The sequence below is a fragment of the Campylobacter hyointestinalis subsp. lawsonii genome (genome assembly GCF_013372165.1).
Taxonomy (GTDB): domain Bacteria; phylum Campylobacterota; class Campylobacteria; order Campylobacterales; family Campylobacteraceae; genus Campylobacter; species Campylobacter lawsonii.
On record NZ_CP053828.1, the window covers coordinates 633,233 to 690,903 of the forward strand.

The following is a 57,671-nucleotide window of genomic DNA, read 5'->3' on the forward strand; positions in this document are numbered from 1 at the left end:
CACGAACTATCCGCATACCTATCCATATGATAGAAACGATAAACAAAATAAACAAAATAAACAAAAAATATCTTCAAGAAGAAGGTAAAGAACCAGATGTTAGCGTCATAGCTAAAGAAGTCGGTCTAAGCGTAGATAAAGTAAAACAGGTCATAAAGATCACAAAAGAACCTATCAGTCTTGAAGCTCCTATAGGCAGTGAAGATGATGGAAAATATGGAGATTTTGTAGAGGATAAAACAACTCTTAGCCCTATGGAACAGATATTAAAAGGCGACTTAAAAGAGCAAATAGACGACGTCTTAGATCAATTAAACGATAGAGAAAAAGCCGTCATCAGAATGCGTTTTGGTTTGCTTGATGATGAGAGCGATAGGACACTTGAAGAGATAGGAAAAGAGTTGAACGTAACAAGAGAACGTGTGCGCCAAATAGAAAGCTCAGCTATCAAAAAACTAAAACACCCAAAAGTCGGTAGAAAACTTAAAAATTATATCGAGGGAAACTGAGATAATTCTCTAAAACAGAGATAAAAAGGCGGTTTAACCGCCTTTTACACTATGCTAAACTTATCCAAGCAAATTTGCCATTTGAGATTGTAGTATTTGTGCATTGTGAGCCATCATCATAGTCGAACTATTTATCTTTATATTTGCATTTGTAAAATCACTTACATTATTTGCCAAATCATTATTTTGTAACTGACTTTCACTAGCTTTCGCAGATGTTATGGCGCTTAAATTTGAATTTATACCACTAATCAAACCATTTTGTGCGCTTCCGATATCAGAACGAAGAGAATTTACACTATCCATAAAAGATTTTATGGAATTTTGGTTATTGACATCTACTGAATTTATATTTGGAGCACTTAAATTTATAGAAGTCACGCTATTTCCGGTATTAAAATTTAAAGTACCACCAAATATGCTATTTCCGTTATATGAAGCCGAATTTATAGAGTCATTGATAGATGTCTTTATAGCATTTGCTTCACTGCTTATAGCTTGTCTTTCGTTTGCACCAAATACTGCGTTATTACTTCTAACAGATAGTTCATTTAGTCTATCTGCTCCAGAGCTTATATTTTGCAACACTCCATCTGCTATTTGAAGCATACCAATAGCATCATTTGCATTATTTACACCTTGAGATAGAGCATTTGACTGACTTAGCAAAGAGTCGCCTATAACCAAATTTGCACTATCTGTTCCACTTAAAGCACGCTGTGCCGCTATATTTCCAAGAGCTTTATTTGAACTGTTTTGAGCGTTATTCAAATAATAATTTTGCATACTATTTGTATTATTTACTTGCATACTTCACCTCCATTAGTGATCTATATATTTTATATTTTTATATGTAAATTTAAACTTAATTCTCATATCTAACTTTTACAGAAAGTTCGTGAGCACCCAAACCTTCGGCTTTTGCCAAATTCATACAATCTCTACCTAGTCTATCTATGGAAGCTTTATTCATAGATATGATAGAACTTTTTTTCATAAAATTGCCTACTCCAAGTGGCGAGAAAAATCTAGCACTTCCGCCTGTAGGCAATGTATGGTTTGGTCCGGCTAGATAGTCGCCTATCGCCTCTGGCGTAAAATGACCTAAAAATATAGCTCCAGCATGTTTAATACGCGGTAAAAAGTCAAACGCATTATCAGTAGCAATCTCTAGGTGTTCTACTGCTAAGGCGTTCATTAGCTCTATACTCTCATCCATATCTTTAGCTACTATTATGGCGGATTTGTTTTCTATACTAGCTCTAGCTATATTTTGACGACTAAGCGTTGGAAGTAAATTATATATTTCGTCTTTGACTTTATTTGCAAAATCAGCGTCAAAAGTTACCAAAAAACTACTTGCTATCTCATCATGTTCTGCTTGAGATAGTAAATCTATTGCTATATGATGAGGATTTGCCGAATTATCTGCTATGACTCCTATCTCGCTAGGTCCTGCTATCATATCTATATTTACATCACCAAATACAAGTTTTTTAGCAGTCGCAACAAAAATATTTCCAGGTCCTGTTATAACATCAACTTTCTTTATGGTTTTTGTTCCATAAGCCATAGCTCCAATAGCACTAGCACCGCCTACTTTATAGGCTTCGTTTATACCAAGAAGATGCATAGCTGCTAAAAGTAGTTCATTTACCTCACCGCCAACAGCAGGAGTGCAAACCACGATATCTTTTACACCTGCTACGATAGCAGGAACTGCGTTCATAAGCAAAGAGCTAGGATATGCTGCTTTTCCACCTGGGATATAAAGCCCAGCTCTATCTACTGCGGTAATCTTTTGTCCTAATATAGAACCATCATCTTCAAAACTAAGCCAAGTCTTTTCCAGCTGTTTTTCATGGTAGCGTTTAATCCTTTCAAATGCTACTTGCAAAGACTTTTTTAGTTCGTCGCTTATAGAGTCATAAGCATTTTTCATCTCACGCTGAGTTATGGCTAGATTCGATTTTACTTCCCAGTGATCAAATTTGGCTATTTGCTCATCTAAAGCTTCATCGCCACGTTTTTTTATATCTTCTATTATGTTAGTGACTATGCCCATAACATTTTGCATATCCAAATTTGAACGATTTACCAATTTATCAAATTCAATATCGAAATTTTTATCATCACTATACAATATCTTCATAATTTCTCCTTTTAAATACTCATTATATCATAATCTAATTTAAATTTTCGCTCATATCTAGGAATCAAACTTTCATTTCCTATGACACCGCCTTGATGGATATATAAAATTTCATTATCAAGCTTATCTAAATTTGATAATAAAGTTAGCCAACCTACACTATCATAAAGCAGTTCAAATTCTATATTCGTCTGTTTTTTTAGCTGGATATAAATCTCGAAAAGTTCTTTTTTTAAATCGCCAAAATGATATTTTTTAGGCGGATTAAGCAACTTTAGCTTTGAGTTTGGATCTAAATCTTTTATCTGAGAATTTAGATAAAGAGCATCACCAACACAAGGAGTAGTAAAAACGTCAAACTCAGGTAAATTTTTTGATAGATAAGTCGCGCTTGTACCTGTTCCACTCGGTAGAAAAATATCAAATTTAAGCCCTTTTTTCATAGCAAAATCTCTTATCAAATTAGCTTGAGTTTTAAATCCAACCTCAGCCTCACGCATAAAAACACCTTCTTCTATAAACAAATCTTTATCTGTTTTTAGGCTCAAAGCAAATTCGCGACATTTTTTATGGGTTATAAATTTCATTTTGTTACGCAAAGCATGAGCGTAGTTACCAACTGGATTTTGTAAAAGGTATGAGCTTATATGATCGCTAACGTAGATAAACTCAAGATTTTTAAGTCTAGCAAATACGCTCAAACTATACATCGCATTTGACTGGTTAGAACCATAACTAATGATACGTTTTACACCACTTAGGTCTAAATTTAAAAAATACTCAAGTTTTCTAGCCTTATTTCCGTTAAACTCACCACCTATCAAATCATCTCTAAGCACCCAAAAATCACGATCATAAAACCTTATGCGTTCAAAATTATCTATTTTTTGTCTCCAAAATATTGTTTATCTCTTGCATAGCGGATTTATCTGAAATGCTAAACTTTATCTCGATCCTACGCGAAGCTTCCTTGTCTTCAGCACCATTTTTATATATCAAATCACTAAAACTTCTACCGCTTGCTATCAGGTATTTTTGGAGATCTGGATCTTTGTAAAATGAGTATATAAATTTCATAACCTCATAAGCTCTTTTTTGAGAAAGCTCTAAATTATAAAGATAACTTCCATCGCTATCAGTATGTCCTTCTATAGTAATTCTATCGATATTTGGTCTTATATCGCTACTAAGTAAAACATCAAAATAAGTACTCAAAGTACGCCTTAGATCAAACCTTGCTTCGTATTTTAATACAAACGAATTCGTATCAAAAAGCACAGAAGATGGAAGAGAGATAGAACCAGAATCACTATCTATCCTTATATCACTTCCAAGTTTATCTTTAAGATCTGATATTACTTTTACTTTTATACCGCCAAGACTTTTTAATCGCTCTTTTGTAGCATTTAGATCACTTAAAAGCGTATCGTATTGAGTTTGAATTTGATCTAAATTTGATTTTAGATTATCTATTTGGAGATCTTTTTGACTAAGCGTTAAATTTAATTCTTCGTTTTCTTTATTTACCAAGCTCAAAGTACTATTCGTATCGCTAAGTTCTAAATTTAGCTCATCTAATCTTTTGTTAAAAAGTTCATTTATTTCACTTAAAGCTAAATTCTGATTTTGCATAGCTTGTAGTTTTTGCATAAAGTCCATTATAGCTTGTTCTTTTTGATTTATTTTATCGTTACTGATCTTTAAACTCTCTTCTTTTGAGCTTAAATCGAGTTTTAGACGATTTAAATCGCTTTGAGTAAGGACGTACTTGACTACTATAGCACCTATCAAAAGTATAAAAACAAACAAAAGCCCCGCCATCAAATCAGCGTAAGCTATCCAAAAATTGCTACTTTCGTCTTTGTTATCACGAATTTTCATTAGACTTTGCTTCCAATTTCTCTAAAACGACATTTGCATCTTTATCTATCTCTTGTAAGCTTTTCTTAAGGTCTTCTATGATGTATGAACTCTCATTTTTAGATGATGATTCTTCATCAAAAACATCTCTAAACGCCGTCATACCTTCTATCAGTCCGGTCTTAAATCCGTCTAAAGCAAGAGCTTGTTTATCTAGGATTTTAATGCTAAAATCTTCTAGGCTATTTTTAAAATTATTTATGTATTCATCTATTGAATTTACAGCCCTTTCTAATTTTGCAATTTTATCATCGCTAGTGCTTTGAAGTCTTGCATACTGCTCACTTAGACGAATTTGTAAATCTTTTAAATTTAGATTAAATGAATGTAAGACGTTTAAGATTTCGGCATGGACTTTAACTATATCTTTTTGATCTCTTTGAGCTTTAAATAACATATCCATAGTGTGTTTTATATGCTCACTGCTTAGTTTTACTGCATCTTCTTCCACTCTTAGCATATTTGAGAAACTTTGAAATTTTCTTTCTACGGTCTTATCAAGTTCATCAAAAAATTCACGCTTTCCAACATGCTCAAATATCGTACTAACTTTTTCAAAGTTTTTGAGACTCTCTTGCATATAGCGTTGCTCTATCTCTTCTTTGCTCCAAAAAAATAGCTTTGTAGCATTTTTCTGTCTATTTATAAGCCTTGCAAATCTATTCATTCCAAATTTTTCAAAAAATATCCACCAAAGAGCTAAAAAAATACCATAAATCGATACATAAAACGCTGTTCCTACGCCACTAAGCAGAGATGAAATTTCATTTTCAAGGGCAGTTGTATTTGTAGAGCTAAAGTTTGGCATAGAAATAGCAATGCTCAAAAAAGTGCCTAAAATTCCGAGCATAGGAAAAACTCCCGCACCGACTGCAGCGTAATTTTCATTTCTTACATCGGCTGAATATTTTTTAACAAATTCATCAAAGCTAGCATTTGATTTACTCTCTTTTCCTATTGTTAGCAGACTTTTCATTATGTAGTTTTTAAGCTCTTTTTTAAATTCATCTTTTCTTTGTTCAAATACAAAGCAACCAAACTCGGCACTATGTCTAGCAAAGATCAAAGCTATAAATAAAATGACTCCCATCATTATGATTGTGTGAAGCTGGGTATTGAATTTTATAACATTAAAAAAACCAAGAAGAAAGATAGCATATATCAAGATAGGAAGAAAAATTATCTTTAAATAGACCAAAAATGCTTGCCTACTTTTTCCCTCTGGTAAAACAAGCTCATTTAAACCATCATTTTTATCCATAAACATCCTTAAATTTATCTAAATTTAAAAATCAAAAAAATATCTAAATTTAAATAAATTTTGGCAGCAAAAAGCTACCAAAATATCAGTTTCTGCCAACGCAATTTAGGTTTTCAAAAGCTTCTAAAAGTCTTTTTACAACGCTTTCTTCGCCATTTCTTAGCCATTTTCTAGGATCATAATATTTTTTATTTGGCTTATCTTGTCCCTCTGGGTTTCCGATTTGTCCTTGCAAATAACTATGATTAGTAGCTTCATACTCTCTTACACCATTCCAAAATGCCCATTGAGTATCTGTGTCTATATTCATCTTTACGACACCATAACTAACAGCATCTTTTATATCTTTTATGTCACTACCGCTACCACCGTGAAAAACGAAATTTATCGGTTTTTCATCGCTTAATCCAAATTCATTCTTAACATAAACTTGTGAATTTTTAAGAATTTCAGGACGAAGTACGACATTTCCTGGTTTATAAACACCATGAACATTTCCAAAACTTGCAGCTATGCTAAATTTATCGCTTACTTCTTTTAGCTCTTTATAAGCATAGGCAACATCACTAGGCTGAGTATATAAAAGAGAGTTATCCACACTTGTATTATCTACACCATCTTCTTCGCCGCCAGTCACGCCAAGCTCTATCTCTAGGCCAATGCCTAACTCACTTAGATCTTTTAGATATTTTTTGCAAGTAGAAACGTTTTCTTCCAAGCTTTCTTCACTAAGATCAAGCATATGAGAGCTAAAAAGAGGCTTCCCAAAAGCTCTTTTATGCTCACGGTTTGCCTCTATAAGAGCGTCTATCCACGGAAGTAGTTTTCTAGCAGCGTGATCAGTATGAAGAACGACTGGCACTCCGTATGCTTCAGCCAACAAATGCACATGCTTCGCTCCTGCTATAGCCCCCAAAATATCAGCCTTAGGACACGCTTTTCCAGCTATAAATGAAGCTCCGCCATTGCTAAATTGAATAATAACTGGCGAGTTTGCTTTTTTTGCCGCTTCTAAAACTGCATTTATAGAGTTGCTTCCCACTACATTTACAGCAGGGATGGCAAAGCCTTCTTTTTTAGCGTGAGCGTAGAGTTTTGTGATATCATCACCACTTAAAACCCCAGCTTTTACAATATCCAAAACCCCCATTTTTTATCCTTTATTTATACTCTATCTTAGCGTCTTTTTTAAGAGCATCTACTTTCTTTTGCATAGCAGTTTTAAACTCTTCGCTTTTTAGTTGGTTTTCTATGTTTGTTTTTACTTCATCAAGGCTAAGGGTTGTTTGATCTTTAGCATCTTCTTTAAGTATAACGTGATAACCAAATTGACTTTTTACAGGAGTTTTTGTCATCTCGCCTTTTTTTAGTTTAAATGTAGCGTCTGCAAACTCAGGAACCATTTGAGAAGCTTTAAACCAACCAAGCTCGCCACCATTTGCAGCAGAACCTTTATCTATAGATTTGCTTTTAGCAAGTTCTGAGAATTTACTTTGAAGTGCATCGCCTTTAAGACCATTTAGACTTTTTATAATGTCTTTAGCTTCTTTTTCTGTTTGAACCAAAATATGTTTTGCTCTGCTTTGAGCTGGCATTACAAATTTATCTTTGTTTTTATTGTAAAAATCTTTAACTTTAGCACTATCTACTTTGAGACTGTCGAATTGTTTTTTCATCCATAAATTTATAGCAACGTTATCAGCAAGCTCATCTAAGAGTTTTTTAAACTCAGGATCTTTTTCTATACCTTCGCTTTTTGCTTGTTTTAGCATAAGTTTTCTCTCGATAATTCTAGTAACAAGATTTTTTTTCATCTCAGCAGGAATTTTATCAAGATCTGAACCATGAGCAACGCCCAAAGCTGGAGCTAAATCAGCGTCAGTTATCTCTTCTCCATTTACTGTAGCCAAAACAGCAGCATTTAAACTAACAGCTGCAGCTAAACTTAAAGCTAAAATCATACCTTTTTTCATACATAACCCTTTAAAATAAATTTAATAAACGGGTCAATTATATCCAAATACTAGTTAATATTTTTTAAAATTTATATTTTTTAGGTAAAATTAGCAAATGCGAACAAAACAAGATATACAAAAGATCAAAAATCTATTTTTAGAAAATTTCAGCGGTGCAAAAAGTGAGCTTAAATTTAAAAATCTATACGAGCTCGTAGTTTGCGTTATGCTCTCAGCTCAATGCACGGATAAAAGAGTAAATTTAATAACACCGGCACTTTTTGAGGCTTATCCAGATATAAAAGCTTTAGCCGGTGCAAATCTTAGCTCACTTAAGTTGCTTATAAACTCATGCAGCTTTTTTAATAATAAAGCTTCAAATTTAATAAAAATGGCAAAATCTGTAGTGGAAAATTTCGGCGGCGAAATTCCACTAAACGAAAAAGACCTAACTAGTCTTGCAGGAGTCGGACAAAAGACCGCCCACGTCGTGCTTATAGAACATCAAGAAGCAAATTTAATGGCCGTAGATACTCACGTATTTAGAGTATCTCATAGACTAAATTTAAGCAGTGCAAAAACTCCACAAGCAACAGAGGTCGATCTAAGCAAAGCATTTAAAACAGAGCTTAACACACTTCATCAAGCTATGGTTTTATTTGGCAGATATACTTGCAAAGCCGTGCGTCCAAGATGCGATGAATGCTTTTTGCAAACTCTTTGCAAGTGGAAAAATAAAACTATCTAAATTTGCTTAGCAACTCATCTAATACGCTCACAACATAACAAATTTGCTCTTTTGTTATCACATAAGGTGGCATAAAATAAATAGTATTTGCAAGAGGTCTTAGCAAAAGTCCTTTTTGCAAAGCTTGTTTGTATATCAAGTGTCCCATTCTTTTTTGCTTAAAGCCGACAAGATCAAAAGCTAGTATCATTCCTGTTTGTCTGAAGTTGTCTATGAAGTCATACTTCAAAAGCTTGCTAAACTCAGATTTTATAAATTTAGATAATTCTCTGTTCTTTTCTATAACATTTTCTTTTTCAAAAATATCAAGAGTAGCGTTCGCACAAGCGCAAGCAAGCGCATTTCCGGTGTAACTGTGAGAGTGTAAAAACGCTTTGTTGCTTTCATAAGTTCCATAAAATTCATTATAAATTCGGTCACTAGTCACAACAACGCTAAGTGGAAGATAACCGCCGGTTATCCCTTTACTAAGACATAAAAAATCAGGAACTACGTCGCAAAGCTCTAGCGCAAACAAGCTTCCAGTTCTACCAAAGCCGACTGCGACTTCATCAAAAATGATATCTACATCATAGCTTTTAGCAAGCGCATACGCCTTTTTAACGAAATCCGCACTATACATATTCATATCTCCAGCGCACTGAACCAAAGGCTCAAGTATAAATGCAGATAGCTGCTCGTGATGATTTTCTAAAACATTTTTTAGATCATAAAGAGCCTCTTCGTCGCTTACTTCCATACCTTTAAAGTTCATCGGAACTTTAGTTTGAATGGTTTTTATCAATATATTTTTATAGATTTTTTTGTAAAGCTCCACATCTCCAACACTAAGAGCTGCTATAGTTTCGCCGTGATATGAGTTTTTTAAATTTAAAAACAGCGGTTTGTTTTTGCCAAGAAGCAAATTTTTATGATAACTCATCTTTAAAGCTATCTCTATAGCACTACTTCCATTATCGCCATAAAAGCATTTATTTAGTGGCTTAGGAAGCAAATTTATCAGTCTATTTGAAAACTTTATAATTCCCTCATGACTAAAACCAGCCATGATCACGTGCTCTAAATTCATAGCTTGCTCACTAAGTTTTGCGCTTATGTATTCATTTGAATGTCCAAAGATATTTACCCACCAACTAGAGACGCAGTCGATGTACTCATTGCCATCAAAATCACTAAGCACGGCTTTCTTACCAGATTTTATAGGAATGATAGGAAAGTTTTCATGATCGCTCATCTGAGTGCAAGGATGCCAAATATGCTCTAAATCCAACTTTGATAGTTCTAAATTTGTCATTTTAGCCCTTTTTTGTTTAATTTTTAGCACATTATACAACTTGATACTAAAACTATGATAAAAAAATATCTTAAAAATAAGAGATAAATTTAGCTACTACAGATCCTGCTAGCATCGCTCATAAAATATTTAACCATAATCTTTACTGGCTACTGGCTAAGAAAATACTTTAAGTTTCGGTCTTGCCTTATATGATTTATTTAATCTTTAAATTTTATTATTTTTGATTCTCTTAAGTCTATTTATGCCAAATATTGTATATATTTTGCTAATCCTTTAATCTGCTTGTCGCTTAGTTAAATTCCTTATAGGGATAAAATTAAAGATAGATATGCTTTTAAAGAATTATCCTTAATTTTAAGGTATAATTTTTTAAAAAGTAGAATAATTCTTTAAAACTAAAAGGATAAATTTATACAGCAACAAAATAGCTAAATTTGGTACTTTATACCAAATTTATCGATATTTATTTACTAAAAAATGGCTTAATATAGTATTGATAAAATCATCAAATAAAGCATTTAAGCTATTTTATAAATCTTAAATATAGCTTTATTGAGTTATAAGCAAATTTTAAACTCATTAAATGTTTGATTATCTTATCTTTTCATACTCAATCGCGCTAATTACGCCATTTTCGATGCCCTTATGGCAAGCTGCGCAATTTGCTTTTGACTTGATATCGCTCTTTAAAAAGATTTTTTCATCTATTTTTCTATGCTTTTGTATCCAGTATTCATTTTGAGTGATGGCGATATTTTGGTCGTTTTTTGCATATTTTAGTATGTTAAATGCTGTTTTGTTGCCTTGTTGTTCGGCTGAATTAGATATTAAGAAATTTAATATTTCTTTGTTTGTTTTTTCATCCACGCTAGCATCATCGCCAAAGTGATCTTCTAAATTTGCCATCATTATCTCCCACGATTTTTTAGGCAACAAAAATGGCGCATAAATCATATGGCAGCTGCCACACTCTTTGGCAAATACGGCATTTTGCGCTCTATAATTTACATGCAAATCGCGAGATTTTAAGATAAAATTATCTTTATTAAAGATATATAAAAATATTACGATAATAGCCAAAATCCAGACAAAACAAAATATTTTTTGAGCTAAATTTGCCCTTATGCTCTCATCATTTTGAGTGAGTTTATAGCCTGTTATCATAGAATTTATAGAATCATTTTTGTGTATAAATTTATCTATCAAAGCCCCACAAATATGGATAATCGCTACAAATAAAAGGGTATTTGCTAATAACTCGTGGATGGATTTTGTAAATTCAAATTTCGCATAACTATCATATAAAAAAGCGAAAATTCCACTATTTTTATCCACGCCATAAAGCATCAATCCAGAGAGCACACAGACAAATCCAAGAGATAATATAATGATAATTGCTATACTTGAAGCGGGATTATGACCGATAAATCTCTCTTTTTTATCCAAAAATGAGCCAAAATAGCTAATTAGTCCTTTGAATTTAAAATCGCTAAATTTAGAGTATTTCGTCCCTATAAATCCCCAAACTACCCTAAATACGATCGCCACACCAAATATCACACCAAAAGCAGCGTGAAAATACACCAAATCATTAAATTCGCTAAACACATAAGCAAGAGCAAAGCTAAGTATCAAGGCAAGATGAGAAAATCTCGCCGCAAAACTCCAAATATAGCTTTTAATCACGCCAAACCCCGTAATTTGGTATATTTACGCTATCATCACCATAAATGCCTTGATCGGCTTTTTTGTGGCAGGCGGTGCAGTTAGATAGAGTCTTGACCTCTTTTTGCGTTATCATCCATTTTTCTATCTTTCTATGCTTTTTGATATGATATGGGATTTGAGTTATTGATTTGTATAAAACGCCGTTTTCTAGGGATTTTGTGATTTTGGCACTTCTTTTATAGTTCATCGCATTTTGACTAGCATTTGCCAAAAGATAGCTAAGAATGCTTTTATTTGTCTCATCATCAATGCTCGCATCGCTCCCATAGTGGTTTTCTAAATTTTGCATTATAAACTCCCACGACTGAGTTGGCAAAAGTCCAGGCTGATAGCCATAATGACAGGTGGCACACTCTTTTTTATATAGCTCGTTATCGACAGGCCTTACATCTAGCCCCTTTGCTTCTAAGCTTAAAATCGCTACAAAAATAAATAGTAAAAATCTCATTTTTTATCCTTTATTGCTTGATTAGATAGTATAAGACATCGCCCTTTTCTATGGCGGTTCCCTCTCTTAAATAGACATCTTTGAAATTTCTTTTTAGCCATTTTTTTACCTCTTTGACATCGCTTAGCCTAGATGGATTAGCGCTTGGTGAGAGTGGTGGAATGGTTTTGTTGGTAAAGAAATTTGTAGCTTCTTTTCTCAGGTCGTTTCCGTGACAGCTTTGGCAAGAAAGCTCTTGAGAATTTTTGCCGATATGCTTGGTTGTGAAGATTTTCTCACCCCTCAAAGCATCAAAATCTTTGAAATTTGGATCTAACTTTAGAGCCTCTGATTTTAGCTCTGCTATATACTCACTCATAGGCGCATTAAACGAAGTAGCATTGAGTAAGCAAGCACACAGACAGGCTAGGGATAATTTTTTCATATATTTCTCCTTAAAACAATATGAGAATATTATAAATCTAAATTGTTTAGTAGTTGTTAAATTTATGTTGTCAAAATAATCAAATTTAATAATGGCTTTAATCGATTAGTTATAAACTACTTGCAGTTGTTATTTGGCATTGAATTAATAGCTTGTTTAAAAGCGAATTTAAGATGTCGAAGTTTATCGCAAGAATTCCTTATAAAGATTTATGGATAAATTTAAAAATCACCTTTAAACTATCGCGCGAGAAGCCAAACACAATATGATAAGATATAAGTTGATAAGTTAAATTGACTCTTGTAAAATATCTAACGCAAGAGCTAGTATTAATAATAAAAATTATTTAGCAGTCACGCATCAAACAATTTCAAAAAATAATAAAACTAATCAAAAATTTTTATCACATACAGATATAGGGAAAAGTAGGGGAAAAGTCCAAAAAAGCTAGGACAAAATAGAACTAAACCCCAAGCGGCTCAATAGAATTTAGATAATCCCCATACCACTCTAAAAGTTTTGCTTTTTGTTTTATGGTGACTTTTTCTCTTTCATATGAGTGGCGTTTAACTCTGCTCTCAATTGTTTCTTCACTTATGCCTAAATTTAAAAGTTCAGCCTTATTTTTAGAATATATAGTTCTAAATGTGGCTCTAAATCCGTGTCAATGCCACTATATCTGTTTTTACCACCCAAATTTCTTATAGCCTTGCTTAGTGTGTCCCTATGTAGATGTCCGTTTGTATTAAGGGCTAGAAAGACATAACCTTTTAAATCATAACAAAATAACTATGGCATCTCTCCTAGCCTTAAGCACATTATAAGCCTAAACTCTTCTAATTTGTATTTATGTTTTTTGCCTCATAAATAGTAATTGAAAAAAACCTTGCTTCCTTTATATAAATTTCAAGCTCCTTAGGATTTCCCACAACAGCAAAATATCTTTTGTCTTATCCTTATCACTCAAACAAGCCTTTGAAATATTAGCCATAATAACTTCTTTAATAGTGACTTAGTAGCGACTTAATTAGTAGTAAAATTTTTTGAGAATTAATAGTATTTTTTCAAAATCAATTGAGAAAAAACAGCACTAGAAAACTCTCTCCAAGTATGAAAAATAGGCAATAAAATTGAATAAATAAAAAAGGATTTGAATGGATATAAGATATTAAATGGTGGGTTTACCAGGACTATCAAATATCATAAAATATCACATTTTATGGGACATAGAATAAAATATATCAAATAATTACTCCAAAAATTACCATATTAGCTTATTTGTATTGTTTATAATTTATTTATTTTTTACAAGTTATAATTAGTTGTTTTTTATTGTCAAAAATCTACTAATACACTTATACACTTACGAAAGTATAAAGGAAGGGGAACTATTGTCTTTTGAAAAAGAAACAAAACCAGGACAATAGGTAAATCAAAATTTGGCAAAGCCAAATTTTGAACTTTTACTTGAAACATGGGGGCAAGCCCCCAAGCCCCCATACCAATAAAGAAAAAATTATGTTTAAAATTAGACTTCAGGTTGATAATTTCTAAAGATATTTACAATATATCCTAAAAATTCAACTCCGTAAAGTTCTTTTTGTGATAACTCAATATTTGAAAAATCATCATTGGTTGAAAAAAGCTTAATATTTTGATTGAAGGGATTTATTCTGCAATACTTAACTAGAATTTCATCATTTACTTTTAAGATCAAAAGAGCATTGTCTTTTGGTATATTGTCTTTTACGATCACTAAAATATCTCCATCGCTTGCAAATGGGATAGCTTTTTTGTTAGTGGCGACTACAAAATTATAGTCATATGGCTTTGATAAATTAAAGAGCTTTGTTAAAATTTGAACCTTTTGCAGATATGGATCAATGCTATACCTACCATTTGCAAAGTCGTATAAGTCATCGTATATGGTGCAAATTGTCTCTTTATTGGTTTTTATTTGCAGTTTGCCATTTTCGGAACTTATGCCGTATTTACTGATTGCAGTAGCCAAATCTATATCGTTATCAAAATATTCAATATTAATACCAGTAGCCTCAGCTATTTTGTATTTTACTTGCATAGGAAGTGGGGTAATGTTGTTTTCATAGGAATTAACCCTAACTCTACTTATTCCTATCTTGTCACCAAATTCACTTTGTGTAAGTCCGTAAGCATTGCGTAATTTTCTTAATTTATCGCCGTATCCGTTTGTTTTCATATTATTTTTCCATAGTTTTTAATAATATTATATCAAAAACTAGGCAATATTTTAATATATTAAGTAAAAAATAAGCATTAATGATTTAAAATGATTTTTGATTTTTATAATTTTATATAAAGGTTTCAAAATGATTGAAATAGTGGATAACCAAGAAATCAAAATGCAAGGAGATTTTATATCGCCGGAGCAGTTTGAAGAGATGTTTGGTATAAGCAAATCAAAGCAAAATAGACTTAGGTTTAGAAGAAACTATACTGAAAAATATAGTTCTAAAATTCCACCGTTGCCATATATTAGAATAGGCAAAAAAATCTTATATAGTATAGCTAGTGTAAATGAGTGGCTTAAAAAACAAGAGATTAAATAATGGAGAAGTTAGAATTTAAGGGGGCTACAATATGAAGTCAGCAGCCCACCTACAGAACGACGATATTTTATCAAAATATATCTTAAATATCAAGGGTTTAAAACTTTTGGATACAAAAAATGCAAAATTTGAGTGGCTAATACCAAATTTTATATCAAAGCAAAGCCTAAATATGATCTATGCTGGTGCTGGTAGTGGAAAAACAATGTTCGCACTACATCTTTGTAATTACCTGATAAAAAATAATGCCAAAATCGATGAAATTTTATATTTTGATGCCGATAATGGCGTCGATATGTTACAAAATAGGCAAGCCGATAAGATTGTTGATGATAGTAATGGCAAGTTAAAATACATTCTATCAAATAGCCTAAGTAGGTTTGGTCTTTTTAAAAATATAAATAAAAAAGCTAAATTTGGCGATTTAAAAAATAAACTTGTCATTATTGATAGTGTTAGAAATTTCATCAATGGCAGTCTAAGTAAAGATGAAAATATTACCAAATTTATGGCGGATCTGCAAAGCATTAGGGATAAAGGGGCTACTATTATTTTCTTACACCATCAACCGAAGCAAGGTATGGATAAAAATGATGAAAACTACAAAGGTGCAACTGCTTTTATGGATAGTGTGGATGAAGCGTATTATCTGCAAAATGAAACCGACAATGCAATAGTTGCCGACAATACAATGATTTTAAGCTTAAAGCCAAAGAAGCGTCGAAGCCATACAAAAGAAGCAGTAGTTCAAATAGATACTAAAAATTTGAGCCTAGAATTTATCAAAGATGATTTTTTTGGATTAAATGAAAAGGAAAAAATTTCATTACAACTAGCAAAAGAGATTGTAGATCAAAAAAGCGAAATTTCTCAAAGCGATCTTGCTAATGCTATACAAAAGTTAGCAAACAAAAACTATCTTGAGATAGTCGGTCGCAATACACTATGGAAGTTGTTTGATAAATTTGATGGCAAGCTTTTTAAGATCAAACGTCTAAAAGGATATGGCAATTGCAATAAAAAGATATTTTGTAATATTGAAAATGTGGAAGAAAAATGAGGAAATTATGGAACAAAATAAAGAACAAAAGATAGTGTAAGCGCAAGAGAGAAAGTAAAATAAGAAGAGCTAAAAAACAAAGTTAGAGCAATGAAAATTGATTAAAATTTAGGATGTATCCAATGGGAACTATAGATGAGTTAAAAAGTGAGCTTAGATTGTTTAAAATAGTAATTACGGCGATTTTTAGTATATGCTTATTTTATCTGACGTTTCATTCAGAACAAGGCATTTTTGATAAAGTTTGCTTTTTATCATTTTTTGGATATCTCCAGTATCATTTTATAATGGGGTATTTTGAAACAAAAAGAGCAATCAAATTTTACCAAGAATTGATAGATAAATATAAGAAAGAGAGAAATATCATCTATGAATAATATAGAAGTTACAAATACTTTTAACCGAAATTTTGCCACTTTACTTTAATAGTCAGGAGTTGGAAATTTATAAATTTAAGCTACAACACATTAAAAGTATTTTACTATGCAATTTAAATTTTTAAACTGCGAGGTATAAATATGGGTGAAATTTCTTTCTATTTTGAGAAAGGTAATTTTGTGTTAAAAGCCACTAATATTGTCTGCAGCAGAGAATTGAATGTTGCGACAATATAAGAGATATTGAACTTAGAGATATTCAGTTTAAAGGAGAAAAAATGAATAATATAGACATAATAGGTTTTGCAATGATAGAAGAAAGCAATAAAACCATAGAGCAAATAGCAAGAGAAGGTTTGCATTCTTTAGAAGTGGCAATTGAAAATTTTGCTCCCTTTTGCTTTTGGTCACTTGTGATAATAGGAATAGTTACAGCTCTCATATGGTCTGCAACAAAGAATTGAATGTTGCGACAATATAAGAGATATTGAACTTAGAGATATCCAAGTAATCAGCGTAAATGATAAAAGCGTGACTATAGGCAATACAAAACTAGCGCCATATGCTAAATTTGTCTATTTTGGCACAAAACCGCATATGATCAAGGTTAAAAAAGCAAGAGTCTTAGCAAATAAAAAATCTGGCATAATTTTTGGTAAAAAGGTAAATCACCCAGGCACTAAAGCAAATCCATATCTAAAAAACGCTCTAGATAGCTATATAAAAGGCAGTGGATTTACAAGGGCAAAATCCGCCCTTGCTAATGAAGTAAGAAATAGAATTGTAAATGATATTAAAAAGGCAGTTAAATTATAATTTTTTTGATTTATTTGCAAAAAATACAGCAACATATTTAGATGCATTTTAGGCATTATATTATCTTAAATTTCCCATAACAATAAATCCCATAAATCCAAACGATAAGTAACGCAATTAAAACAATACCATCATACAAATCTAACACAGATTTTTTTATGCTTAATCCCTTTGATAGCTCTAAACTAATTGCTATTAAGAACACCCACGTAATACAAATAAAGAAAAACCAAGCAAAAAAACCATCAAAACCCATTTTTTTCATACTTTCAATCATTATAAAAAATACTGCTTCATAGTTCATTTTTTATCCTTTTAAAAACTCTTTGTTATTATAGATATCGCCTATTACTTCAAGTTCGCTAAGTGCAACAAGAAGTGCGTAATCGCCACCTTTTAAATGGCAGATAAAGGAGGCGTCTTTATCAAAATACTCTACCCAGCCAGTAGTCTCCGAGCTGTCTTTTATAAATTTAGCTTTTATGATATCGCCCTCATAAATCTCTACGCCGTTTTTGTCTTTTAAGCCCGTATATTGCATAAGTTCAAAATCATCATCAAGCTCATAAGTAATCCAGCCGTCATTTTCAGAAAAAACTTCGCCATTAACATACGGCACTTTACCAAAATCTAACTTCATATAATCCACGTTAAACATTTGTTTATCTGCTTTACTTAATGCTCTAAAACGAATCTCTCTCATTTTTTTACCTTTCTATCCTTTTGATAAATCTTGCAAATCTAGCCACTATTTCAGGCACCACACTATTACCAAGCATTCCTATTCGCTCCACGTTCTCGCAAAACCCATCATCTTTTCGTATATCTCGCAAATCGTTTTCATATCCGTTTGCTTTTCGCCAAAGGCGTCTATTATGTATGGATATAATCTCTCTTGATGGTTCTTGAATGTTAGCATTTGACACTTCACTGAAAAGCATTTCATCGCAAAAGTGTCTGACTTTACCGGAGTAGGCAATAACATACGCCCTTTTTCGCTCGTGCATATATCCGTAGGCACTAGCTCGAAGTAAAAAAGCTCGGTATTCATATCCACATAACCTAAGCTCTTGCGTAAAAACCTTAAAGTAGGCTTTGTTTGTGATGAGCTCTGAGGCGTTTTCAAAGAGAATAAATCTTGCATCTGTTATCCTTGCTAATCTTAAAATTTCAGAAAATAACCCGCTACGACTACCGCTTAAACCTGCTCTTTTACCAGTACGGCTTAAATCTTGACATGGAAAACCGCCAGTGATAATGTCAATCTTGCCAAGTGGGGCTAAATCATCTTTTGTGATTTTAGTTACGTCGTTAAAGATAGGGGCGTCCGCCCAGTGTTTTTTTAAAACTTTATGACAATTTATGTCAATCTCACAAAATGCCGTCGTTTTAAAAAAGCCGTCATTTACGCTTTCTTGCTTAGTAGGTAGCTTTAAGAAGTCATAATCTTTAAAATTTGCACTCTCAAAGCCAAGTGAAAATCCACCAATACCGCTAAATAAATCTAAAATTTGCATTTTATATTTATCCATCTCTTTGCTTATTTAATTTATTTCTGATGAAATTTACTACATTGTAGCGTTCTCACTCGTAGATTACAGTTTTATTATTCGCTAATATTGCACTATTTACATACTCTATTATCTCGCTTGGTGCTTCACTGTTTGAAAAGCCCTTAATCTGTGCCAAGCAAAATTTGTTTTTTGATCGCCTAATCTCAATCGTGTATCTCTCATTGTCTCTTCTTAGAGAACAAATAAAACATCTGTTAGCATTTACATTTTCTATATATGAAGCTACACAATTGTGATTAATCACTCCTTCTTCAACCATCTCTTGCTTGGTTGTTAGCATTTTTATATCGCTTGGAAGTTTTAGACGTAAAAAAGGATTGTCTTTGTTTAATCTTACTTCAGGCGCACGTTCTAGCTCTATATTTAACATTAATCTATCGTGTTCGGCTTTTATTCTTTTAAATGATTTGATTTTTAAATTTACATTTTCTCCTTGCTCTAAAGCCATATTGACATAATCGTAAATTATTTGGTTCTTGCTTTTTTCATCTGATTGTATTTTAAAGCATAGATAGCTTTTTAAAATTTTGCCTACTAAAAGTGAAGCTTGATGATTGGTTGATATTTTAGGACTAGTTCGCAGAATAAAATTTATGATCTCTTGATAGTCTGATTGCGGAATATGTTTCTTTGTTTTTAGTACCAAATATGAAGCAGATAAAGTGCTTTTATTGGTAGCATTTAGAAAATTCTCTTTTGGATATTTTTTAACAAAAAGCTCTTTTTTATTTATAAAATTTTCAAGTGAGCTAAATTTAAAAGGAGATTTTATATACAATGGGTCTCTTTCAAAGTCTAGTTTTATATCTTTTAATGGTAGATGTAATTTTGATAAATAAGAAAAGTAAATATTAAAAAATTCACGCATTGTCGCAGATTTATAGCATATCGTTGAGATGTTATTTAAGGTTGCTTCATAGAAGCAAAATTTACCTTTATACTCACCGCCTATAAAGATAGTATAATTGTCTTTTATGTAAATTTTTGATTTATAAATAGATGATCTAAGGAAAATAAATTTACTCTCTTTGTTTTGAAAAGTAACGCTAGATGATGATATTATCATTTCGTTTTTACTCGAAATATCTATGCTTAATGCTTCGCATTCAATAGGCTTGATTTCTTTTATAAACTTGCTTAGTTTGCTAAAATTTGTATCAAAAAATTCCAAAGCTTCACTGTCTATATTCAAAAAATGAACAAGACTATCGGTATAGTATAGAGCGTAAAATTTCTTTGATAATTCATCAAGGGCTGATCTAAATTTAGATAATCCTAAAATATCAATATTTCTATCAAATTCGGCTTTAAGTTCTAAGTGTTGATTAAAAAATGGCATTTAACTCACGCCCTTCAAAACATATTTTATAAATCTTATGTGCTTGAGTGTATTGTGCCTCGTTGCCACATCCAGCTAAAATCAATCCAATTATTATTGTTGATAAAACTTTCAATTTATACTCCTAGTCCAAGCAACTGTTTAGTCCAAAAATTCAATTGCGATTTTATGCTCGGCAACTAAATTTAAAAAATCAAGCTTGAACTGCTCATTTGTTTTTACGGCATCAGTTATTTTTATACCGATGTCTTTAAACTTTTGTTCGTTCTCTTCTTTGATCTCATTTAAAATCTGCTTTCGTTGCTCTGAAAGCCTTTTTAGTTGCTCCTCATTTTTGAGTAGCTTTTCCGCTGCGGTTAGTTTAGCCATATTGGTTCTCCTTTGTGATATTTTTTGATATTTATCAAGCATTAAAATATACTATATAAGAAATAATATCTATTTTTTCTTTATTTGTTGTATATATTTACTGCTTGATATTTTTTGATATTTTAGCATAATTTTGATATTTTTTCAACAAAAGTTGTGATATAATTCACTGTAAAAAGTTAGATTGCAGGATAGCCTTTTTCTCCTATTTTGTTATACAAAATATTCGAAAAAGGCAAATACTCTGCGAGGCTCTTGTGGGCTTTGCAGTAGCAAAGTTTTTATGGAAAATTAAAAAATGAAAGGGTGCTTTAATATGGCAAAAGAGTTAAAGGCTTTCAGAATTGATGGCGAAAATTTAGAGTATTTGCAAAGTCTAAAAGAAAAAATGCAAGTAAAATCACTCAATGAAACAGTCAATTTACTTTTGTTTTTTCTACAGCGAGATAAAAATTTTGCTGATACCATTAAAGAAAATTATCCTCTTTTGCAGATTAAAAATACAAATCTATATAAAGAAAACACCAAAGAAGTTAAAAACTTTTTTACCGATGATGAGTTTGAAATTTTAAAAAAACTCGGTAAAGAAAATGGATTTTCAAGCGTAAATAAATTTTCAAAATTTTTGGTATTAAGTCATATGTATGATGAGAAAATTTTAAGCAACGATACCATAAATGAGTTTGCAAGAGTAAATTATTCAATCAAGCGAGTTGGCATAAATTTAAACATTTTTCTTAGAGCTATACAACAAGACGGAGCGACTTATTTTGACAAAGGTGCAGTTGATGAGCTGGTAAATCAAATAAAACAGCAGGTGCTCGAGGCTGAAAAATTTATAAAAGAACAAAAGAAGTTTTTACGAGTTAAGCTAAGATGAGCCGTAAATTAAAGTCATATTTAGACGATGATAATTTTCTAAAAGCCAAGAAAGTTTGGAGTGAGTTCGAGCGAAAACAAGGTAAATATTTTAACTCACCACAAAGTTTTAAAGATAAAATATGGAACAATTATATTTCAAGCAAAGGCTTTATAACTCAAAAATTTAATAAAGCCCAAAGAGATTATACCACAAAACTGCTTACTAAAAAAAATGGATACAATTCACAAGTTTTGATAAAAATCACTGGCTCGGACAAGAATTTTAATCAATTAAAAAATCATATAAAATATATCAGTCGCGATGAATTGTTGGATGTTTTTATTAATGATCCAAGTAGTGGTGGAGATATTTTTTGTTCTAAAAATTTAGACGAGACTGCTGCTTTCTTTCAAGATGGAATATATAATATCCCAAGTAAAAAGGACATAGAAGAAGATCAAAATTTAAAAGAAAAAAACGAAGTTTTACATATGGTTTTTTCGATGAAGGGCGAAAACAATATACCAGTGGATGATATTAAAAATGCGGCGATGAAAACTATTAAAGAAAAATTTCCAAACAATCTTTTTATATTAGCAATCCATAATGATACGGACAATCCGCATTGTCATTTGGATTTGAAAACTGTTGATTGCAATGGTAATAGGATCAAGATTGCTCCAGTCGATCTCGATGATTTACGCAATGAGTTTGCGAAAAATCTAACCGAATTAGGCTATAAGGCAACTAATTTTTCACGCAAACAAAAGGAATTCGCAAGAGATAAATACCCTGATCCTTGGGATGGACACAAGCCGCACCATTACAAGATCACTGGATATGGAAAGGCAAAATATAATTTCTCACTAGAGGAACACGTGGAAGAGTCTTACTATGTTAAATTTGAAACTAGAAAAGGTAAAGAAACCATCCTTTGGGGCAAGCATTTAGAAAAACTAATGGAACAATATAATGTTACAAATGGCGATTGGGCTCGTTTTACGGTAACCGATCAAGAAGCAGTCGTAAAGAAAATTTATGATAAGAAAACCAAACAATGGTATGAAAAAACTGTGTATAAAAATGTATGGGATTGCTCAGTTGAGGGCAAGCGAGAAGTTGAATTAAAGCCACTAAGTGAGAGTGAAAAGAAAAAGAGCGAATATAAAATTTTAGGCGAAGAAAAATCACAAGCCTCTAATATAACTTTACAAAGTCAAACTATCAATAAAAGACAAAACAAGAATGGTGTTAGCAAGGCTAGGGCCCTGCAAAACACACAAAAAACTGATAAAATTCAATCTAGCGATAGCAAAGAAACAGCTGTAAAAAAGCACGACTTTCAAAGATAGTGCCTATTTTACGCCAAAAGCTTTTGTTTTAGATACCCTGACAGGCTCATAAACTGCTCTTTTGCTTCGTTTTCTAGTCGCTCTTTTTCGCTTGGCATTAGATATATTGCAACCGCTATTGGCTTTTCGCCTTCTTTTCTAGGTCGACCGGCATTGCTTTTTCTATCTTCTTTTTTGTCCGCTGCGCCTGAATTTATAAACTCACTTACATTGCTACTTGCGGTAACACTTGCGTTATTTACAAACGCGAATTCCTTTTTTTTATCCAAAATTCCCATCATCTTTCCTTTTCTTTTGATTTTTTGCTTATTTGTGGTTGTTTAATTGCTCCGCTTTCTATCTTTTTAGTATAAGCATCGCCAAGTCTTGAAAGGATTGCTTTAGGGCTGTTTTCATTATTGATTTCTTGCTGGGTTGCTAAAAATTTATCTATATTTGTTTTGATGCTTGGCAGATATTCTCTAATGACATCTTCTATTATTGATAAATTTACCCCTTCATAATCGTGAGCCGTAGCATTTCTTACCCCTCTAAGCCCCCTAATATTTTCTGGCGTAAATATTGATAGTGCTTTTATATCGCCACTATCCTGTATCTTTTGTAATTGCTCATTACAAGCTACAAGATGCATTAAAATAGCAGGTCTTTTTAGTGTTTCATCATCTAGTGCGGCAACTATTCCATTCTCACAAATTTCAAAAATTTTTTCAATTTTATCTTTAATCAAAATAAGTCTTTCGTTTGTTTTTGTATTGCTAGACATAAATCACTCCTGTTAGTAAATTTTGTTGTTTTTGTAAAGACATTGAGGCTGTGTCGCATATATCAACTTGTCTTTTAAATTTATGCATAAAATCACTTCTTAAATCATCTAAATATATAAAGCCATTAAAACCTTTGAATTTATTTATAAAATCCTTGCTAGTTTCTATTGTAATATCCACATCGCTTGCGATATCGGCACTATCTTTTGCAAAACTACCAAAAAGCCCAAGTTTTATAATGCCGTCTTCTTGTAATTTTGGTTTAATCTCTTTTAAATAGTCTAAGATTTCATCTTTTGTAAGCATTTTTTCGCCCTTGTAAATTTATCATATTATATTATTTAAAACTTTAAAAAATAATATTTTATTATTTTTAATTATTTACAAATTTAACTAATTCGTCAAAAAAGCTCTCAAAATCAATCTCAGCATTTTCATTATTTTTGCAGTATTCGCTTACGCCCATACCTAACGAAAATGCGTTTCGGTAAGCTTCTCTTTCATAAATAATGCTATTCATTAAAAAAATATCATCTAAATTTTTCTCGCTAATATAATCACGCAAAGCCTTAACTTTTTTGGCTAAAAATGGGTTTGGTGAAGCTTTTGATATGACAATCAGTGCTTTTGCGTTGGGATTGTAAATTTTAGCTTGTTCAAATACCAAAATCATCTTATTTAATACCGCAATATCAAGATCGCTTGGGATAACTGGGATAATTGCAATATCACAAACTGCTAAGGCTTGACGCATTTCAGAGCTATCACGACCGCCAGTATCAATCACTACGCTATCATATTTTTGTTTTAAGCTTTGTATCTCTTTTAGCAGCGATGAGCCTATTTTTGATACACTATTAAAAAGCAGTGGCAAAGAGCTATCAGCTCTAATATCTGTAAAAACATCTACGCTTCTTTGCGGATCAGCGTCAATTAATAGCGTTTCATCGCCCATAAGAGATAGTTTTACGGCTAAATTTATGGCAATATTTGTTTTACCGCTACCGCCTTTTTCGTTTGTGATTGCAATTAACATTCTTTATCCTTTAAAATTTGGCTTTTATTTTTTACTTCCGTATTGCTGAACTAATTTTTCCCACTCAGTTGGTTCATTATCGCCAGTAAGCACACTCCAGTTTTGATTTTTTTTGTGCTTGATAAAACTTCCCAACTCGCAGTTTTTCATTTGAATTGTGCTTAAATTTGCATTTTTATTTGCTTCACAAAACTCTACCAGTTCAACTAATGTTTTCGCATTTACTTTATCGTTTAAGTAGTCGTGAGTATATTCTTTATCTCCAAATTTAGCTTCTTCGCCACAACCAACAAACATAGCAGCAACCAACGCACCAAGTGCAACTTTACTTAAATTTTTCATAGTTTTATCCTTTATTAAATTATTTTTTATTATATTAAATTATTTTAAAATTTAATATAATATAGATTAATAGTCGCCATCGGCAACAAACTCATATTCTATTTGCCAGTTTCCGCCACCAAAATGCAGCTCATTTTTAAGCAGTGAGCAAGGTAAAAATGCACCATCTCCATCTGCTACCATTTGGCTAAATTTTGGCAGCTTTCGCTCATCAAAACCATTTTCATAAGTCTTATCCGAAAACATAAGACCTTCTCTAACTCGTTTTAGAAAATACTTGTATCCAAGCATTTCATTAAAGCCTTGATGTCTTAAAATTTCACCTTTTGTAGCATTGTTTTTAAGCCACGCTATGCTTTCGTCTTTTATTAAAATTTGTAACTCAAAAAACTCTTGATACAAAATGGCTTCGTAAATGAGCTGTTCCAGATCATTTTTGGCAATCTTTGCGATCTCTTTAAGCGAGCTCGCAAATTTGCTATCGGCGATCTGTCTAAGCCATACGAGCGGAATAATCCTACGGTTATTTACTGCTAAGGCTTCTTCCTCGCTGCCGTGATTTTTGTAGAAAATACCCCAAAAAATCTTTTGGCTAAAAAAGTTAGCTAGTGTTTGATCCTGTTTGGCTACTAGGTTTTTTGCACTCTCAAGCAGTCTTTCATTTGGGTAAAAGCCAAGTTTTTCAATGGCGTCTTCGCCAACTTGCTCTATAAGGTGTGCATACCATATAGGCACTGCAAAGCCAGTAGGATAGTCCTGCGGCGTGTTTGGCAACATCTTTTCTCCTTTATCTTGAAGTTTGAAAGAATTATAATATAAAAAAGTTTAAAATAATATTAAATAATAAAATATAATTTAATATTATAAATAATTATTTCTCCTGCTGGGTTCTCGTATAAATTTCTCGGTTATTTTTTGTAGATATTAAATAATTTAGAATTATATTAAATTGTTTAATATAATTCTAAAATGTATCAAATTAAAAGCCTCGACCTTTGTCGGTTGATTTTTCTTCTCTTTGGGCTATCGTGGCTTGAGCTGGTTTTATGGCGGATTGTGCCACTGGAATTTGTATGTTTTGGTTTTGCTCTTTTAGCTTCTCAAGCATTTTTGCCTTTTGGGCTTTATCCCAGTTTTTGTATTCTTCAAGTGCGCCGCTTCTCCACTCACTTTTATATTGTCTATCGACCATCATCTTGTCGTTTTCGGCGTTGCAAATTTCGAGATCTTTTTGCAGTCTATTAAAAAGCTCTTGCTTTGGATAGGTTTGGTTATTTTCCGACCATTCTTTTAGGGTTGCATTTGCTTCTTGCAATGTTTTTAGCTCGGTCGTGTTTTTCTCTAACCTCTTTTGCAGCGCTTCATCGCTTAGAACATTATTGATCCTAGTAATAAAGCCCTTTAGATTGATTTGCTCTCTTGCACTTATGCCTCGCAATTTATCATCGTGATACTCGAGCGATCTTGGTTCTAGTTCTATCTCGTGTTCTTGATTTACAAGCTTAAAAAATACAACATTGCCTTCAAAGGCTGTCTTGGTTGCTGTGCCTATGACTTTAAATCCTTTGTATTCCATAATCTCTCTTGGTGTATCTTTTGCGGCAAACAATAAATTTATATTACCAAGTAACATACCAGCCATTTGATCTTGTTTTGCCTCTATGCTATCAAGCTCAGGCTTGATTATATCTTTTATAAAATTTAGCTCAACTGGTTTTTGCATATCGCCATTTAATTTAAATTCATAGTCTTTTAAGGTAGCATTTTTAAATTCTTGCATAATATTATTATTATTGCTTTCTAGCTTTTCTTTAACTGCTTCAAAACTAGTAGAATTTTTAAAAGCTATATCGAACAAGAGAGATTTATCGTTTTTGTTTTGATTTGTTTCAAACATACTTTTTGAAAGCTCATCTTTAAATTTCATAAAATCTACTTCTTTATATTTTGGAATAATAAATTCGTGTGAGATTGCTTCAAATCCACCTTGAGCAACAGAAGCTTGAAATTTATTGATCTTGCAAGTAAAATTTTCTTTTGTATTTTGTTTCACTACCTGTTTAATAGTATTGATTTTAGGTATTTGTGCTGTAAGCTTGGCTATTTTTGCATTATTTTTCTCTTGCTCGTCTGCGTTTGAGAAAATTTGTTCTTTATAGCGTTTGATCTCGTTTTTTTCCTTTTTAATGGCTTCGTTTAACTCAAACTCTGTAAAGATAAGTGGGTTTTCACTGGCTACTGCACGTGCTTCGTTTGAATTTAGCAAATCCTCTTCAAAGCCACTAAGGCTGCGTTCACCAACAATTCCTTTCCTGAAATTTAAAATTGCTTCATTTTTCTTGCTTTGCAACTCCCAGTTTCTTTCATCAAAAGTGCCAGGCGTGATATGTCTAAATTCCTTAATAATAAAATTCTCAGGGTCATTTTCGTAAAAAATGTTGCCTTGTCTTATGGCTCTACCATTGCTTTGCGTTATATCACTTGGTCGCCATGGGCAATCAATATGATGAAGTGCGGTAATACGTTTTTGCACATTTACGCCAGTTCCCATTTTTGCACGACTTCCTAAAAGCACTCTAACTTCGCCATTATTGACCTTTCTAAAAAGTTCAGCCTTTTCTTCGTTGCTGACTGCATCGTGAATAAATGCTATTTGTTCTCTTGGTATTCCTTTTTGAGTTAATTTTTTATAAATATCTCCATAAAGAAAAAATCTACTATCATCAAAATCATCTTTTATTTGCACTTCTCCATTTTCATCAAGGTCATTTATGCTTATTTCATTTTTGTCTATTGTGTCATTAATATTTTCAAATTCATCCACATACTCAGTCTTAATTTCTTCTCTGCTTAAATTTTCATCTAATTTTAAGTTGAAAGATTTTTCACTGCCACTTTGTGGTGTGCCAACATCTAAAAATACAAGCTGTGTGCCTTTTTGTTCGCTCCATTTTTCCCACTCTTTAAAAATTTCATCAACAGCAATATTGACTTTTGAGTTTATGTAATCAGGTGCAGTCGGATCAATGAGCCTAAAATCAATACTTGCTTTTTTGGCATCACTTGTTACTTTAAGTGGATTATCTATTTTTGGATCATATCCGCCGCCTTCCATATGAATAAGTCGTCCTGTGATTGAGTGGCTGGGATATAAGCCATTTTCATCAGGTTCTCCTATATATTCAGCAATTCGTTTTGATTTTTCACTTTTTATATAAATTACTTCTTTATTTGGGACAAATGTTTTTGAAAATGCTTTAATATCATCGTTTGTGATTGTATCTGTTGTCTGACTTAACATATTTGAAAGTTCAGGTAAATTTGTAAGAGATGAAAATCTAGCCTCCATTTTAATACGACCACTTGCATCCCTTACTGGTGCTATATCTATACCTGCAAAATTACTAGCCCAATTTGAAAAGCTGTCTATACCTAGTTTTTCAAGTTCTTTTGGTTGCAAGTATCTTTGCATATTATAAATTTCACTCAATGAATTTGAAACAGGCGTTCCAGTTAAAAACATAACCTTTCCATCGTCTTTATCGTTGATGTAAGTAGTAAGTGCTAACATATTTAAAGCTCTTTTGCTTGAAATATTTGCTCCTTTTCCTTTTGCGTTCATAGGTGAAATTACGCCTAAATTTTTAAAATTATGTGCTTCATCTACAACTATACTATCTACGCCAAGCATTGAAAAATCCATAATTTTAGACTTTGTTCTGTCTTCAATTAATTTTTCAAATTTTTGTTCGGTTTTTGCTATCATCTTTTCAATTTGACGAGCTGAACGTTTGTTTGTTACTTCATCACGTTCTTCGTAATATCTGAGTGCTTCTTTTAGTTCATAAATTTCATTGTCTAAAATTTTTTGCTGAGTTTCAAATGGCACTGGCAGTTTTTCTATTTGAGTATATTTAATAATAACTGCATCCCAATCGTTATTTGCTATATTTGCTAAAAATTCATCTCTTTCTTTTGGGCTTAGTGAGTTTTCATCAGCTACTAGCACATTAGCATTTGGAAATGCTTCAAAGAAACCTTGATCCCATTGTGTTACGAGGTTATTTGGCACAATTATAAGAGGTTTTTTTACAAGGCCAAGCTCTTTTTGCTTCATAACAGCAGCTATTGCTGCGTAAGTTTTTCCAGCTCCAACTTCGTGGTCTAATAATATATTTTTTTGCACCATACTTCTAAAAATAGCGTCTTTTTGGTGCTTTCTAAGATTTATATTGCTATCAAGTCCATTAAATTCTAAACCATCTCCTTCAAATTTAGCTTTTACATAGCAGTTAAATTTATCATTATAAATGCGTTCAAGCTCTTTTGCTCTTGCTCTATCACTATAAATCCATTCATTAAATTTAGTTTTTAGAGCTTCTATTTTTGCATTTGCTTCTGCTGTTTTTTCAGGATTAATTACTTGTTTGTATATGATGTTACCTTCTTTGTCGTATTTTATATTACCTTCTTGATCTAGCATAGGCTCATCGGTTCTTTCCATAATTTTAATAGGCGTGTTGTTTAATGCACTTTCAATTATGTCATATACGCTTTTGTTATTTCCTATATTTTGATGAATTTTATAATATCCATCAATTAATCTTTGATTTGTAAGTCCTTTAACTTCAACAGAGTAATTGTATCTAGCATATTGTGAAAAATAGTCCTTATCGCCATCTATTTGCCAACCCATAGAGCCTAAATTTTTAAGCTTCCAAGCTTGTTCTTCGTAGTTACTAGTTTTTAGCTCGTGTTCTAAAAAATCATTGTAATATTTTACTGGTATCCAAGAACTTCCAAATCTTGTATCAATATCTACAAAGCTAATATCTTGTGGTATAACTTTACTTAACTCATTAACATTATTTTGCATAAGATCTGTGTATATATCTTGCAAGTCTTTTGCTATTTGCAATTTCTCTTTAACATTTCCGCTTAAATAAATAGGTGCAAATATTAGCTCACGTTCGCCATTTATTAATTTTTGCGGATCATAAAAAGCTAACTTATCTTCAATAATTTTATCTTCAACTTCAATCTTTGATTTGTTTAATTTTTGTGCGATATAGTCAGTGTCAATTTTTCCATATTGATACATACTTACTAAAACACCATCTTTTTCATTGTCAAATAAAATTTCAGGCGTAAAACCAATTGTTCGGCGAAGTAGTATGTTTGCTTTTTCGCAACTTTCTTTTACGGCTTCTTTACCATCTTTTGCACGTTCGGACTTTTTATAGTTTTTTTCTAATGCCTTGACCTTGCTAAACTCAATATCCAAATTTCTAAATGCTGATGCTTTGTTTCCAGATAAAAAACCTTCACTAGCGTGATAGCTATCTAATAAGATGTTTAACTGCTCTCTTGTTTGCCACAGTTTTAAATCATCGTCCTTGATATTGGTTTGCTCTAATGCAATAAGCTCTTTTAACTTATCTCTTAGTGGTATGTATTTTTTTATACGATTTTGAACAGCTAAACTTAAATTCTCTACCTTTGAAGCCCTGATTTCATCGCCTAGTGAGCTTGTTATTTTACAAACTTCTCCATTATGGATAAATAGGCTATTTTCTTTTAAATTTTTGACATATTCATAGTTATCATCGTAGCTTTCAATGATAAAATCAACGATCGGAGCAGGTTCTCGCCATTTATATATATTTGCTGGTAGCTGTTCTTGTATAAAATGTTCTATTGCTAAATCAAGATTGAAATTTTCATCATTTTTTGGCTCATAAAAAATACCTTTACCAAATTGTCCTGTGCGATATGTTGGCTTGGCTAGTATATTTTGCGGATTTTCAATAAAGTATTGGTTGATACTTTGTTTTAATTCAATGCCATCTTCTGTTATTTGAGTTGCTTTTATTTTTGAGATTTCTTTATTGTATTCAGGATGTTTGCCTTTTTGTAAGAAAATAATATCCGTTTCTGCTTCTGTGTGCTTAAAAATATTGTTTGGCAAACGCACAGCCCCTAAAAATGTATGGTTTTGTGCTATTTCATCTCTTGCAGAGTTGTATTTGGCGTCCATAAAATGACGACTTACTACAAATGCACTAATTCCATCTTCTTTTAAGCTATATTGGGTTGCTTTTTGTATAAAAAAGTTGTGAGCCGAACCAAAAATATCGTGATGAGTATTATCATAAAGTGGCACATCTAAAAAAGGTGGATTTCCTATAACTGCGTCAAATTGTTCATCGTGTCTAAATTTTTCATATCCAATATTATAATTTTGCTGATTTGGATATAAAATTTTATTCATTTTTATTGTCAAAGGTTCTATGTCAAGACCAGTAAAATGAAAATTTTTATTTTCATTAAAAGTAATAAACGAACCATTTCCAACACTGGGTTCTAAAATTTTCTTTTGTAAATTTGGCTCATCTGTATTAATGCCAAGTTTTTCAAGTCCATTATACATGGCCTTAACAATATTTTTTGGTGTGTAATATGCTGTTAAATTTGAACGCTTTGCAGCATTATAATCATCTTCTGAAAGTAACTTTTTTAGCTCATTTCTTTCATTTTGCCATTTTTCATTTCGCTCATCAAATAGTCCATTAATGCCACCCCAGCCTGAAAAACTAGCAATTGCTAGTTGTTGTTCTTTTGTGATGTTAAGCTCGATTTCTCCCTTTTTGCCAAGATCTAATTTTGGGTAAATTTCATTTGTAAGTTTAATGGCTTCAACGTTCTTGCTAAATCTGTCTTTTTCGCCACCGAGCTCTATTACTTGATCTAATTTTAGATCAGTAAAAATATTGTTGAATTGCTTTAAAGGCTCAATTTGTTTGATATTTTCATTTGCTACTTCTTCGGCAGGATCGGCGGTTAATAAATTGATTTGCAATTCATCAACTTGCCTATCGATATCGGCTGCCTTTTCGATAATCAAGCCAAGACTATCATTGCCAAAATATTCAGGATGGGCGTCTGCCATACTAAATAAATCAAATCTGCCATACAAATCATCGTTATTTTTATGCTTTGCCATTTTGTGCTCCCAAGTAAGATTAAAATTTTAGTAAAATTTTATCTAAATTCGTTGCAAACGCCGATTTTTACATACTTTTATATTGTTTTATGATTTTATAAAATATTAAATTATTTAATATAATATTAAATAATTTTTAATAACCATTCATCTCTTTATCTTCGTTTATAAGCATTCTAATGTATGCAGCACGAGTTGGAAAAAATTTTTTATTATAAATATAATCTAAGTATTCCAACTCATCTTCTTCAAGATAAATTACAATTTGTCTTTTCTTTAGCTTGTCTTTATCTATATTCTTATTTTTTTTCATCTATCAAATCCTTTTTTTATTTCTCTTTGTTTTGTGCTAACTTCTAAAAAATCCGTGAAGTCAAAGCCTTGTTTAAGCTCTTTTTCTAATTTGTTTTGTTTTAAAATTTTTTCCCAGTCTATGACTTCAACTACATTGCAAACATTTTTTAATTGCTCTTTTAAGGCTTTTGCTCCATTTCTACCAGCCTCATCATAATCATACGCAATAACCACATAACAATCTTTTAGAATTTGAGTTTGCTCTAATTTAAATTTAGCACTTGCACTGCCAAGGCTTATTGCTTTATAGCCACGAGATAGCATATTAAGGCAGTCCTTTTCGCCTTCTGCTATGAAAATAGGGCGATCATCTTTTGTATATTCTTTTAAGTTTAGAATATTAAAAGCTGTGCGTGGTCGATCTTTGCTAAATGTATATTTAATATTTAAATTAGGATTATATTTCCAAAGCGTTATTATTCCACCATTTTCATCACGCAAAGGCATAATTAGCCTATCTTCACTTTTAGAATAGCCTATTTGAAAATTTTGAGCTAACTCTTTACGTTTTGCATTATCACAAGTTGGTAAAAGTTTTGCTAACAGCTCTTGATAGCGAGTAAAATTTTCACGGCGTTCGTTTTCGTATTTTTGTATAATGTTGTCATCTAGATACTCTATTTTTGGCTCTTTTTCAAATTTTATACTAAAACTATCTGATTGTTCGTTACGACTTAAAATGCCTTTTTCAAGCATATTAGACATAGTATCACAAACATTATCATAAAAATCATCGGCTCTGCTTGAATAAGCTTTGATTTTTCTTTCCTTACAAAGAACTTCAAATATCTCATCTGTTGTTAAATTCTTATTATTTATTATTCTTATTATACTTTGTTCTAATGTTTGAATTTTTATGTTATTTATCGTTGTTTCCTGATTATGGTTTGCATTTATTTCATTGTAAATTTTCAAATCATCAAGTATCTTTTTGGTTTCTAAAAAAGCTGTTTTATCATCACAAGCTTTTATTTCTTTGTAAAATGCAATTACATCGCCCCTAAAACCGCTGCCAAAGTCTTTTATATATCCATTTTTTGGATCTATACTTGCACTCGCTGTTTTTTCATCATTTCGCATTTTAAATTTGTAATGTTTATCAACATTAAATCCAAGATATTCTAAAAAAGCTCTTGTTTCATCCTTATGCAAGTTCATTTTATTACTCCTTTTGCTTTTTTAAATTTATTTAAATTTGCAAAAACTTTGTGTGAATATGGATTGTTATTAATTTTCCCGTTATAACAATTTAATGCTTTATAATCCCATCCGTGCTTATTTAAGCAATTTCTTAAAATCATAGCCCCCATTTGTATATTAATGTCTGGACGATAAAGGTCATCAAGGCTTAAATTTTTTGCCTTTAAAGTTGGCTCGTGTATAGAATTAATTTGCATTAATCCATAGTCGCTTGAACCATTTTTATTAATATTTTTTGCCTTTATAACAAAATTACTTTCTGTTTTTGCTATTGCCCAAAGAAGAATGGGTGGTATATTAAACTCTTTACCAAACTTATAAAAAAGCCAATTAAATTTAGTTTCGTTTATATTTGGTAAATTTACAGCACTTAGAGTAGAACACGAAAATAACATAATAATAAATAATTTTTTATAATTATTTATTATTTTAAATTGTTTTAAAATTTTCATCTACTAGCACCTAGTGTTTTTTGGTTTGAGTGTTCGATAACTTTTTCTTTTGGAAGCTTAATAGCTCCGCTTTTAACCTTTTCTTCATAAGCAAGACTTAGTCTATTCATAACTTCTTTGCTTTGATTTTTGTTATTTTGCTGGGTTATTGTATTGCTTATATGTTTGCCAAGCCCTGAAACACCAGCAACACGGCTTAAATTTTGAGTAAAGGCAGTAATGCTTTCATCTCCTATGCTTTCAGCCAGTGCAATAGTTGCTTCCATGCCACCTTTTAAGCATTTTTCAAAATTGTCAAGCGTTGCTGGATTTTTAAAATCTAATACTTTTTTATCTTTTTCTTTGATTTGTTCTTTATCTTGATTTAAATTTGGCTCTTTTAGCTCTGTTGATTTTATAAAAAGGTTATTTGCACTTTTACTAGCACAATCTATACTGCAATCATTACAACCAATTTTTATGAGATAATCTAAATCTTTTTGAAAATGACCTTTGCCAAGTGTTGCATTAATTTGCATTTTAGTGCCATTAATATCGGTAAATTCTAATCCTATTTTTTCATACTCAGCTTTAAATTTCTTGTCATTTTCATCCATTAATGCCTTATCCATCATTTTTAAAGTTTGAAAAAGTGCTATATTTTCATCGCCTTTAAACTCTTTTCCAACATTTAATATTTTGCTAAATTTATTTATCTCATATTTTCCATTTGCTTCATTTGGATTAATAATCATATTAATGCGAGTAGTTATATTTTTTATCATATCTTCTGAATTTTCTTCATCTTTTAGTGTTTGTTCTGTAATATCTTTTTCTTTACTTGTTGACATTTGCTACTTCTCACTTTTTATCAAAAATCATCTCTTCAAGTTCTCCGCTATCATTTGTCTTAAATTTGGCATTGCACCAGTTGCCATTTTTAAGTTTTCCGTTACAAGCAAAATAATTAAACCCTTTTTGACTCGTTTTTGGCAGAAGCTTTCCGCTCTTGCATTTTGGACAAATTTGAGCATCATTAGGTATCTCTTGTTTTGGTTTTGCCTCAAGTTGCGGTTTGCCATTATTGTCGTAAAAAAATGCCTTGCAGTCATTGCACCATTCACTACAACCCCACCAAAATACACCTTTTTTATTTTGACTTTCACGGCGAATTAAATAGCCTTTGTTGCACATAGGGCAGGTTATTGCATCTTGTGGTCTTGCTCCAAAATTACCCATATCGCTATCTTTGACTTTTTCTATCTCGTCTTTTATTTGCTTGTTGATCTCTGCTAAAAAATCGTCTAAGCTAAGATCACGACTTTCGATCATTTTTTGTTTTTCAAACCATAAAGCAGTCATATCAACGCTAGTTAGAATTTCAGGTGCAACAGCAATTAGGTCTTTGCCTTTTTGTGTTGCGTGAATGACTTGCTTCTTATCATCGCTAACACTGATAAAATCATTATCTATTAGACTTTTAATATGATTTGATCTAGTGGCAGGTGTTCCTATGCCACCATTTTCGCCTTTTTTACCCTGATCTTTTTCAAGCAGTAGCTTCTTAATGTTTGGATTTTTTGCATATTTTGCTACGCCTGTAAGATCTGTAAGAAGTGTTGCCATAGTATAAAATGGTTTTGGTTTGGTCTTTTTTGCATCGAGTTTGATTTTGATACAATCTGCTGTTGATCCTTCTAACAAATCGGCTAGCCTTGAAGTATTTTCTACTTCATCGTTTTCATCATTTTTTTCATCTTTTTGCGGTTTTAGATAAAATGCAAAGCCTAAATCAGCGGTAATATTTTGTGAAGCAGTAAATTTATACTCGCAAATTTCAACTACAATACTGGTTGCTTCATACTCTCTTGCTTTAAAAAATTGTAGTGCAAACCTTTTTGCAATCATTGTAAAAATATTTAGTTCATCTTTGCTTAGCTCATCTAAATTTGCTTTTGCACCAGTTGGAACAATGCCGTGATGAGCTGAAATATTTGCCGAGTTAAAGGCTGCGCTTTTTATACCAAGATTGACGTTGTCTAAAATACCTTTTAACTCAATATTCTCTGTGTTAGCAAAAATTTCTTTTAATGAGTTTATAATGGTTGGGCTTTCATCATACATAGTTTCGGGCAGGTATTCGCAGTCGCTTCTATTATATGTTATAAGATGAAATTTTTCTCGTAAATTTTGAGTAATAGACAAGACTTTGTCAGGTTTTAAACCAAGTTCTTTGGCACACTCGGCTTGTAGTTTTAGTAAATTATAGGGAAGCGGTGGCAGCTCTTTTTTGTTTTCAGTCTTTTTTGTTGTAATTCTAGCTGTTTTATCTTCACACTCTTTTGCAATATTTTGAGCTATTTCTCTATCGGTAATTTTATCATCAACCTTTAAATTTGCACGAAATTCTATTCCATCAAAACTTTTAAATTCGCCACTAATTGCAAAATATTCCAAACTTTTAAAATTCTCATTTTCTTGATCTCTATTGACCACTAAGGAAAGAATAGGTGTTTGCACTCTGCCGAGATTTAAAACACCATCTTGATAACCTTTTTTTCTTGCTGTAACCGTGTAGGCGCGAGTAAGATTAAGTCCAACTATCCAGTCGGCCAAACTTCTAGCAAATCCACGTTGGGACAAGCCATAAAAATCATCGTTTGATCTAATATTGTTTAACTCTTTTTTTATTCCGGCTTCGCTAAGATCGTTTATAAGAAGTCTTTTGACTGGCAATTTATTGTTTGCGTATTGTAAAATTTCATCAACTAAAATTTGCCCCTCATCATCTGCATCGCCGCAGTGGACGACTTCATTTATGCCTTTATTTTTCAGCAAATTTAAAATTATATTAAGTTGCTCTTTGCTTTTTTCGATCGGCTTATATTTGAATTTTTCTATCTCAAATGGAAGATCTGCTAAATCCCATTTTTTATATTTTTCTGCATAGTCATCAGGTTTATAAAGCTCTAAAATATGTCCAAAAGCCCAAGTTATAGTGTCATCACCTTTTTTAATAAAGCCATTGCTTTTAGTCTCATTGCCATTTAAACCTTTTGCGATTGCACGTGCGAGTTCAGGCTTTTCGGCTATAAATAATCTACCCATTTTTTTAATCCTTTACTAAATTTAAAAATAGTTTTAAATTATATTTTATTTTTTAATACATTTTAAAATTATTTTTTATTATAATTTTAATAGGGCTAAAACCACCATTTTAGCCCCAAATTTGGCAAAAAAGTTAATGCAAGATTATCTGTCAAAGCCTTGACTTTTTTGCTCTTGATTTAGCTCGCCATTGAGAATTTCGGCACCTTTATTGATTGATTTTGAAACCGACTTCATCGTTTCGGGCATTACAACAATGCCTTGTTGCTTGACAAAATCATAGTTTATTGTTACCGCTGATCGATCAGGAATTTTATTTATGATTTCCATTAGCTTTGGATTTTTAGCCAAAGTCTCATTTTTCTCAGCTGCAAGACCAAGATTAAAGCCTTTTGAAATATTGTTTAAAAACTCTTTTTCAAGGGCTTTGTCATTTGTGCTATCAAATGAATAGCCTTTTATGCCATTCCTATTTTTTGTAGCAAAAATTCGCTCTTGCTGCTGAGTGATCTCTCCTGCTTCATTTTTGATCTCTGGACGAATTGTTATTGCCATTTTATGCAAACTATAGGCTTGTCCTGTTTTGTCATTAACGCCATTGTGTATCCAAGTAGAGGCTGTGTAAAAAGTGTGCTTTTCGTTTTCTAAACCACACTCTATTTTTACTGGATGATTGCGACATTCTACACCATTTAAGAAATTTCTAGCGTTTTCAATGGCGTAAAACGCTTTTACTGCACCAAGTTCAACTTGTTTGCCATCTTTTTCGTAAGGGCGTTCCATACCAAAACCTATGAGTGTTTTATTTTGCTCTTGTAGCTCAGTTTTGCTTATGAAAACAGTTGCTAGTCTTTTATCGCCACCATTTTCTGTTCTGTCAAAATCTGCCATTTTGTATCCTTTTTATTTAAAATTTTAAATGCTATTTAACCAAAGAAATAGCATAGCCTACAACTCCACCAAGTGCCAAGCACAATAAAAATAGTAATCCTGTTAGAGCGTATCCTCCTTTCTTTAATTTACTAAGTAGTTTTACTTCTTTTTCTCTAATCTCTTTATATTCTGCTAGATTTATCTCAAATACTTTTAGCTGATCGTTTAAATTTGAAATCATATTCTCACTAAATCTTTTATATTCATCGCCGGTATCATTTAACCTAGCATTGATTTTACCCTTGAAATTTTCTATTTTGTTTATCTCGTCTTCAAAGAATTTATTTTGATTTATGGCAAAGCTGTCAAATTTTGATACCATTTCATTAAAGATATTTTCCTGTTCTTGCATACTTGCTTTAATTTTTGTAATATCTGCAAGATTTTGAAATTCCTTGTAGTCTTGTGCTATTTTTCTAATGCCAAGAGTATTGTTCATAAGAGCCATAAATTCTTTACTGGGCGGATTTAAGATGAATTCGTTTAAGTAGTCAAAAAGTTGCCTTAATTTCACGCTTTCATCAAGCAAATTCTCCACTCTTTTTGTATGATTGCTATAATCTGCATTATTTTCTTCTCCAATGCGATTGATGGTTTTTAGCAACATATTTAAATCACTATCGAACATATTAAAGGCAATAGTTACTCGTTTCTGATAGTTTGAATAATCAAGGACTGATATAACGCCCTTTTCGCTTATTTTTAAACCAGCCTTTTCAAATTTTGAGCTTAGCTCGGCTACTTCATCTCTTAGAATTTGAGCCGTCATATTACGCTCATAAATAAGCCTTTCAAGCTTATCTTGTAGTTCTTTTTTGCCTTGTTCTACATTCTCAAGTTCATCTTTTGCACGTGCAGCTTCGCTCTCAAGCCTAGCAATGATCTCATCTTTGCTCTCTAGTGTTTTTACTGGCGCATTCTCATTTGTTGTTTTGTTGTCATCGTGCAAATTTTCATTATTTTCCATATTAATCTACCCAGCAAACTTTACTAAAATACTTTTTCTCAAAGAAAAAGTATTGTGGTGTATTTTGGCGACAAAGCTCTTGCCAATAACTATTTCGATCAGGATCTCCGCATTTTGTGTATTCAGGATTTGTCTGAACTTCTTTTTTATCGCTTGGTAGCGTATTGTATATGGCTTGATTTATGGAAATTAATTCATAACCCCTATTCCAGCTAGCCATATCGTAAAATTTAGTATCACAAGTATATTTTATACTCTTTATGTTTGTGTAATTATGGCGTGCTAATCTTACGCAGTATTCAGGCATATTTGGATTAACTCTGATTTGGGTTTGGCGTATTCTGCTTTCTCCAATTCTTACGCGACGCTTTTCCAAATTTTTATTTAGTGTATTAGCATCGCAACCGCCGCCAACTTCCGATAGTGTATCAATCAGACTTGCGTAGTTCTGATCTACTTTTGCCGTTTCATCTGTGGGACAAAGTTTTAGAAAATTCTTTCTTTTTCTAATAGTTTCGTGTGCTTTCTTTGCCGTAATTGAAAAGTATTTTGCTAGACTTGGAGCACACTCGCCTGGTCGTTCACTGCTTGATAAACACAGGATCGCTTCGCACGCTAGTTTTGTGTCTCCGGTAAGCTCATCTGTACCATACACAACACTACTAGAAACTAAACAAGTTAGTAAAATTTTTGATAAAACTCTCATCATTTTTTCCTTTCATTCCAAAAAATAAGATATTTACACGCTTTTTAGATAATCCAATGCTATCTACTGGGTGGATGGCTATATTTTTACAACCATTGCTAGTTAAATAGTTTTTATAATCTTGCGCTATCTCCTGATTGCCAACTATAATAATCCTATCGGCATTATGAGCCACATAAAATGTTTTTACAACCATATCGTTTGGAATATATTCATCGCCGATTTTCTCAAACATTAAATTGTAAGTCCAATTGTTTTGTTTTAGGAACGGATCAAGCGGAATATTGCGTTTTTCTTGCTTGATTAGATCTTGATTGATAGTGATCTGACTATTGCCATCAAGCTCTATGGGTTTTGGCACGCTTGTGCAACCAACAAGCATGAATGCTGTTGCCACGCTTGCTAGATATGTAAATTTAATCATTTTCACTCCTTTAAAATTCATTTTTGTTCTATATTTTTTAACCATTTCTTTATGCTGTCAATATTGTATAAAATACGATTGCCAATCTTTACAAATGGTATAGGTATGTGTTTTTGCCTATTTTCATCGGTATAGTTTTTCTGCATTCTTAATTTATATTGTGTGCTTTGACTTATGCCAAACATCTCCTCAAGCTCTGCTGGTGTTATATATTTTTCGTAAAAATTTACATCTTTCATTCTCTACTCGCTATAATCTTGATTTTCGTCTGCTAATTCATCAAAGTTAGGACAACTTGCATTTTGTAACATCTGCTCTTCATCGCTATCGCTTTCGTTAATTGTCTCTTCTTCTGTCGGATCGGTATCTATGCTTTTAACACTTTGATTTGCTTTGCTAGATTGTTCTGCTTCATATTGTTCTTGAAGTTTTTTTATTTCTTGCCTCGTAGTTTCATCTTTATCTCTTTGAAGTCTTAATTTCTTTTCATATTCTTCTTGATTTTCATCGATCTCTCGGACTATTTCAGGCAATTTTTCAAATCTCTCGCCTTCATCATTGTAAAGCTCTTTAAAATATGATTTAATATTTGCCATATTTTGTAGTGGTACTTTTATATTTGTTTCTCCATTCTGAATGGCTTTTTCAAGTTGGTTGCGACTTGGAATTTTGCCGTTTTGTTTGATTTTGATACGCTTTTGGCTCTTTTTAGTCTTTTTATCAATGATTTCTTCGTATTGCTCTTTTTCGTATTCCTTACCATCAATTGCTCTTAGGCTAGGACTTACTTCTTTAAATTTATTCATAAAATAGCTATCTGAGTAATAAAATGCCTTTTTTGCCATTATTGGTTTGCCATTATCAATTGTTATTAGCTCGTTTTCAAATGGCATTTCTCTAAGCTCTTGGGCTAACATTAAGGCTCTGCTTGTATCACTTTCGCTTCCTCCACCACCTTGCCCTAAATTTCTGCTTCTATTTTTAATGGTTTTTGTGCCTAAAATTTTACTAATCTTTTCAGCGTCTTCTTGTTCCCTTGGGGTATAAAAAATTTGACAAGCGTGATTTGTTAGCAGTGTTTTAGCCCCTTCTCTGCCATATCCATCAGGCTGATTTGCTTCAAGTTGTGAGCCTGATTGATAGATCATTAGACTTCTTAGCCAATACCCAGCAATAAAACTGATTGATTTTAGATAAATGCTAAGATAGCCTGGTGCAGTAAATTCATCCATTACTAAAAGCACTTTATATTTTAGATCAGGATTTGCTTGTGGCAGTTCTTTTGTATTAACTAATATTAATTGCTGCCAAAATATATTTAAGATTAGTTTTGCATTTGCCAATTGATCAGGTGTAATGCCTATGTAGATAGTCATTTTTTCTTTACGTAAATCTCTAAAATCAAAGTCATTTGCAGAGGTTGCTAGTCTCATATTGTCATTTCTAAACATCATTAGCGGAGCATTAAAGCTTGACATTACGCCACTTTTTGTATTATCGCTATCAATCTTAAAATAGCTTTGGCAACGCATTTGAGCTTTTTTGCCAATTAGTCCAAGTTCAGATAAAACATTATATGTATCATCAAATGCTTTAAAAACGATTTTTTTACCATCCCCTAAATCAACTTCGCCTTTAAAACCTTCACTCATTTGCAAAATGCCATAAAGCGTAAAATCTATCTCTGCGTTTAGCTTTTTTAGAAGTATAATGCCGCCTTGCGAATTTAATAGATCGTGGACAATATAGCAAATTCCTATAAATAGGTTCTGTGCCAATTGATTAAAAAACTGGGTTGTGCTATCTCCAGTCATTGGATATAAAATATTTGCAAAATCAGTAAGCTGTCCATCTGCATTATCACTATTCATATCTATGTAAGCCAGTGGGTTATACCTATGGGTGCGTTTATTGAAAGGATCAAACAAATATACTTTCTGCCCCAAAATTTTCTCTCTATACCCACTTGTAAAGTCAAAGCATTCTTGCTTTATATCTTGCACTACTGCACTTTCTTTCCAGTCAAGTAAATTTGGTATAACAATGCCAACGCCTTTGCCACTACGAGTTGGAGATCCAAGCGATACAAATTGCTGACCACCAAATCTTAAAAGACGATTTTGAAATTTACCGATGATTATGCCATCGCCATATAGATCCATTTTTTTAACATCATTAGCATTTGCAAATCGTGCATCGCCGTGCAAACTTTGCTTTTTTGGTAATAGCGGCAACAAAAAAGCTAGTGTAAAACTAATAAAATTTGCTAGAAAGTATGATAAATATGCTTTAGACCACCCATTTATCAACATATCAAAGGTAAGTCCTGCATACCATAATTTAGGAAGTTTTTTAAAGCTATGATTTAGCCCAAAAAATAGAACGCTGGCTAAAAAGTAGCCAAGAACTAGGGCGATAATAACCAAAAAAACAACCTGAGACCTTTTCATTACTTGTTCCTTAGGCTCTCTTTTCTAAAAGTATCGTTTTCGATATTTCTTACGAAGTATTCGCCGTTTGCCAAATACTCCATAATTTGGCGTTTTTTATTATGACGTTTAAAAACAATAATGTAATCAATTGTATTTGATACAATATCAAGTAGCATATCCTTGCCTAAAACTTGTGCTTGAGCATTTTGCATACTCATCATAACAAGACGATCAATGGCGGACTTTACACTGCCAGCGTGGCAGCTTGTCATTGAGCCGTTGTGTCCGCTTGAAATAACGTTTAGAAAATCGTAAGTCTCTCCACCTCTGACCTCTGCCAATAAAATTCTGCTTGGTTTCATTCTTAGGCAGCTTTTTAAAAGAGTTGTTGCATTTACTGGGCTATCGCTTTTGGCTTCGCTTGGATAAAATAACTGCACGAAGTTTTTATGATCCCAAAATTTAATCTCTTCAACATCCTCGATTGTAATTATTCTCTCATCTAGTGGTATAAAATCAATAAGTGTTTTCATAAAAGTAGTTTTACCGCTACCAGTCTCGCCACAAATGATAATATTTTTGCCGCTTTCAATAGCTGCCTTTAGCTCATTTGCCATTTTTTGATCTAGCGAACCATTTTTAATATAGTCGTCGATTGTATAGCGGACTTTGCTTGGCTTTCTAATGGTAATTGATATATGGTCTTCTTTTGTGGCATTCGGCACTACAATCTGCACCCTTTCACCAGTTGAAAGAATGCAAGATAGAATAGGTTTTTGCCTATCTAGTTTGTCATTCTTAAACGCAGCACTTGCGTTTGCAAATGCTTGAGCCGTTTTAAAATTTAGCTCACTCTCAAAGCTAGTCCAGTTACCATTTGTGTCCTCTACCCAAATTAAATTTCCACCATTATAAGCTATCTCGTTTATATTGTCATCGGCTAAGTATTTTCCAAAATACTGCCTAACATAGCCATCAAGCATTGTTGATTTATCTAGCCCTATATTGCTCATTTTCTTTTGCCTACTTTCAATTTATAAACTTTGCTAAAATCAATATCGCGATTAACATATACTCCAACGATATCGCCTTGATTTCTATAAAGCACTGGTTTGATTTTTATAAATTCTTCAAGTGCAGTGTTTGCCATTTGCTGGGTTGCATCTCTTGTGTTTTCGCTATAATCGTAGCTATTATCTCGTTTGCCGTTCGCGGCATAGTTAAACACATCATCGATCATAGAAAGCAAAATACTAGCCCCAAATCGTTTCATCCACTGATGATCAACATATCCTTGCATACCACTTCCGCCCAATTCATCGCTTGCGCCGCTCTGCACCGGAATATTGATATTGTTTGGTGTTCTGATTTCGCTCCACACGACAAAAATTCTATTTATGCCATCATTCATTTCGCCGCTTCTAAAACTACCAAAAATTTTACTTCCCTTTTCTATTAGAAGAGTTACGCCATCTTTGCTGTAAATATTTTCACTAGTTGTGCAAGATATTCCGCCTTTGATTTGTGAAACTAGCCTTGTATTTAAAGAACATCCTATGTATGTGCCTTTTTGCAGAAGTAAGCTAGGATTAAATTTATCCTTTGTTGCTACTTTTGGCGTATATGTATCTCCTTCATATTCTTTTTCTTCTTCAAATTTTCTTGCTTGTTCCTCCCAAGAAATATTTTGATCAGGGGTATATATTTCATTTTTTTGTGAGCTACTTGTAGCTATTGCTAGGCTTCCGCTAGTTTTAAAAACCTTTGGTGTAAATGTTGGCTTATGCGGCATTGCTGGATTTGAAGAAAGCGGATCTGCTTTTTGTGCTTCTTGGGCGTTTGCTTGTTGTTGTGTAGCTGGCACGCCTGAAAACTCATTAAAATTTCTTTGCTCCGTCTTTTGTTCTTGCGATAATTCGAAATTTTTACTTTTTACATCGGTTCCGATTTGTTGCACTTGTGATTTAACGGTTTCGCCAACTTCTTTATTTTTGTTTAAAAAGCTAAGACCGACCATAACTAAAACTACCAAACATAAGCCCATAATGGCGGTAACCATCATTTTTCTATTGGGTTCGTTTTCTATCTCTGGTTGCTCGTAGGCAATACGTTCTACTTGAGGCTCTTGATCATTTGAATGATTGTTTGCATTTTCGCTAATTTTATTTTCATTCATTGCTTATAATCTCTCTTTGAATATTGTCTTTATTTGTGCTATAAGTCTTATCAAGCGGATTTTGACCATAACCCTTATTGATAATACCAACTAATTTATCGCCACTTCTGAGTAAAATCTTCTCAGCAGTTTTGTGAATTACGACCACATCATATTTGCCGTCTTTTTTAACGTGGCTATTAAGAATACTTTCTTTATTGATCTCATCGTATAAAAATACACTAGGTATAGTTTTAGTAGAACTAAAGCCAAGATACGTAAAAACGCCATCATCATAAGCATAATCAGGCACAATAGTATCGCTATTTTTATTGACGTGCATTACAAAATTCCAGTTTCTTGGTATTGTGTTTCGCTCGATCTCTTTTTGATACTCAGCTTTTTCTTTCGCTATCTTTTGTGCAAGTTCTTTATCAGCCTTTTCCTTTTCTATCTTTTCTTTTGGTGTTATATAGTTAAATGTTAGCTTATAGTTAATCTTGCTAGCCTCTCCAAGCTCCAAATCAAAAGTATAAACCTTGTCCTTATTTGTTGTGATAATCAAGTTTGTTTTCCAATCAGTAGGATTTGGCTGGATGACAGAGCTACCATAGAATTCTACCTGTTCGCCGTTTTCATCAGTCATATTTTGTTCTTCGGATTTTATGGTGTAGCTTTTGGGTTTGATAAATAGGTAATTATCCTTATCCATAACCTCCCAGCCATCGCTAAAACCAGTGGCAATATTTACTATCCGCTCATCTTTGTCAAATTCGATAATACTTACAAAACCTTCTTTGCATTTAACTAGCACAACGTCATCGGCATTATATGTTGCATAAGTTATACGCTTGTCAAATTTGGACAACTTTGGGATATTTATTGCGTGCAAATTTGCCATTGCTAATAATAAAATTATTGCGATATTAAATAATTTTTTATTATTTTTTATCATTTAAAATCTCCCAGTATTGTTTAGATAAAATCCACGATCTAGTTGCAAAGTGCTACTTGATTTAATTTGCACACTAGTTTTTGATAGATTGGCAGGTGTTGTAATTGCCATTTTTTGGTAATTCTTTTTTAAATCTTTAATTAGCTTATCGCTTTGTATTCTTAACGCCTCAAATTGCCTAATGGCAATATTGATCCGTTCAAGCGGAGCCATCTCTTTTAGATATTTTATGAATTCATCGTTCTTGTCATCCATAAAAAAATCATAAATTTCATCGTTTCTAAAAACCTGTCTTTGCTCTTTGATGTGTTCATTTTCCTCTTGTTCTGCGGTATATTGCATATCCAAAATCTCATTATATGAGTTTTTAGCCATATCTTCTAAATAACAAATTCTAGCCCTTAGCTTTTTTAGTTTTAGCTCTGCTTCTTGCCTATTTTTTGAATTTTTAGCAATAAATTTTAAAAAACTATAAGATAGCTCTTTGTCTGTAAAACATTGCTCCGCTTGTGTAAGCAAATCGTGTGCGTAAGCTGTTTTATAATCCATTTTCATTACTCCGATATGTCAAATTTTGGAGCAATAAGGTTAGCTATAGCTATATCTTCATCGGTTACAAACTCAGGCACAAATTTTTCATACACATTAAAAGTATGATCGCCTATGCTTGAAGTGCCAACCATCTCAAAAAGCTCCTTACTTTCATACTTTGCAAGTTTGCTTTCTAATGCTTCAATTTCTTGCACAAGTTCTGCAATATCATTATTTTTTTGAGCCAAAATTTGAGCCATTGTGTCAATTAGTTTTATAAAATCTATATTTGAGTTCATTGTTTATCTCCTTATTTCATCATCAATTCTATATGTGCTAACTTTAAAGCCAAGTGGATTTTTTATTCGCTCTTTTTCTGTTGTGAGAGTATTTGGCTGATAATCATATGAAAGAGTTACGATTTTAGCCTTGTTTGATATGGCTATTTTTTCGCCTTTTTTTCTAGTGATTTCGTTAAATCTTATGGTTGCGATCGGCGATCCTGCACTATTGCCAAGAGTAACCGATACAATATCAATCTCGACTTCAAAGTCATTTTTTAAGACCTGATCCCTTGCTTTTTCGCCTTCATAGGTTTTTAAATAAATATTGGCAACATCTGGATAGCTTAAAATTTGCACTAATTCATAATCATTTTGCAAAATATCATAATAGTAACCCTCTCTAGCTTTTACATACATTGTCGCAAAGTATTTATCTAGTGCTTCATTTTGCGAGAATGCGGCTTCATTTACGCTGGTTATAATATCTACCATACCAGTCGTATTATCAACCCTTATTACATAAGGTTCAACTGATTTTAATGGTGTTAGTAGGCAAACTGCTATAACACTAATAATAGCTACAAGTAGTGCCACTCCTGAGATGAAATAAGCTCTTTTATTTGCTTGCTCGGCTATATAGCGAATACTTGCCTCGTAGCTAATTGCCACTTCATCAGGATTATTTTTAACAAAATTTTCTATTTGTTTATCTACTTTTTTCATCTACATTACCTTTTTTAAATTTTGTTTTAAACCTAAATTTTCTTTATTCTCATTTATTGGTTTAAATTCCTTGCTATCGAAGTAGTCCTCCCATTTTTGATTGCCATTATTTTCAAATTTAGCAGAACTATGAGTGGCACAGCCACTCATAAGGCTAACGCCGACCAATAAAGAAAAAAATATTTTGGCATAATTTAATATTGTTTTAAATTGTTTTTTAATATTTAAAATATTATTTAAATTTATCATATTACCAACCTTGTCCTTTTGTGAAGTTATTTATTTTTGCACCTATATTTTTAGCTTGATCTAGCCTAGCCCCAACAGCCTTGCCTGTAGAGGAGCCTTTGAGCGTATTTAAACCTTCGTTTAGTTTTTGCCCCACAGACTGACCTAATTTTGAGCTACCAATTTCTTTGGCAGCAGATGCGGCAGATCCCATTAAGCGTGAGCCGATAAAACCAGCTGCCTTACCTGCTCCCATTACCTGTGCGGCTCTTGCACCAAGCATTGCACCGCCTATTGCAGCACCACCGATCGCACCAGTAAGACCCATAGCACGACCAACGCCTGAACCAGCCAATCCATCAAGGCTGATATTTGTAAGCTTTTCAGCAATTCCAACAGCCATACCGCATATTACATTTGCCAAAATTCCATAGAATATCATTAAAAGTGCTACAAGGAATGCTTCATCATGAAAATTGCCTAATTTATTAATTTTTATGAAAATATAGTTAAATAAGATATTTAAAAATAATGACAAACAAAGTAGAGTTATAATGTTTGATAAGACCATTTGAAACCATTGTGAGAATGAATTTTTAGTGGTTTTGAAGATTAAAAAGTAAAATGCAAGTGGAGATAAAATCATAAGTAGTAAAAACGATAATGTATTTACAAATAATGCTCTTAAAATAGGGGTTGCACCAATTAAAAAGCCTATAAATGCAACAATTATGATAAAAATCATATATGCAATTTCAAGAGTGCCTGATTTATCCCATACTACTTGATAATAATCGCCCATAAGTCCAGCCCAAATAGCAACTTTTTCATATACACCTTTACTATCATATGATAAAGAGGTATCTATAAAATCTTTTGCTCCATTAAAAGCTTCAAATACTAGATTTATCCAGTTTCCAGCATTCATAGAAAGAACTATAAAAATAAATTTTATAGTTGCATCAAATGCAAAATTTTGAAAACTTTGCTTACCATTGCCCCATAAAATTTTATAACCTTCTATCATTATCCACACGGTTAAATATATGGCTAAAATATTGCCTGTTGCATCAATTACGGATTGAAGTGTATTCACTCCTGTTGAATAATTTTTTGAGAAAAAGTTATCAACATTGCTAGATATATCCATAATTAGTGAATATAAACCTTTGCCAACTTCTGTTTTTACAGCATACATAATAAAAACCTATTGCAATATCTCAAAAGCCTTAAATTGTCTTTCTTTTTTGGCTTGAAATTCTGCCTCTTGCAGACGTTTTTTCTCATTTTCTAATTGATCCATATCTCTTTGGTATGCTCTCCAGTTATTTTCCTGTCTTGCTCTTAAAAGTGCGATTTGATTTGCAGTATCTAATGAACCTTTTAAATCTTCTTGTTTGCCTTTGTTTCTAGATATCTCTTTTCCTAATTTATCTAGGTCATCAATTTCTCTTTTTAGGCGATCAAATTGCCTATCTACAACTTGAAGCTCTTTAAATGCACTTGTGGTATTCTTTTTGCAAATATTTCGATGAGAAACATCATTGATCGATGAGCATTGATCTTTTCCGCCAAATTTTACAAATAGATCCCACGCTCTTTCATCAAAATTATCAAGACTAAAACCTGTTGCTTGTGTATAAATTGTATGGCCAGTATTGTAGGCTTCATTATAAAGCTCGTTCATCTCTTTCGTGAAATTTACTATATCTCTTATACCGGTTTTAGTATAAAGATCGTTTGCCCACTGCACCCTTTCATCAGCCCATTTTTTTACTTCACTAACTCTGTGCGTTGCTTCTTCGCCCCATACCTTTACTTTTTCTGCCCAGTCTTTAAGTGTTTGTGTCCATTCCATCATAAAAGTCTTTTGATTTTGTGCTAGTGCTGCACCATCTACAACTGGAATGCCAGATGCAACCAAATTTGATGACAATAGTGCCACTGAAGCAGCCACAACTAAGGTCTTTTTTGTTTTATAAATAAGATTGTTTTGCATTTTTTATCCTTAAAATCTGTATAGCTCTTTTACGAGCTGATATTTTTCATCATAGCCAATATTCATAGCATTGATCTTTGTTAGCTCATCTACATAGTCTTTTGAAGTAGAAAGCACTCTTACCATATTTCCCAAGTGACTAAGATTGATTTTTGCAATCGCCCTGTAATCAACTCCCTTTTTGATTAAAAATTCATATTTTTCAGGTATTGTTGTTTTTACAAATTGATATTCGGCTTCACTCATATTCAGGACTCTACAATAATCATCTTCTTTGGCTTTTGGATTACTGAGTAGTAAAATAGTTTCACTTTGCTCCATTATCGCTGTGCCTATATCTGATTTTGCTATATCTTCCACGCTCTGAGTGCCTAAAAATAAAAAGCCGTTTTCTTTTCTAATGGTCTTTTCTTTGTTGAAAACCTCTTTGCTTACGACTGGATTTTTGAGCCAGTCCCACGCCTCATCAATGAATAAACCAAATCTACGACCATCAACCATATCAATAATACGCCACAAGATATAATAAGCAACGTATGGCGAAATTTCATCGTCGCTAAGTAAGTCTGTGCCATCTATGCCATAAACAAGAATGTTTTCATCACTAAAATCTAATGTGTCAGTTTCATTATCAAATACCCAGCCAAACTCATTACCGATTGTCCACGCCATAAGTCTAGATTTAAGTGAGCTTGTCTCATTTTCTCCCTCTTGCAATAATTGCCAAACTCTACTTACACCGTGAGTTCTATCACTCTTTTCAAGTCTCATAACGCTATCTACAGCTAAATTTAATTGCTCCTCGTCTCTTGTTGTTAGCATTAGATGGGTTTGTCCGCCTTTGGTTACTAGCATTTTCATTAAAACCTTTAATCGGCGGATATTTTCAGGTGTTGCCTCGCAACAAAACGGATTAAAGCCAGTCGGCTGACCGCTAGTTATCATCACATACTTGCCACCTATTGTCATAATGTTGCCAAGCGCACCTTTGTCTTTGTCTAAATAAAAATAGGTTGCTTTGCGCTTGTCTTTTGGTGTGCTATCTGCAAATGTTTCAAGCTCATTATATTTACACAGCATATTAAGCGTAAAGTTCATTAGCACTGTTTTTCCACCGCCACTTTGACCAAGAACGAAAGTGTTTGCCAAAACATCATTTTTACCAAATTCATCTTTTTGAAAATTTGTCTTATGAATATTAAAGAAAAATGGTTGTCCGTTTGGTGTTTGCAAGATCGCTATTGCATCTCCCCACGGATTACCTTGTTGCTTTCCGCGTGGGAAATTGTGCAGTGCCATAAAACTAGCGTAGTTTTTACTAGAGATTGTATGAAGCCTAGGACGAAGCATAAAATTTGCTGGAAGTTGAGCAAAATATGTAGCTTCAAGGGCAATGTTTGCTTGAGTAGCCAAAAATCCCAAATCCTGCAATACAACTGCTATTTGATTTGCTATGCGTTCGCATTCGTTTTGTTTATCGGCATAGATTACGATAGAAAAGTGATACTCGCCAAATATGATATCGCTTTGTAGCTCATCTAGCGCGGAACTTAGCTCTGAAATTTGACTAATTGCATCATCCTCTGCCGCCATAAGTCTTTTTTGTTGCTTGGTTAGCTCATCTCTTGCCTCTTTTTTAGAGAGTGGAGTAAAGCTTTGCGTTATTGTGTATTCAACATTTGCATACATCAAACTATCGAAAATACCGCTAAAACTTACATTTGGATAGTCTTTTAACTCAATGGCTTTTACAAATTTTCTTGTGCCGTCGTTGTAGTTTAATTGCATAGTGTGCTGTGATGGAAAAATTTCGTTTAAATTACCGTTAAGGTAGAAGTCAAGCGGTGCATTTGGAACGCGCACTTTGGTAAATTTACCGCCTATTAGGTAGTTGTAAAGTTCAAGTTGCGAGCTAAATTTAACGCCTTCGATATCATAAACACCAAGTCTATAGGGCTTAAAATGGCTCAAATTTTGCTCTATCACGTTGCATTTTTGATTAAAACTTTTCAAATGAGTTCTGATCTGTCGTTTTTTGGCTTCTATATTTTGGTTTTTAAAGCTCATCTTTTCGGCTCTGCTTAATGGTGAGTAGATTGCCGTAAGATAAAGTCTATTTTCTTTTAGATTATCCGCACTAAAAATTTCATAATATTTTTTTGCAAAATTCTTTAAAAACTCATTTGAAAAATACCCTTTTTGATTAACCTGTGTATTGATCCTTGCGTTATGAAAATAAAAGCTTACATTTTCTCCTGCAAACTGACGCACGAGCATATTGAGCTTATTTTTATTCATGTCAATCAGTTCATCATCCTCAACTTCAAATGCAATGCCATCAACACGCCAACTAGCCAAATAATCGCCTTCTTTTGTGATTACTATATTGTCTATTAATGTTTGATAAGGAATTAAATTTTCCAAATTTGCAAACTCGCTAAGTCCTACAACACTAAGTTTTGGATATTTGTTACGCAAAGATTGTTTAGAGTAGGTTGAATTTGCCATATAACTTTTACGACCATTGTAAAATTTATTTATAGCAGGAGAGCGAAAAAATCGTAGCTGCAGTCCCCAAAGCCTAAAAGCCATATCATCTTTTTTGACTAACATTTGAAAAACAAATATAGAAGGAATGATCATAACAGCTAAAAGCAAATATACATCACCAAATAGCAATTTTGCAAAAATTGCAAATAAAGCCCAGCCAAATACCATCATCATAAAAGGCACCATAGGCACGCCAAATACCATAGGCGGACGCGTTAAAGCTTTGTATATAGGTTCGGAGACTAGCATGGCAGATTGTCCTACATTAATATGCCAGCGATCATTGGTCCGCCACCAATTAAAATGCCACCCAATAGAATAGGCGATACTTCTCTTACTGTTTGACCACCCCACATAATTTTATAGCCAGCAACCGAGAGTGCAATGGTTAAAACAAGTGCACCACCACCAGCGAGCCATCCACCAACAGTTGAGAAAAAATTATCAACCTTAGTTAAACCGGTGCCACCAGCAGCAAATACAACATTAGGAATAAGTGAGAGTGTGATAAAAGCAGAAATTTGCTTTAAACGAGAGTTTGTCTTAGAAGAGTTGGGTTTTTCTAAACGAGCGTTACGCTCCCCCCCCCCAACCATTAGGGAAGAAAAAATGTTTGTCATATTTTGGTATCTCCTTTATAAAATTGACAACGAATTATAACATATTTTTAAATAAAATAATATAAAAATATGAAAATTACTTGTCTTTGTAGTGTGAGCCGCACTGGAAAAATAGATAGTCTCGTTTGCTATTTGATAAACGATCCTATTCTTAGTATCTATGCGTCTGCTATAATATTCTGACAAATTTGATTAAAACATCTAAAGTTTTCATCTTGACCTCCCTTCGTTTAGATTTAAAAGATACATTTTTATTGTATTTTTTTTAAAAAATAAGTATATTTTTATGAATTTTTATATATAATAATGAAAAATAAAGGATAAAGATGGATATACAAACATTTGAAACAAAATTAAACGAGTTAAATTTAACAAAAAAAGAGTTTGCAAATATGGTTGGAGCTGTTTATAACGGCGTTGTGAACTGGAATACAAAGGGAGAAACGCCAAAGTGGGTTGATAGCTGGTTAGAAAACTACGAAAAAAGCAAAACCTTAGATGAGCTTTTAAACATTATTAAAAAGTATGAAAAGCCCATTAAAGGGCTTTAAACACTATTTAAATCGCTAATGTGGTACCCCACGAAGTGGGGCTTTAGTTTGATTAAACTTTTCTAAAGTTTATCGCAAAGGTCGGCTCTGCTGACCTGCGAAGTCAAATGAAATTTGCTTTGATATACTCTAGCGCGTCTATAAATGAGCCTTGAAATTTGGTTATTTCTTTATCGTTTTTAAGCACGAAAAATTCACAAATTTCGCTCATTATCTTATCATTTTTAGATATTTTTATATCATCATCGCTCATAGATACATCAAAAAAGCCCATAATCAAGCCGTTTCTAACGCAAACCGTGGCAAATAAATATTTATATGCACGCTTTTTATCATAATCTTTAATATGCCGTTACTAACCTATCGCCGTCAAATACCATATAGTAACCGTTTTGGCTTATTTTGTCAAAATTAGATTGTATTTTTATAACTTTCAAAAGCTTTTTATTGCACTTTGGGTTTTTTAAGCAGTAAAAAACCCAAACAATCTATTAAAAAAAGCCGATAGAATGGGCTCTTTGAAATATATTGATTAGAATTTGCATTTTTTATTTTTGCTTAAAGTACTTACAAGTGCTTAAAATAGGTAACATTGTAATTAAAAAACCATTAAAAAAACCGAAAGAAAATTTTTTAACCTTAAGAGATTTTGGGCAAATTTAGGCATTTTTTAAGCAAAAATAATTCTTAAATAGATTTTTTAGCTTAAATGAAAATATGAATTTCAACTTTTTACTATGTTTTAATACCGATATTATCGTGCTTTGAAGCGTTTTAAGTATTTCTATACACGCACCTAGAAATTTAAAAAACCGAGAAATAGAGTTATGTAAAAGCCGTATTTTGGCTATTTTACTTTTTTACAATAGCTAAAAAATAGTAAAAAAAACCATTAAAAAACCCAAGAGAATTTTATTAAGCTTTATTGAATATTTTTTAAAAACTTAAAAATAAAAATTAGTTTTATATAAATTTGACAATAGAATTTAGATAATCTGCATACCATTGCATTAATATTCTGTTTTGCTCTAGTGTAGCCGTTCGTCTTTCGTAGGCGTATTTTACGGCGTTTGGTTCTGTGTGGGCTAGTGCGTTTTCTATTGTCTTTTCGCTTATACCTAGTCTTGCAAGCTCTGTAAAATGCAAGGAACAAATCGTCTTAAATGTGGCTCTAAATCCGTGAGCGCAAGCCCTTGAGTGATATTTGTCTTTTGATCCTAAATTTCTTATAGCCTTGCTTATACTATCTCTGCTTATATGCCCTGTCTTTGTAACAGCAGGAAATACAAAATCGCTTTGTATCGGCGTATATTGTCTTTGTTCCAGTAGTATTGATAAGGCTTGTTTGCTGAGGGCAATTTGGTGGGCGTGCCGCATTTTCATCTCAAGCGGTGGTATGCTCCAAATTTCTGTTTTTAAATTTATGTGCTCCCACTTCATATTTGCCGTGTTTGATGGTCGATTTACGCATAAAATTTGAAGCATTAGAGCTCTTTTGGTTTGTAGATCCATTCTACTATCATCTCTTAGATCTGTCAAAAACTCTTTTAAATCAGTTTCACTGGTAATTGCTGGATATCTTGTATCTATGCCGTTTCTAAGGCTAAAGTTATTAGACGTTGGGAATTCATCGTGTAAAGCCTTGCAAGGATTGTAGTCTATATATCTATCCTTAATGGCATTTTCGTAGAGTGAATTTAACGTATTGATTATTCGGTGTATCGTTTCCAGTCTTGACTTTTTTGGATTGTGTGGATTAAAAAGCGGCATTAATATATTTTTTAGATCATTAAATTTAATATCCTTTATATCGATATTTCCAAATTTAGGCAGTATATAGGTTTTCATTCTAGATTTGACTTTATCCAAATATGTCTTATCCAGCTGATCTATCTTCTCTTTTTTGTCGATATATTTTTCAAAGAGCGCGGTCAGTTGATACTTATCTTTTGACCTTACAAAACCATTTTCAAATTTCTTGATAAGCTCCATAGCATCTCTTCTAGCCTCTGCAACGCTGTAAATGCCATCTCTAAATTCTTTTAATTTAAAATGATTTATGTTTTTGTATTGTATAACAAATATCTTCAAGCCACTTGGATAGACTTTTATGTATAGCTCTTTTGGATTGCCTACTGCTTTTTTGTATATTTTATTGGTTGGCAATAAACCCCTAATGTCTTTATCGTATAAATTTGCTGTTGATATTTTTGGCATTTTTACCCTCTAAAAAATAAAATTACCTTTATAAGATATGAATTACCTTATAAATAACCTTAATGATTTGGAAGCAATTGTATAGTAAAAAGAATTAAAAAGAAGTAAACGATGAGTTTTAGCCCTAAAAATCGGAATTAAAAGGAAGTAAAAGTAATTAAATGGAAGTAGCTGTAATCAAAGAAAAGATATAATGGTGGGTTTACCAGGACTCGAACCTGGGACCATCCGGTTATGAGCCGGATGCTCTAACCAACTGAGCTATAAACCCACTGGAATTTAAGTTGGAATTATATATCTTTTTTACTTAATAAATACTTAACTCCAGCTTCTTTTCGTTAAAGCTTATTTTCGCTTCTTTGCTTCATTTTATCGAATTCTTCATCTATCACAGATAAATTTGGCTCACGTGACATTTTTTTTATCATATTGTTATATTTATTTACAATAGCTATAGTCGTACAAGCAAATATAAATCCAGGAAGAAGCTCATAAACTACATCGCTAAGACCAAAAATTATCCACAATAATACAGTTACGCCACCAACCACCATACCGCAAAGCGCAGAAAGTGCGCTCATATGACGAGAGTATAAACTAAACAAAAGTACCGGACCAAAACTAGCTCCAAATCCAGCCCACGCATTTCCCACTACTCCAAGAACAGTATCAGTAGAATTAAACGCTATAAAAGTAGCAGTTATCGCCACTATGACAACGGCGAAACGACCGACTAAAACTTGAGTCGTTTGGCTAACTTCTTTTTTATAAAAGGCAAATATAAAATCCTTTGTAATAGAACTAGCACTTACTAAAAGCTGACTAGATATAGTGCTCATGATAGCTGCCAAAACAGCAGATATGATCACGCCAACTATAAATGGATGAAACAATACTTCTCCTAGCTTTAAAAACACAGTTTCAGGATCTTTTAAAGGCATTCCTATTTGATTGAAATACACAAAGCCTATAAGTCCGCTAGCCATAGCTCCGATAAGTCCTAAAACCATCCACGACATACCGATAAATCTAGCTTTATCTAGCTCTTTAGAATTTCTTATAGCCATAAATCTGACTATTATATGAGGTTGTCCAAAATACCCAAGCCCCCAAGCAAGCAGCCCTAATATACCAAGAAAAGTCTGTCCGGCAAATAAATTTAAATGATCTTGATTAGCGGCGGTACTATATTTATTTAATTCGCTAAAGAAATTTTCTCCATCAGGTATATTTAAATTTAAAAAAGCAACTACTGGTATCAAAACAAGCACTAAAAACATAAGAGTGCCTTGAAACGCATCTGTTAAACAGACCGCTTTAAATCCGCCAAAAAATGTATAAAACACGACTATAAAAAGTGTAAAAATCGCTCCTAAGCTAAAATTTAGTCCGAAAAAGCTCTCAAAAGTTTTACCACCTGCAATTATCCCGCTACTTACATAAAGCGTGAAAAATATGAGTATAAATACGCCAGATATTATACGCAAAACTTTCGTTCTATCTTTAAATCTATTTTCCAAGAAATCTGGTATAGTTATGCTATCACTCGCTACTTCGGTATAAATTCTTATGCGTTTTGCAAGGTATTTATAGTTTGCCCATGCTCCAATGCTAAGCCCGATAGCTATCCACATATTTGCTATACCACTTAGATACAAAGCCCCTGGTAATCCTAAAAGCATCCAACCGCTCATATCGCTAGCTCCGGCACTTAGCGCAGTCATCACAGGGCCTAAGCTTCTATTATCTAGTAGATATTCATTTAAACTTGAACGCTTATTATAAGATATACGACCTATGATAAGCAAAACACCAAAGTATAGTGCGATCGCTATATAAACACTAAAACTCATCAAAACCCCCGATATAATAACATTTGGCAATTCTATCTAATTTAAGTTTAAAAATATATATTTTTTTGTATAATTTAGGCTTATTCTAAATTTAAGCAAGGTTTTGTATTGACAAATTTACTTAATGAAAAAACTTTTAAATTTATATTTTCCATAGCCATTATAATTATAGGAATTTACTACACTTATCCAGTTAGCATAACAGATGCTCAAAAAGGCGCTTATGTAAATTCGTATTTTACTACGCTAGGACTTACTTTTGGTGGTATTTTAATAGGTATCGTACTTGGCTTTATACTAGCTTTTTTGAAGTTTTTAAATATCAAAATCCTATCATTTATCATAGACGAATACATAGACATAATAAGAGGAACTCCAGTACTTTTGCAACTTATGATATTTGCCTTTGTCATACTTGCTACTCTTAGTGACAACTTTTACGCCGCACTAATAGCTCTTGGATTAAATAGTTCTGCATACGTTGCTGAGATCGTAAGAAGCGGTATAAACAGCGTAGATAAAGGTC

Annotated in this window: 61 protein-coding genes, 1 tRNA gene and 1 pseudogene (2 of these 63 running past the window's edge); 11 read left to right on the forward strand and 52 right to left on the reverse strand. The window is 32.6% G+C overall.

Annotation, left to right across the window (positions count from 1 at the left end; genetic code table 11):
• Positions 1-509, forward strand: the end of a protein-coding gene (rpoD, locus tag CHLWT_RS03220; protein WP_111968632.1) for an RNA polymerase sigma factor RpoD. Its footprint begins 1,378 nt before the window's first position; only the last 509 of its 1,887 coding nucleotides appear in the window; its start codon lies off the left edge, out of view; the stop codon is at positions 507-509.
• Between the two features lie 60 nt (positions 510-569).
• Here rpoD and CHLWT_RS03225 read toward each other — a convergent pair whose 3' ends face one another.
• From CHLWT_RS03225 to CHLWT_RS03255, 7 genes are all read right to left on the reverse strand, one after another.
• On the reverse strand, positions 570-1,319 hold the full coding sequence (locus CHLWT_RS03225; protein ID WP_111999905.1) for a flagellin: 750 nt from the start codon (positions 1,317-1,319) through the stop codon (positions 570-572).
• 55 nt (positions 1,320-1,374) lie between these two features.
• On the reverse strand, positions 1,375-2,661 hold the full coding sequence (gene hisD / locus CHLWT_RS03230; RefSeq protein WP_111999904.1) for a histidinol dehydrogenase: 1,287 nt from the start codon (positions 2,659-2,661) through the stop codon (positions 1,375-1,377).
• A gap of 11 nt (positions 2,662-2,672) precedes the next feature.
• Entirely contained in the window at positions 2,673-3,485 is an 813-nt protein-coding gene (locus CHLWT_RS03235) for a 1-aminocyclopropane-1-carboxylate deaminase (protein WP_244948797.1), read from the reverse strand.
• A gap of 52 nt (positions 3,486-3,537) precedes the next feature.
• Positions 3,538-4,542 carry an OmpA family protein gene (locus CHLWT_RS03240; RefSeq protein WP_063998446.1) on the reverse strand — a complete coding sequence of 335 codons (1,005 nt, stop codon included), beginning with the start codon at positions 4,540-4,542 and terminating at the stop codon, positions 3,538-3,540.
• Positions 4,529-5,842 (reverse strand): MotA/TolQ/ExbB proton channel family protein, encoded by a 1,314-nt coding sequence (locus tag CHLWT_RS03245; protein ID WP_111999903.1) that lies wholly within the window; start codon positions 5,840-5,842, stop codon positions 4,529-4,531. Before CHLWT_RS03245 ends, CHLWT_RS03240 begins: the two co-directional genes overlap by 14 nt.
• Positions 5,843-5,927: 85 nt before the next feature.
• A complete protein-coding gene (fbaA, locus tag CHLWT_RS03250) occupies positions 5,928-6,992 on the reverse strand; it encodes a class II fructose-bisphosphate aldolase (RefSeq protein ID WP_111999902.1) in 1,065 nt (354 codons plus the stop codon).
• Positions 6,993-7,002: 10 nt separating this feature from the next.
• Positions 7,003-7,815, reverse strand: a complete 813-nt coding sequence (locus CHLWT_RS03255) for a peptidylprolyl isomerase (protein WP_063998443.1) — start codon at positions 7,813-7,815, stop codon at positions 7,003-7,005.
• Between the two features lie 97 nt (positions 7,816-7,912).
• Between CHLWT_RS03255 and nth the strand changes: the two genes are divergently transcribed.
• Positions 7,913-8,545, forward strand: a complete 633-nt coding sequence (nth, locus tag CHLWT_RS03260) for an endonuclease III (RefSeq protein WP_111975129.1) — start codon at positions 7,913-7,915, stop codon at positions 8,543-8,545.
• On the opposite strand, the gene CHLWT_RS03265 is transcribed toward nth, so the two are convergent.
• The 5 genes from CHLWT_RS03265 to CHLWT_RS03285 form a co-directional block, all read right to left on the reverse strand.
• Entirely contained in the window at positions 8,538-9,839 is a 1,302-nt protein-coding gene (locus tag CHLWT_RS03265) for an adenosylmethionine--8-amino-7-oxononanoate transaminase (RefSeq protein ID WP_111999901.1), read from the reverse strand. The two genes, nth and CHLWT_RS03265, sit on opposite strands and share 8 nt — an antisense overlap.
• A 594-nt stretch (positions 9,840-10,433) precedes the next feature.
• Entirely contained in the window at positions 10,434-11,528 is a 1,095-nt protein-coding gene (locus CHLWT_RS03270; RefSeq protein WP_111999900.1) for a cytochrome b/b6 domain-containing protein, read from the reverse strand.
• Positions 11,521-12,018, reverse strand: coding sequence for a diheme cytochrome c (locus tag CHLWT_RS03275; RefSeq protein ID WP_111999899.1), 498 nt, complete (start codon positions 12,016-12,018; stop codon positions 11,521-11,523). Before CHLWT_RS03275 ends, CHLWT_RS03270 begins: the two co-directional genes overlap by 8 nt.
• Positions 12,019-12,028: 10 nt before the next feature.
• Entirely contained in the window at positions 12,029-12,442 is a 414-nt protein-coding gene (locus CHLWT_RS03280; RefSeq protein ID WP_151062159.1) for a DUF1924 domain-containing protein, read from the reverse strand.
• 1,528 nt (positions 12,443-13,970) lie between these two features.
• On the reverse strand, positions 13,971-14,660 hold the full coding sequence (locus tag CHLWT_RS03285) for a LexA family transcriptional regulator (protein ID WP_002849933.1): 690 nt from the start codon (positions 14,658-14,660) through the stop codon (positions 13,971-13,973).
• Between the two features lie 130 nt (positions 14,661-14,790).
• Here CHLWT_RS03285 and CHLWT_RS03290 point away from each other — a divergent pair, with 130 nt between their 5' ends.
• The 5 genes from CHLWT_RS03290 (at position 14,791) to CHLWT_RS03310 (ending at position 17,283) form a co-directional block, all read left to right on the forward strand.
• The gene (locus CHLWT_RS03290) at positions 14,791-15,030 is read left to right on the forward strand and encodes a hypothetical protein (protein ID WP_002849934.1); all 240 of its coding nucleotides are present in this window, start codon (positions 14,791-14,793) and stop codon (positions 15,028-15,030) included.
• 31 nt (positions 15,031-15,061) lie between these two features.
• A complete protein-coding gene (locus CHLWT_RS03295; protein WP_111996208.1) occupies positions 15,062-16,090 on the forward strand; it encodes an AAA family ATPase in 1,029 nt (342 codons plus the stop codon).
• A gap of 122 nt (positions 16,091-16,212) precedes the next feature.
• Positions 16,213-16,467 carry a hypothetical protein gene (locus CHLWT_RS03300; protein ID WP_025370361.1) on the forward strand — a complete coding sequence of 85 codons (255 nt, stop codon included), beginning with the start codon at positions 16,213-16,215 and terminating at the stop codon, positions 16,465-16,467.
• A 278-nt stretch (positions 16,468-16,745) separates the two neighbouring features.
• On the forward strand, positions 16,746-16,931 hold the full coding sequence (locus CHLWT_RS03305; protein ID WP_112000437.1) for a hypothetical protein: 186 nt from the start codon (positions 16,746-16,748) through the stop codon (positions 16,929-16,931).
• 67 nt (positions 16,932-16,998) lie between these two features.
• The gene (locus CHLWT_RS03310; protein ID WP_176320854.1) at positions 16,999-17,283 is read left to right on the forward strand and encodes a hypothetical protein; all 285 of its coding nucleotides are present in this window, start codon (positions 16,999-17,001) and stop codon (positions 17,281-17,283) included.
• Positions 17,284-17,338: 55 nt separating this feature from the next.
• On the opposite strand, the gene CHLWT_RS03315 is transcribed toward CHLWT_RS03310, so the two are convergent.
• The 6 genes from CHLWT_RS03315 to CHLWT_RS03335 are packed head-to-tail and all read right to left on the reverse strand — an operon-like array spanning position 17,339 to position 20,565.
• Entirely contained in the window at positions 17,339-17,587 is a 249-nt protein-coding gene (locus CHLWT_RS03315; protein WP_112000438.1) for a hypothetical protein, read from the reverse strand.
• Between the two features lie 3 nt (positions 17,588-17,590).
• Complete coding sequence (locus CHLWT_RS03320; protein WP_112000439.1) at positions 17,591-17,986, reverse strand: YopX family protein; 396 nt, start codon at positions 17,984-17,986, stop codon at positions 17,591-17,593.
• A gap of 4 nt (positions 17,987-17,990) precedes the next feature.
• Positions 17,991-18,815 (reverse strand): DNA cytosine methyltransferase, encoded by an 825-nt coding sequence (locus tag CHLWT_RS03325; RefSeq protein ID WP_112000440.1) that lies wholly within the window; start codon positions 18,813-18,815, stop codon positions 17,991-17,993.
• Positions 18,816-18,867: 52 nt separating this feature from the next.
• A complete protein-coding gene (locus tag CHLWT_RS03330) occupies positions 18,868-20,196 on the reverse strand; it encodes a PcfJ domain-containing protein (protein WP_112000441.1) in 1,329 nt (442 codons plus the stop codon).
• Complete coding sequence (locus tag CHLWT_RS09545; RefSeq protein WP_002850937.1) at positions 20,183-20,311, reverse strand: hypothetical protein; 129 nt, start codon at positions 20,309-20,311, stop codon at positions 20,183-20,185. Before CHLWT_RS09545 ends, CHLWT_RS03330 begins: the two co-directional genes overlap by 14 nt.
• Positions 20,312-20,337: 26 nt before the next feature.
• Entirely contained in the window at positions 20,338-20,565 is a 228-nt protein-coding gene (locus CHLWT_RS03335; protein WP_065841845.1) for a hypothetical protein, read from the reverse strand.
• A gap of 316 nt (positions 20,566-20,881) precedes the next feature.
• Between CHLWT_RS03335 and CHLWT_RS03340 the strand changes: the two genes are divergently transcribed.
• Both CHLWT_RS03340 and mobP1 read left to right on the forward strand, forming a co-directional pair.
• Positions 20,882-21,445 carry a hypothetical protein gene (locus CHLWT_RS03340; RefSeq protein ID WP_035148446.1) on the forward strand — a complete coding sequence of 188 codons (564 nt, stop codon included), beginning with the start codon at positions 20,882-20,884 and terminating at the stop codon, positions 21,443-21,445.
• Complete coding sequence (gene mobP1 / locus CHLWT_RS03345; protein ID WP_112000442.1) at positions 21,442-22,779, forward strand: MobP1 family relaxase; 1,338 nt, start codon at positions 21,442-21,444, stop codon at positions 22,777-22,779. The genes CHLWT_RS03340 and mobP1 overlap by 4 nt, the downstream gene beginning before the upstream one ends.
• Before the next feature lie 8 nt (positions 22,780-22,787).
• Here the strand turns inward: mobP1 and CHLWT_RS03350 are convergent, their stop codons facing one another.
• The 30 genes and pseudogenes from CHLWT_RS03350 to CHLWT_RS09425 all read right to left on the reverse strand — a co-directional run bounded on the left by CHLWT_RS03350 (position 22,788) and on the right by CHLWT_RS09425 (position 52,710).
• Positions 22,788-23,057 (reverse strand): hypothetical protein, encoded by a 270-nt coding sequence (locus CHLWT_RS03350; protein WP_112000443.1) that lies wholly within the window; start codon positions 23,055-23,057, stop codon positions 22,788-22,790.
• Positions 23,057-23,542 (reverse strand): HepT-like ribonuclease domain-containing protein, encoded by a 486-nt coding sequence (locus tag CHLWT_RS03355; protein WP_112000457.1) that lies wholly within the window; start codon positions 23,540-23,542, stop codon positions 23,057-23,059. Before CHLWT_RS03355 ends, CHLWT_RS03350 begins: the two co-directional genes overlap by 1 nt.
• Positions 23,535-23,849 carry a nucleotidyltransferase family protein gene (locus CHLWT_RS03360; protein ID WP_112000444.1) on the reverse strand — a complete coding sequence of 105 codons (315 nt, stop codon included), beginning with the start codon at positions 23,847-23,849 and terminating at the stop codon, positions 23,535-23,537. Before CHLWT_RS03360 ends, CHLWT_RS03355 begins: the two co-directional genes overlap by 8 nt.
• Before the next feature lie 67 nt (positions 23,850-23,916).
• Positions 23,917-24,579 carry an AAA family ATPase gene (locus CHLWT_RS03365; protein WP_059429736.1) on the reverse strand — a complete coding sequence of 221 codons (663 nt, stop codon included), beginning with the start codon at positions 24,577-24,579 and terminating at the stop codon, positions 23,917-23,919.
• 24 nt (positions 24,580-24,603) lie between these two features.
• Entirely contained in the window at positions 24,604-24,921 is a 318-nt protein-coding gene (locus tag CHLWT_RS03370; protein WP_112000445.1) for a hypothetical protein, read from the reverse strand.
• A gap of 66 nt (positions 24,922-24,987) precedes the next feature.
• Positions 24,988-25,698, reverse strand: a complete 711-nt coding sequence (locus CHLWT_RS03375) for a hypothetical protein (protein ID WP_112000446.1) — start codon at positions 25,696-25,698, stop codon at positions 24,988-24,990.
• A gap of 202 nt (positions 25,699-25,900) precedes the next feature.
• A complete protein-coding gene (locus tag CHLWT_RS03380; RefSeq protein ID WP_112000447.1) occupies positions 25,901-31,924 on the reverse strand; it encodes a helicase-like domain-containing protein in 6,024 nt (2,007 codons plus the stop codon).
• Between the two features lie 136 nt (positions 31,925-32,060).
• The gene (locus CHLWT_RS03385; protein WP_158004948.1) at positions 32,061-32,237 is read right to left on the reverse strand and encodes a hypothetical protein; all 177 of its coding nucleotides are present in this window, start codon (positions 32,235-32,237) and stop codon (positions 32,061-32,063) included.
• Positions 32,234-33,436 (reverse strand): toprim domain-containing protein, encoded by a 1,203-nt coding sequence (locus tag CHLWT_RS03390; RefSeq protein WP_112000448.1) that lies wholly within the window; start codon positions 33,434-33,436, stop codon positions 32,234-32,236. The genes CHLWT_RS03385 and CHLWT_RS03390 overlap by 4 nt, the downstream gene beginning before the upstream one ends.
• On the reverse strand, positions 33,433-33,930 hold the full coding sequence (locus tag CHLWT_RS03395; RefSeq protein WP_244948798.1) for a lytic transglycosylase domain-containing protein: 498 nt from the start codon (positions 33,928-33,930) through the stop codon (positions 33,433-33,435). Before CHLWT_RS03395 ends, CHLWT_RS03390 begins: the two co-directional genes overlap by 4 nt.
• Positions 33,927-34,760, reverse strand: a complete 834-nt coding sequence (locus CHLWT_RS03400) for a hypothetical protein (protein WP_112000449.1) — start codon at positions 34,758-34,760, stop codon at positions 33,927-33,929. Before CHLWT_RS03400 ends, CHLWT_RS03395 begins: the two co-directional genes overlap by 4 nt.
• A gap of 10 nt (positions 34,761-34,770) precedes the next feature.
• Positions 34,771-37,017, reverse strand: coding sequence for a DNA topoisomerase III (topB, locus tag CHLWT_RS03405; protein WP_112000450.1), 2,247 nt, complete (start codon positions 37,015-37,017; stop codon positions 34,771-34,773).
• Positions 37,018-37,161: 144 nt separating this feature from the next.
• Positions 37,162-37,908, reverse strand: coding sequence for a hypothetical protein (locus tag CHLWT_RS03410; protein ID WP_111975123.1), 747 nt, complete (start codon positions 37,906-37,908; stop codon positions 37,162-37,164).
• A 31-nt stretch (positions 37,909-37,939) separates the two neighbouring features.
• The gene (locus tag CHLWT_RS03415; protein ID WP_059429730.1) at positions 37,940-38,917 is read right to left on the reverse strand and encodes a V-type ATP synthase subunit I domain-containing protein; all 978 of its coding nucleotides are present in this window, start codon (positions 38,915-38,917) and stop codon (positions 37,940-37,942) included.
• A gap of 1 nt (position 38,918) precedes the next feature.
• Positions 38,919-39,623 (reverse strand): TrbM/KikA/MpfK family conjugal transfer protein, encoded by a 705-nt coding sequence (locus CHLWT_RS03420; protein ID WP_170253197.1) that lies wholly within the window; start codon positions 39,621-39,623, stop codon positions 38,919-38,921.
• Positions 39,580-40,047, reverse strand: coding sequence for a cag pathogenicity island Cag12 family protein (locus CHLWT_RS03425; RefSeq protein WP_002849953.1), 468 nt, complete (start codon positions 40,045-40,047; stop codon positions 39,580-39,582). The genes CHLWT_RS03420 and CHLWT_RS03425 overlap by 44 nt, the downstream gene beginning before the upstream one ends.
• A 17-nt stretch (positions 40,048-40,064) precedes the next feature.
• The gene (locus CHLWT_RS03430) at positions 40,065-40,286 is read right to left on the reverse strand and encodes a helix-turn-helix domain-containing protein (RefSeq protein ID WP_065843652.1); all 222 of its coding nucleotides are present in this window, start codon (positions 40,284-40,286) and stop codon (positions 40,065-40,067) included.
• Between the two features lie 333 nt (positions 40,287-40,619).
• Positions 40,620-42,497: pseudogene (locus CHLWT_RS03435) on the reverse strand (type IV secretory system conjugative DNA transfer family protein); the annotation flags it as partial.
• Entirely contained in the window at positions 42,497-43,492 is a 996-nt protein-coding gene (locus tag CHLWT_RS03440; RefSeq protein ID WP_112000453.1) for an ATPase, T2SS/T4P/T4SS family, read from the reverse strand. The gene CHLWT_RS03440 and the pseudogene CHLWT_RS03435, both read right to left, overlap by 1 nt.
• Positions 43,489-44,655: a type IV secretion system protein VirB10 gene (virB10, locus tag CHLWT_RS03445; RefSeq protein WP_059429727.1), complete on the reverse strand. Its 1,167-nt coding sequence runs from the start codon at positions 44,653-44,655 to the stop codon at positions 43,489-43,491. Before virB10 ends, CHLWT_RS03440 begins: the two co-directional genes overlap by 4 nt.
• Entirely contained in the window at positions 44,648-45,589 is a 942-nt protein-coding gene (virB9, locus tag CHLWT_RS03450; RefSeq protein WP_059429726.1) for a P-type conjugative transfer protein VirB9, read from the reverse strand. The genes virB10 and virB9 overlap by 8 nt, the downstream gene beginning before the upstream one ends.
• Entirely contained in the window at positions 45,590-46,138 is a 549-nt protein-coding gene (locus CHLWT_RS03455; RefSeq protein WP_059429725.1) for a hypothetical protein, read from the reverse strand. It lies immediately after the preceding gene.
• Between the two features lie 5 nt (positions 46,139-46,143).
• A complete protein-coding gene (locus CHLWT_RS03460) occupies positions 46,144-46,419 on the reverse strand; it encodes a hypothetical protein (protein WP_059429724.1) in 276 nt (91 codons plus the stop codon).
• Between the two features lie 3 nt (positions 46,420-46,422).
• On the reverse strand, positions 46,423-47,127 hold the full coding sequence (locus CHLWT_RS03465) for a VirB8 family type IV secretion system protein (RefSeq protein WP_059429723.1): 705 nt from the start codon (positions 47,125-47,127) through the stop codon (positions 46,423-46,425).
• The gene (locus CHLWT_RS03470) at positions 47,128-47,376 is read right to left on the reverse strand and encodes a hypothetical protein (protein ID WP_059429722.1); all 249 of its coding nucleotides are present in this window, start codon (positions 47,374-47,376) and stop codon (positions 47,128-47,130) included.
• A gap of 1 nt (position 47,377) precedes the next feature.
• Positions 47,378-48,553, reverse strand: coding sequence for a TrbL/VirB6 family protein (locus tag CHLWT_RS03475; protein WP_059429721.1), 1,176 nt, complete (start codon positions 48,551-48,553; stop codon positions 47,378-47,380).
• A 9-nt stretch (positions 48,554-48,562) separates the two neighbouring features.
• On the reverse strand, positions 48,563-49,354 hold the full coding sequence (locus CHLWT_RS03480) for a type IV secretion system protein (RefSeq protein ID WP_059429720.1): 792 nt from the start codon (positions 49,352-49,354) through the stop codon (positions 48,563-48,565).
• 9 nt (positions 49,355-49,363) lie between these two features.
• Positions 49,364-52,153: a VirB4 family type IV secretion/conjugal transfer ATPase gene (locus CHLWT_RS03485; RefSeq protein WP_112000454.1), complete on the reverse strand. Its 2,790-nt coding sequence runs from the start codon at positions 52,151-52,153 to the stop codon at positions 49,364-49,366.
• Between the two features lie 11 nt (positions 52,154-52,164).
• The gene (locus CHLWT_RS03490) at positions 52,165-52,524 is read right to left on the reverse strand and encodes a TrbC/VirB2 family protein (protein ID WP_244948799.1); all 360 of its coding nucleotides are present in this window, start codon (positions 52,522-52,524) and stop codon (positions 52,165-52,167) included.
• 15 nt (positions 52,525-52,539) lie between these two features.
• Positions 52,540-52,710 (reverse strand): type II toxin-antitoxin system RelE/ParE family toxin, encoded by a 171-nt coding sequence (locus CHLWT_RS09425; protein ID WP_244948800.1) that lies wholly within the window; start codon positions 52,708-52,710, stop codon positions 52,540-52,542.
• Positions 52,711-52,850: 140 nt separating this feature from the next.
• Between CHLWT_RS09425 and CHLWT_RS03500 the strand changes: the two genes are divergently transcribed.
• A complete protein-coding gene (locus tag CHLWT_RS03500) occupies positions 52,851-53,075 on the forward strand; it encodes a hypothetical protein (protein ID WP_112000455.1) in 225 nt (74 codons plus the stop codon).
• A gap of 103 nt (positions 53,076-53,178) precedes the next feature.
• On the opposite strand, the gene CHLWT_RS03505 is transcribed toward CHLWT_RS03500, so the two are convergent.
• The 4 genes from CHLWT_RS03505 to putP all read right to left on the reverse strand — a co-directional run bounded on the left by CHLWT_RS03505 (position 53,179) and on the right by putP (position 57,145).
• Positions 53,179-53,349, reverse strand: coding sequence for a hypothetical protein (locus tag CHLWT_RS03505; protein ID WP_010402516.1), 171 nt, complete (start codon positions 53,347-53,349; stop codon positions 53,179-53,181).
• 689 nt (positions 53,350-54,038) lie between these two features.
• Entirely contained in the window at positions 54,039-55,292 is a 1,254-nt protein-coding gene (locus CHLWT_RS03510) for a tyrosine-type recombinase/integrase (protein ID WP_112000456.1), read from the reverse strand.
• A 194-nt stretch (positions 55,293-55,486) separates the two neighbouring features.
• A tRNA-Ile gene (locus CHLWT_RS03515) sits at positions 55,487-55,563 on the reverse strand.
• Positions 55,564-55,630: 67 nt separating this feature from the next.
• Entirely contained in the window at positions 55,631-57,145 is a 1,515-nt protein-coding gene (gene putP / locus CHLWT_RS03520; protein WP_151062158.1) for a sodium/proline symporter PutP, read from the reverse strand.
• A 108-nt stretch (positions 57,146-57,253) separates the two neighbouring features.
• Between putP and CHLWT_RS03525 the strand changes: the two genes are divergently transcribed.
• On the forward strand, positions 57,254-57,671 hold the 5' portion of the coding sequence (locus CHLWT_RS03525) for an amino acid ABC transporter permease (RefSeq protein WP_112000656.1). Its footprint extends 302 nt past the window's final position; only the first 418 of its 720 coding nucleotides appear in the window; its start codon is at positions 57,254-57,256; the stop codon falls past the right edge of the window.

What these genes read in the sequence shown, in the direction of transcription:
- CHLWT_RS03225 (WP_111999905.1), bottom strand. Translation starts at nt 1,319, where the DNA reads ATGCAAGTAAATAATACAAATAGTATGCAAAATTATTATTTGAATAAC.
- hisD (WP_111999904.1), bottom strand. Translation starts at nt 2,661, where the DNA reads ATGAAGATATTGTATAGTGATGATAAAAATTTCGATATTGAATTTGAT.
- CHLWT_RS03240 (WP_063998446.1), bottom strand. Translation starts at nt 4,542, where the DNA reads ATGAAAATTCGTGATAACAAAGACGAAAGTAGCAATTTTTGGATAGCT.
- CHLWT_RS03245 (WP_111999903.1), bottom strand. Translation starts at nt 5,842, where the DNA reads ATGGATAAAAATGATGGTTTAAATGAGCTTGTTTTACCAGAGGGAAAA.
- fbaA (WP_111999902.1), bottom strand. Translation starts at nt 6,992, where the DNA reads ATGGGGGTTTTGGATATTGTAAAAGCTGGGGTTTTAAGTGGTGATGAT.
- CHLWT_RS03255 (WP_063998443.1), bottom strand. Translation starts at nt 7,815, where the DNA reads ATGAAAAAAGGTATGATTTTAGCTTTAAGTTTAGCTGCAGCTGTTAGT.
- nth (WP_111975129.1), top strand. Translation starts at nt 7,913, where the DNA reads ATGCGAACAAAACAAGATATACAAAAGATCAAAAATCTATTTTTAGAA.
- CHLWT_RS03265 (WP_111999901.1), bottom strand. Translation starts at nt 9,839, where the DNA reads ATGACAAATTTAGAACTATCAAAGTTGGATTTAGAGCATATTTGGCAT.
- CHLWT_RS03275 (WP_111999899.1), bottom strand. Translation starts at nt 12,018, where the DNA reads ATGAGATTTTTACTATTTATTTTTGTAGCGATTTTAAGCTTAGAAGCA.
- CHLWT_RS03280 (WP_151062159.1), bottom strand. Translation starts at nt 12,442, where the DNA reads ATGAAAAAATTATCCCTAGCCTGTCTGTGTGCTTGCTTACTCAATGCT.
- CHLWT_RS03285 (WP_002849933.1), bottom strand. Translation starts at nt 14,660, where the DNA reads ATGAAAACAAACGGATACGGCGATAAATTAAGAAAATTACGCAATGCT.
- CHLWT_RS03290 (WP_002849934.1), top strand. Translation starts at nt 14,791, where the DNA reads ATGATTGAAATAGTGGATAACCAAGAAATCAAAATGCAAGGAGATTTT.
- CHLWT_RS03295 (WP_111996208.1), top strand. Translation starts at nt 15,062, where the DNA reads ATGAAGTCAGCAGCCCACCTACAGAACGACGATATTTTATCAAAATAT.
- CHLWT_RS03300 (WP_025370361.1), top strand. Translation starts at nt 16,213, where the DNA reads ATGGGAACTATAGATGAGTTAAAAAGTGAGCTTAGATTGTTTAAAATA.
- CHLWT_RS03305 (WP_112000437.1), top strand. Translation starts at nt 16,746, where the DNA reads ATGAATAATATAGACATAATAGGTTTTGCAATGATAGAAGAAAGCAAT.
- CHLWT_RS03315 (WP_112000438.1), bottom strand. Translation starts at nt 17,587, where the DNA reads ATGAACTATGAAGCAGTATTTTTTATAATGATTGAAAGTATGAAAAAA.
- CHLWT_RS03320 (WP_112000439.1), bottom strand. Translation starts at nt 17,986, where the DNA reads ATGAGAGAGATTCGTTTTAGAGCATTAAGTAAAGCAGATAAACAAATG.
- CHLWT_RS03325 (WP_112000440.1), bottom strand. Translation starts at nt 18,815, where the DNA reads ATGGATAAATATAAAATGCAAATTTTAGATTTATTTAGCGGTATTGGT.
- CHLWT_RS03330 (WP_112000441.1), bottom strand. Translation starts at nt 20,196, where the DNA reads ATGCCATTTTTTAATCAACACTTAGAACTTAAAGCCGAATTTGATAGA.
- CHLWT_RS03335 (WP_065841845.1), bottom strand. Translation starts at nt 20,565, where the DNA reads ATGGCTAAACTAACCGCAGCGGAAAAGCTACTCAAAAATGAGGAGCAA.
- CHLWT_RS03340 (WP_035148446.1), top strand. Translation starts at nt 20,882, where the DNA reads ATGGCAAAAGAGTTAAAGGCTTTCAGAATTGATGGCGAAAATTTAGAG.
- mobP1 (WP_112000442.1), top strand. Translation starts at nt 21,442, where the DNA reads ATGAGCCGTAAATTAAAGTCATATTTAGACGATGATAATTTTCTAAAA.
- CHLWT_RS03350 (WP_112000443.1), bottom strand. Translation starts at nt 23,057, where the DNA reads ATGGGAATTTTGGATAAAAAAAAGGAATTCGCGTTTGTAAATAACGCA.
- CHLWT_RS03355 (WP_112000457.1), bottom strand. Translation starts at nt 23,542, where the DNA reads ATGTCTAGCAATACAAAAACAAACGAAAGACTTATTTTGATTAAAGAT.
- CHLWT_RS03360 (WP_112000444.1), bottom strand. Translation starts at nt 23,849, where the DNA reads ATGCTTACAAAAGATGAAATCTTAGACTATTTAAAAGAGATTAAACCA.
- CHLWT_RS03365 (WP_059429736.1), bottom strand. Translation starts at nt 24,579, where the DNA reads ATGTTAATTGCAATCACAAACGAAAAAGGCGGTAGCGGTAAAACAAAT.
- CHLWT_RS03370 (WP_112000445.1), bottom strand. Translation starts at nt 24,921, where the DNA reads ATGAAAAATTTAAGTAAAGTTGCACTTGGTGCGTTGGTTGCTGCTATG.
- CHLWT_RS03375 (WP_112000446.1), bottom strand. Translation starts at nt 25,698, where the DNA reads ATGTTGCCAAACACGCCGCAGGACTATCCTACTGGCTTTGCAGTGCCT.
- CHLWT_RS03380 (WP_112000447.1), bottom strand. Translation starts at nt 31,924, where the DNA reads ATGGCAAAGCATAAAAATAACGATGATTTGTATGGCAGATTTGATTTA.
- CHLWT_RS03385 (WP_158004948.1), bottom strand. Translation starts at nt 32,237, where the DNA reads ATGAAAAAAAATAAGAATATAGATAAAGACAAGCTAAAGAAAAGACAA.
- CHLWT_RS03390 (WP_112000448.1), bottom strand. Translation starts at nt 33,436, where the DNA reads ATGAACTTGCATAAGGATGAAACAAGAGCTTTTTTAGAATATCTTGGA.
- CHLWT_RS03395 (WP_244948798.1), bottom strand. Translation starts at nt 33,930, where the DNA reads ATGAAAATTTTAAAACAATTTAAAATAATAAATAATTATAAAAAATTA.
- CHLWT_RS03400 (WP_112000449.1), bottom strand. Translation starts at nt 34,760, where the DNA reads ATGTCAACAAGTAAAGAAAAAGATATTACAGAACAAACACTAAAAGAT.
- topB (WP_112000450.1), bottom strand. Translation starts at nt 37,017, where the DNA reads ATGGGTAGATTATTTATAGCCGAAAAGCCTGAACTCGCACGTGCAATC.
- CHLWT_RS03410 (WP_111975123.1), bottom strand. Translation starts at nt 37,908, where the DNA reads ATGGCAGATTTTGACAGAACAGAAAATGGTGGCGATAAAAGACTAGCA.
- CHLWT_RS03415 (WP_059429730.1), bottom strand. Translation starts at nt 38,917, where the DNA reads ATGGAAAATAATGAAAATTTGCACGATGACAACAAAACAACAAATGAG.
- CHLWT_RS03420 (WP_170253197.1), bottom strand. Translation starts at nt 39,623, where the DNA reads ATGAGAGTTTTATCAAAAATTTTACTAACTTGTTTAGTTTCTAGTAGT.
- CHLWT_RS03425 (WP_002849953.1), bottom strand. Translation starts at nt 40,047, where the DNA reads ATGATTAAATTTACATATCTAGCAAGCGTGGCAACAGCATTCATGCTT.
- CHLWT_RS03430 (WP_065843652.1), bottom strand. Translation starts at nt 40,286, where the DNA reads ATGAAAGATGTAAATTTTTACGAAAAATATATAACACCAGCAGAGCTT.
- CHLWT_RS03440 (WP_112000453.1), bottom strand. Translation starts at nt 43,492, where the DNA reads ATGAGCAATATAGGGCTAGATAAATCAACAATGCTTGATGGCTATGTT.
- virB10 (WP_059429727.1), bottom strand. Translation starts at nt 44,655, where the DNA reads ATGAATGAAAATAAAATTAGCGAAAATGCAAACAATCATTCAAATGAT.
- virB9 (WP_059429726.1), bottom strand. Translation starts at nt 45,589, where the DNA reads ATGATAAAAAATAATAAAAAATTATTTAATATCGCAATAATTTTATTA.
- CHLWT_RS03455 (WP_059429725.1), bottom strand. Translation starts at nt 46,138, where the DNA reads ATGGATTATAAAACAGCTTACGCACACGATTTGCTTACACAAGCGGAG.
- CHLWT_RS03460 (WP_059429724.1), bottom strand. Translation starts at nt 46,419, where the DNA reads ATGAACTCAAATATAGATTTTATAAAACTAATTGACACAATGGCTCAA.
- CHLWT_RS03465 (WP_059429723.1), bottom strand. Translation starts at nt 47,127, where the DNA reads ATGAAAAAAGTAGATAAACAAATAGAAAATTTTGTTAAAAATAATCCT.
- CHLWT_RS03470 (WP_059429722.1), bottom strand. Translation starts at nt 47,376, where the DNA reads ATGATAAATTTAAATAATATTTTAAATATTAAAAAACAATTTAAAACA.
- CHLWT_RS03475 (WP_059429721.1), bottom strand. Translation starts at nt 48,553, where the DNA reads ATGTATGCTGTAAAAACAGAAGTTGGCAAAGGTTTATATTCACTAATT.
- CHLWT_RS03480 (WP_059429720.1), bottom strand. Translation starts at nt 49,354, where the DNA reads ATGCAAAACAATCTTATTTATAAAACAAAAAAGACCTTAGTTGTGGCT.
- CHLWT_RS03485 (WP_112000454.1), bottom strand. Translation starts at nt 52,153, where the DNA reads ATGCTAGTCTCCGAACCTATATACAAAGCTTTAACGCGTCCGCCTATG.
- CHLWT_RS03490 (WP_244948799.1), bottom strand. Translation starts at nt 52,524, where the DNA reads ATGACAAACATTTTTTCTTCCCTAATGGTTGGGGGGGGGGAGCGTAAC.
- CHLWT_RS03500 (WP_112000455.1), top strand. Translation starts at nt 52,851, where the DNA reads ATGGATATACAAACATTTGAAACAAAATTAAACGAGTTAAATTTAACA.
- CHLWT_RS03505 (WP_010402516.1), bottom strand. Translation starts at nt 53,349, where the DNA reads ATGGGCTTTTTTGATGTATCTATGAGCGATGATGATATAAAAATATCT.
- CHLWT_RS03510 (WP_112000456.1), bottom strand. Translation starts at nt 55,292, where the DNA reads ATGCCAAAAATATCAACAGCAAATTTATACGATAAAGACATTAGGGGT.
- putP (WP_151062158.1), bottom strand. Translation starts at nt 57,145, where the DNA reads ATGAGTTTTAGTGTTTATATAGCGATCGCACTATACTTTGGTGTTTTG.